We start from the raw sequence: 57,373 nt of genomic DNA on the forward strand, positions 1-57,373 counted from the left end.
ACGTTCCTACGGGCGGCGCGTCCCGGTCGCGACCGTGGCACGCGAGTGCAGGGCGCGTCCTGACCCACGTTCCTACGGGCGGCGCGTCCCGGTCGCGACCGTGGCACGCGAGTGCAGGGCGCGTCCTGACCCACGTTCCTACGGGCGGCGCGTCCCGGTCGCGACCGTGGCACAGCGCCGACACGATCTGCCATCTCCGCGCCCTCGATCACCTCCTCCTCGGAGAGGTTCGACTCTCCGCACGTGGAGTTGGAGCCGGAGTTCACCTTCGTCCTGGACAACGACGCCGACCACGCGGTCGGGACTCCGAGGGCCGCGGCGATGACCAGGCCGCCGCACACACCGAAGCGAATGGTCCGCGACGAGCTTGCCGCGTACCCCGCACACCTGCACTCGACCTGCTGCCCTCAGGGCAGGGGCGCGGGCACGGACACGCGCCCCTGCCCTGATCCGTACGCTACTGACGGATCGATCCGCGGGCCGCAGGTGTGCCCGCCGTGCACCTGTGCACGGTCCAGGCGAACACGGCGGCCCGCGCGTGCCACCACCGTCTGGGAATCGCGCCGCCGGCGGTGCCCGATCCCGGTCCCGTCCGGTTTCTGGGGCGGCCGACGGCTGCCGCCGCGCGGCTCGGCGCGTGATGGGCCATAGGATCGCATCTCCTCCGGGGACAAGGCGCAGGCCTCGCGCGGTGACCGTAGCCAGCGGCGCCGAAATCACATCAGGGCCGGCCCTCCCTGAGAACGAGGTGCCGACTGCCGGCTCCTTTGCCGTGCTCTCCCCAAACGCGCCAGAAGCCCCGCCGGAAGGAATTCTGACGGGGCTTCTGGAGGGCCCGCGCGGCGCGGGTGCGGTGGGCGCCGCCGGTGCCGGACGGATGACCGCGGCGTCTTCCGCGATCCAGGCGAGCCCAGCAACGACGACGTGCGGCGCGCACGGCGTCCCCGGGCCGGGTCGGTGCGGGTGCGCGGGCCCCACGGCGGGGCATCACAGAAGCCCCCATGAGGCCAGGGGGCTTCTGCGCACTGCGGTGGGTGGTGCCGGGTCACGCCCGGAGCAGCCGTTCCGTCACCTCACGGTAGGTCCGGAGCGTGAGCCGGAGCTGCTCGGTGTCGGGGCCCGGCCCATCCAGGTCGCCGTTCTCCCGCCAGCCCGCCCGCAACGCGGCGCGGCGGTCGCTCAGGGAGGCGATGAGTTGTTGCTCCGCCGCGGCGAGGACCTCGGCCGCCTCGGCGACCGAGTCGTGGGGCGAGTCGACGAACCCTGCGAGCGCGTGGTGCAGGCGCTGCCCGAGACGGTCGCGTTCACCATCGCCGAGCAGCGGTCCAGCCGGGCCACCGTCGGCGTCGGACCCGTGCCCCGTACGGGACGCAGGGCCGCCCACACCGCCCACACCGCCGACGTCGCGCTCATCACAGCCGCCTCGGCCCGGACTGCGGCCGTCGCCGGAAGCGTGGCCGTCGCCCGACCGGTCCGTCGCGTCCCTTCCGCGCGGCGCGGCGGGGGGCGCGGCGGGAGCGTTCGTGCGGCTCCCGCCGCTCCGGCCCGTGGCACTGGGGTCATCGGACGGGACGGCGGACGGTGGCGCCTGCGGCGGCATCGCCGGAGGCGGGGTGGGCGGCGGCGGGGACGCGTTGACCGGCGGTGCGGTGGGTGGTGTCGATGGATGGCCGGTGCGCTGGGCGGGCACGGACGCGGAAGAGGATCCCCCGCTTCCGTTGGGCGCCGGTCCGCCGGCACCGCCCGCCGCGCCCGGGGCACTCGGAGGCGCGGATTCGCGCCGCGTTTCTCCATCGGCCCCGCCTGCTGTCCGCCGGTCCTGGTTCTCGCGGGCCATCACGCGCCACTTCCCTTCGGCTTGAGGAGATGCCCGCGGTTGCGCCCTGACGCCGAGCGTGTTCGGGAGGCCTCCGTGCCGGGCGGACTCCCGGGTGCCGTCAGGTCCTCGAACAGGGCACGTACGTCAACCAGCGCCTCCCGCAACTCCTCGGTGGAGGCGGATTCGGAGTGCACCGCACGGCGCACCGCGCGCAGGCCCTCCACATGGTGCGGATGGTGCACCGACAGGGCGGCGAGCTGCTCCTCGCGCCGGTCTGGATCCGGGAAGCCCCGGGTCGCCGCGATCCGCGTGAGGAGCTCGTCGGCGTCGGCGACGGCCTGCCGCGGCACGTCGACGAAACGCTCCTGGAGCATGGTCCATTGAGCGACGTAGTGCTCACGGATCGCCGGCTCCAGCGGCAGGGGGCGCAGGCCACCGTGCCGCTCGACCCGCTCGCGCAGGTCGTGGTGGGCGGACTCGCTGTCGCCGCCGTGCCGTTCGAGGGTGCGGTCGTACTCGGGGCCGAAGCGTCGCCTGAGGGAGCGCGTGTCACTGCCCGTGCCCATGCGGGCCCGGAGCAGGACACCGGCCGCCAGTAGCGCGGCGACCGTCGCCGCGAGGATGAGAACTGCGGTCAGGGTCGACATGACTGCCTTCCTGGATGATGACTCCTGGCTGGCTGTTCGTCACTGCTTTCTGGGCACCCGTCAGTTCGGCTTGCCGCTTCTCGTACGGTCAAACCCGATGCACGCCGGAGTCGCCCGTACAGCGGGCACGGGGACCGCCCGCAGGGGCCGCCGACGATGCTGGGCGGCGGGCCGGGCGGCGTAGCCTGGAACCTCCGCGGGCGATCGGCGCGGCCGGGACGTTTCGGGGGTAGGAGAACAGCATGGACAGCGCCCTCTGGCTCATCGTGGCCGTCGTTCTCGTACTCGTGGCGGCGGGATTCGCGGCCGTTCTGCTCGTACGTGTCTTCCAGGCTCGCAAGCTGCTGATGGACGCCGATGTCCCGTTGCAGCCCAAGGCCCTTTTCTGGGTGGCGGTGGTGTACACGATCTCGCCGATCGACCTGATCCCGGACCCGGTCTACCTGGACGACATCGGCGTACTCCTGGTCGCCCTGCGGGCGCTGCACGCGGCAGCCGCCCGGAGCGGGGCGGGCCCCAAGGGGTCGCCCGCGGGCCCGGAAGCCTCGATCAACGGTCCGGCGCAGGCGCCGCCGCACTGACGGTGGAGTCCGGTGCCGCCCCTCGCCGCCGGTCCCTCCCGTGCGGCCGCCGGATGGTGCCATCGGCCACCATGCACCTCTTCCGGCCGATGGGGCGCTCCCGGCCAGGCGGCCGGCCCGGAGTTGGGCCTGTACGAAGCGGAGGGCGGAAGGCCGGCCGCCTGCGCCGGCCGTCGCGGCCGGTGGCGCGGCCTGCGAGCCCTGCACGCCCGCGCAGGCCGGCCGATGCCGCACCTGCTGGCGGCGGGCGTCCCTTCGCCCTGGCGTGTCACAGCACCGGCGCCGGTGCTGGCGGCGGTTTCGACGTTGCGTCTGTGTGGAGTGAACGGCGCCCTGCCGGATCGTCAGCTGATGTCAGGCCGGATGACCGGGCGAGAAGTGGGTGACGTCGCTGAGGCACAGGACGCCGGTCCGGTCGACTGCCGGAGCCGCGGAAGCACCTTCGGCGACTGGGGCCAGCAGGAAGCCGACGTGGTCTCCGCCGTCCCACCGGGCCTCCACCCGGCCGACGAACCAGGCGCAGGCGTCGGAGAGTACGGGTGCGCCGCCATGCCCGGGCCTCCAGTCCACCCGGGCGAACTTGTCGATCTCGTCGCCGGTCTTTTCGCCGAACAGCCGCGCGGTCTCCAACCGTGAACGGCGCAGGACGTGCACCGCCAGGTGGGAGGAGCGACAGGCCACGCCGTAGGTGTGGTTCTTCCGGGACAGCCACACCGTGAAGCGCGCCGGGTGGATCGAGCACTGCGAAGCGAACCCCACGAGGCATCCCGCGCGCTCGCCGTCAGCGGCCACGGCCGTCACCACGTACATGGGGGGATCAAGAGCTTCTGTGAAGGCATCCAGACCCGACATGGGCGGCTCCCCTTTCACGGGATTCCGTCACGACCACGATCGCCTGCGGCCCGCATCCCGCAGCGCGCAGTCTCCCGGCTTCAAGATCCCACCCGCATCCCGGAGTGCGGCGCGAGGCACGCCGGGTCCCTTCCGGAGCGATCGGCAGCTCGACGGTGGCCGACGAGACTGGGCCGCGCCGACAGACCGGCGGGCAGCACGGAGCGGCCCGGTTCACTGGGTGGGGTGCCATTCCGCGAGGAGGATGGTGGCGTCGTCGTTGAGGTGATGGTTCTGGTGCGTCAGGAGGTTCTCGATCAGGCGGCGGAGGGCTTCGGGTGCGGGATCGCCCGCCGCCATGGAGCGGATGATCGTGTCGGCGAGGCGGGCTTCACCGAACATTTGATTGCCGGTGGAGCGTGCTTCGGTGACGCCGTCGCTGTAGAGGAGGACACGGTCGCCGGGTTCCAGCCGCGTACGGTGGTGCACCGGGGGCAGCTGGGCGTGGAATCCGAAGCCGAGGGGAAGCTGCACCGGTCTTTCCAGTGCAGCGGTCAGCACGTGGCCGTCGCGGATCAGCAGGGGCGCGGGGTGGCCGCAGTTGACCCAGGTGAGCTCTCCCCTCACCGTGTCGAGATCGGCGATGATCCCGGTCATGAGGCGGTTCGGGATCCACTCGGCGAGAGTGCGGTCGATGGTCTGGGCGATGTCCGGCAAGGTGCCGCCGGAGCGGCGGGTGGATCGGCAGGCCGCCAGGCCGACCGCGCTGGCACCGCCGGAGGCGAGGTCGTGGCCCATGGCGTCCAGGAGCGTCAAATGCAGGCGCCCATTGGTGAATCCGTGGTCGAAGGCGTCGCCGCCGATGTCGTAGGCCGGCTCCAGCACAGCGGTCGACGTGGCCTGTCTGTTCCCGATCGTCTTCGGTGGCAGGAAAGCCCACAGCAGTTCGGCCTGGAGCGTCATGGGGCGGCTTCGGCCTCGTGCGACGAGGAGGTCGTTATGGGTGGTCTTGGAGATGACGAGCAGCGTGGCCAGGCTTGCCAGGGCCTTGCAGGAGTCCAACCAGCCGGAGTCCACTCCTGGGCCCGCTTCCATGACTCCGACGCGCTCGATCCCGTCGATCATCGGCAGCCAGGCGGTGCCGTCGCTGCCCAAGCGGACCCGCTGGGTGCGGTAGGCCAGACCGGCCAGTGAGCTGTCGATGGCGAGTCTGTCGCCATCGTCCGCTGCCGAGGTATCCGACCGCGGGCTCGCGCTGTCGCGGAGAGGGAGCACCACCAGCCCCGCCTGCTGTACATCGGCCACGTAGATCCGCGCCCGTGTCGCCCCCAGGCGCCGCGCGGCCTCGTCGAACAGGACGGGCAGTTCACCGGCGGACGCGTCGTGCGACCGCTCCAGCACCCACGCCAGCACGGGACCCAACCCACTACCCGTCGGCTCGTCAGCTCTCACCGCAGGACCGCTCCAGCACAGCGACAGTTCACAGAAACGCCCTCAGTCGGGACGGTTACGGACACGACCATCTTCGTCAGCCGCCAGGGCCGAGACCTCCCGACACGTCGAACATCGACGGAGGCGCTGGACTGAGGCCCGGACGAGGTGGTCGGGGCGACTGCTACGGGCGTCGCACGGCCCGAAGCCCGACGTTGCCGGCAGCAATCCGATCTTGAGCGGGGAGCACCCCTTGCGGCTGTTCGCTCGGGAGGAGGAGACGGGAAGGGCCCGGCGAACCCGCGGAGTTCTGAGATGCCTGCCTCCGGCGTCCAGCGGGGGGGCGCCCTGACAATCCCCCGGTCGTGCGGAGGCTGCGCGCGCCCGGCGGGCCACCGGGCCGTCCCGCCCCGAAGCCGGAATGACACATACAACAGCGGGATACGGGCACTCGCTGCTCACGGGTGGCGGGACGTTACCGGCGTCGCCGCTCGCAGTCTGGCCATGGCCTCGCCACGAGCCTGGCCCCAACGAGAAACCGAGGCACGCCATGCTCCTTGTCGGAGTCATTCTGCTCATCATCGGATTCATCACCGGCATCGCCATCCTCTGGACCATAGGTCTCGTCCTGGCGGTCATCGGCGCCGTCCTGTGGATCCTCGGAGCCGTCGGACACGCGGTCGGAGGCCGACGCCACTACTGGTAGCCGCACTCGCGCTTGCCGCGCTCCCACCCGTACGGGCGCAGGTGGCCGCACTGGGGCGAGCGCGGCAGCGAACGGCCCTGAGCCCCATCCTGCGCTCGGGGCGTGACCGGCACTCCAGGAACCGGTTCGTAGTCGCGCCCTGCTCGAACCGTCTCCGGTCGCATCCACCCTGTCGCGACACCAGGCGCGCCTGGCAGGGCCCGCAGCCCCGCCCGCCCTCTGGGGAAGGGCCCGCCATGCGCGCCCCGGCCCGATCCGCAAAGGCTCCCTGCATGTACACCGGGCACCCCGCTCGCGGTGGGGCCGCCCAGAGATAGTGCGGTGCGGGCCATACGCCCGTCACGTGTGGAGGGTTCCGCCTCAGGTTCGCGCGACGGGAAGCCGTTCAGGCACAGCTGCGACTCGTACCGCGTCAGCCCGGATCCCGCCGACGACGCCCTGCCATGAAGGTCAGCCCGCCCGGCCTCCTCGCCCTTCCGAGGCCGGGCGGCCAACCAACCGTCACACCCTCCGTCGGCTCGGCGACTCCCCCTCCGTGCTCACCGGGACGGTGACCGGTCGCCCCGTCGCGACTTCTCGCCTCGGGCGTGCGTCGGAGATGACTGCCGCCCGTTGCCCACGGTGCGCGCGCCCGCAGGCGGACACCCGCGTCTCCGGCGCCACAGCACGAGCAGCGCCACGAAGAACGAGATGACGTCGGACGACTTGATCACGACAGTGCCCCGGGGTAGTCGGGCGGGTACATCGCACGGCTGCCCCGAGGGTCGGCCTTCATACCGGACGCACGCTGCCCAGCGAGATCTCAGCACGGCCACGACCATGAAGACCTTCGCCGCCGGCGCCACCCACCTCGCCCGCCGCCTCAAGTACGCCGCGTGTCCGCCCTCCTGACGCCGGCATCGAGCACCCGCCGCCTCGTGGTCACTGGTCAGTGCCCTCCTCGGTGTCCTCCTCCTGCTCCCCGCCCGGAAGTCCCTGGGATTGCGCCGCGTCCGTCCCGCTCCCGGCAGGATGGGCGCGGAGGTATCCGACCACGGTGTTGCCCACGGCGACGAGCGGGACTGCCACCACGGCCCCGCCGATACCCGCGACGATGCCGCCGGTGGCGACGGCCAGGACGACCGCCAGCGGGTGAACCCGCACAGCCCGGCCCAGGATGAACGGCTGCAGTACGTGGCCCTCGATCTGCTGCACCAGGAGGACGACCATCAGCGCCATCAGCGCCGTGAAGACGCCCTCGGTGACGAGCGCGACGACGACAGCGAGTGCTCCGGAGACGACGGCGCCGACGAGGGGCACGAAGGAGGACAGGAAGATCACCACGCCGATGGGAACGGCGAGCGGCACGCCGAGGAAGTGGATTCCCACGCCGATGAAGACGGCGTCGATCATGGCGACGATCATGGTGCCGCGCACGTAGGCGGTGAGGGTCCGCCAGGCGCGCGGACCGGCGCCGGCGACACCGGGGCGGGCCGCGGCGGGGACCAGCTTGAGCGACCACAGCCAGATGCGCTTGCCGTCGTACAGCAGGAAGAGGGTGGCGAACATGGCCAGCAACAGCCCTGTGATCACCTCCACCAGCACGGTCACGCCCTGGAGGCCGGCGGACGTGATCTCACTCGTACTGTTGCCGATGGTGTCGCTCAGGGCTTCGGCGATGTCGTTGATCTGTTTCTCGGTGACGTGGAGCGGACTGTCGAGCAACCATTGCTTGAGTTCGTCGATGCCCTCCTGAACGCGGTCGGAGAGGTTCCCGAGGTTGTCGAGCACCTGCCAGACGACGAACCATCCCACCAGTCCGAGCAGCACGAATCCGCAGGTCGCCGTCAGCGCCGTCGCCGCACCGCGGGACAGTCCGTGTCGGTGCAGCCGGGCGACCGTCGGCTGGAGCAGCGCAGTGACCAGAAGGGCGACCACGAAGGCGAGCACGACCAGCCGTACCGCTCCGATGACCCGCATCAGCACCCAGACGGTGGCCGCGAGCACCAGGAACCGCCAACCGGCCTCCGCGGCCACCCGTACGGCCCAGGGCACCGAAGTGGCGGGGCTCCGCGGTCTCGGCCCGTCACCGCGTCGCAGCTCCGGAGGAAGCGAGTCGTCCCAGGCTCCGTCGTCCTCGGCTTCCCGTTGGGCCCGGAGCCGCGCTCGACGCTCGCCGAAGGCGGAGGCACTCTGCATCACACGTCCGAGCCACCCGCGCGGGCCGGGCTGTCGAGGTTGGTCCACTGCGGAGAACCTCCGAGTCGTCTGTGCGGAAGAACTCCTCCCAGGCTGGCGGGTACTCCGCGCACCGGCACGTCGGGCGCCTGATCGCGGGGCATCCGGGCCCAGCCGGCAGTCGATGGCCCTCCCCGCGACGGGCGACTGGCAAGCGGTCGATCACACGCCCCCAACGACTCGTCCGAGTGAGGGGCGATTCCATGCCGTCCGCCGCACGCCTCGGCGCGACGTAGGGCGGGTTTCATCGCGGCGCATTACGGCAAGGCGTCCTATATGGTACGAATCGGCTACACCATGATGACCGAGCAGGCCGGCCCTCAAGAGCTGGTGTCGCATGTCGTCGGAGCAGAGCGGGTGGGCTTCGACTTCTCCGTCATCTCCGACCACTCGTTCCCCTGGCTCGATTCCCAGGGGCACGCGCCGTACGCGTGGAGCGTGCTGGGCGCGGCGGCGCAGGCGACCTCACGCATCCCTCTGATGACGTTCGTGACGTGCCCGACGTTCCGCTACCACCCCGCGGTGATCGCGCAGAAGGCCGCGACGATGCAGTTGCTGTGCGGCGGCCGCTTCCGCCTCGGCCTCGGCTCCGGCGAGAACCTGAACGAACACATCGTCGGGCCCGGCTGGCCCGCCGCCCACGTCCGGCTGGAGATGCTGGAGGAAGCTGTGGGCATCATTCGCGGGCTGTTCGACGGCGGGTACGTCACTCATCACGGCACGCATTTCGACGTGGAGAACGCCAAGCTCTGGGACCTTCCCCCCACCCCGCCTCCCATCGGCATCGCCGTCTCCGGAGAGCAGTCCTGCGAGCTTGCGGGCCGCCATGCGGACGTACTGATCGCCACTGAGCCCGAGACGGAGCTGCTGAGCGCGTTCGCCACGCACGGTGGCGCCGGCAAGCCGTGCATCGGGCAGCTGCCGGTCTGCTACGACCTCGACCGCGCCGCGGCGGTGGCTCGGGCGCACGAGCAGTTCCGCTGGGCCCTCGGCGGCTGGGACGTCAATGCCGAGCTGCCCGGCCCGGCGGGCTTCGCCGGTGCCACGGCACACACACGTCCCGAGGACGTCGCCGAGGCAATTCCTTGCGGTGACGATGTGAACACCTTCGTCGAGGCCGTGCGCCCCTACGTCGAAGCCGGGTTCACCGAGGTCGCACTGGTCCAGATCGGGGGCGACCACCAAGCATCCTTCCTGGACTGGGCGGAGACGAAGCTGCTGCCCGCCCTGCGGGACATGTGAGGTGAAGGAGTCGAGATGAGCCGCGCAGCGTTGTTCGATGTCGATGGCACTCTCGCGGACACCAACCACTTGCATGTGACGGCGTGGTGGGAGGCCTTGCGCCAGGCGGGGCACTCCGTCCCGATGCACGCCATCCATCGAGCGGTCGGTCTGCCCGGCGAGGACCTGCTCGATCACGTCCTGGGGGAGGGCCGTGATCGTACGGAGGACGATCGTCTGAGTGCCGCACACGACACCCTCTACGCCACGTACTTCGACCGACTTCCCGCAATGGACTCGGCCTCCGAGCTGCTGCGGGTTCTGGCGCGGAAGGGCTGGACGGTCCTGCTCGTCACCTCTGCCAAGGACAACGAGCTCAGAGCTCTGCGCCGGGCGATCGACGCCGACTACGCGATCTCGGACACGGCCACCGCCGATGACGTCGAGGACGGCAAACCCGCGCCCGAACCGGTCGAGCAGGCACTGGAGTTGGCACGGGTACCGCCCGAGCGGGCGGTGTTCGTCGGCGACACGGTGTGGGACATGAAGGCCGCCACGGCGGCCGGTGTGACGTGCGTGGGATTGCTGTGCGGCGGGATCCCCCGCCACGACCTGGAAGAGGCCGGCGCCGCCGCCGTCTACCGAGATCCGGTCGAGCTTCTGCAGCGACTCGATGAGAGCCCGTTCTCGTCGGTCACGGCCTGAATCGTCTCCGAGGCGGGCGGCTGCGGCGGGGCGATCGATCCGATGCCCCTGGTCACGATGTTCGAAGAGGCTCACGATGCTCGACAAGTAGGTCTCAAGTAGATCCACCTGAGGGTGGGCCAGGCGAGGGGACGGTCCTGGGTGGCGGGCGGCCCTGGGTGGCGGGCGGCCTGCTCAGGTACTGGAGATGTCTCAGACGTGACCACTCGCGGGCAGAGGCACGCTCAGCCGATCGAGTGGCAGGTCGTACAGCGCGAAGGCCCGGTCGATGACCGGCTGGGCCACGTTGCGGACACGGACGCCGCCTGCCGTCGTGCCGTGCTCCGCGCCGAGGTGCGCGTGGCCGTGGACGGCGAGGTCCGCTCCCGCCGCGTCGATGGCCTCCGCGAGGAGATAGCTCCCGAGGAACGGATAGATCTCCAGCGGCTCGCCCGCCAGGGTGTCCGGCACCGGAGAGAAGTGCGTGAGTGCGATCCGTACCCGGCACCCGTCCGCCGCCAGTCCCGCGAGCGCGTGCCGGAGCCCGTCCGCCGCCCGCCGGGTCGTTCGGACGAACGCCTTCATCTCCGGCTCGCCGAATTCACCCGCGCTGCGGCCCGCGAACCCGCCGCAGAAGCCCTTCACACCGGCGATGCCCACCGTGTGCTCCCCCACCGTCACTCGCGCGGCGCGCCCTTCGAGGACGTCCACTCCCGCCTCCTCCAGGGTGCGCGTGACTTCTTCCTCCTGGCCCGCGTCGTAGTCGTGGTTGCCGAGCACCGCCACCACCGGTATCCCGAGATCGCGCACCTCTTCGGCCACCACCTCCGCCTCGGCGACCGTGCCGTGTCGCGTCAGGTCCCCCGCCAGCAGCAGGACGTCGGCACGCTCCGGCAGTGTCGCGAAGGCAGGGCGAAGCAGTCCGCCGCAGTCGGGGCCGAGGTGGATGTCGCCGACGGCCGCCACCCGTACGACGTCACGCACTGCCCGGCCCGCGGCCATCGCCGTACCGTGGCCGGTCACGGAATTTCCTCGTGGCGGGCGGGTGGTTCGGCGCCCGCGACAACGAGATCGGCGCGGACGGACAGGCCCGCGAGCTCGGCATGCGCCAGTCGTAGGATCTCGTCACGCCGTTCGGCAGTCTGCACTGTGCCGGTGAGCAGCACCGTTCCGCCCCGTGGTTCGACGCGTACGCCGAGCTCCCCGACGTCCTCCTTCGCGAGCCGCTCCCGCAGATGTGCGATCCGGTACTCGACCGGGTACGCCCCCTGGTCACCGAGTGTCATCGTCATCCCTCCGCCCATGGGGAGCGGCCACCGGAACGACATCGAGCAGTTCCAACAGGTACAGGAAGGCCGCCGCCATCGGCGCGTCGCCGGTCTCGCGGCGCACCCGGTCCCAGTCGACCTTCTCCCGCAGCCCGCGCGCCAGCGGCAGCAGGGCACCGAAGTCGCAGTGATGCTCGGAGAGCGCCGCAAGACGGCTGGTCATCATGTCGGTGGGCGCCAGGACAGGCATGTGGACGGAGTCCACGGGCAGGGGCTCGGCCCGGTCGAGGAGTTCGCCGGTGACCGGGCGGCCGGCCAGCGCGAAGATCAGATCGATGTCCTCCCCGCCCGCGCGGGCCTTGATCAGCCAGTCCTCGGGCGGGGCGACGATCTGTACACCCTGTTGCTCCAGCAGTTGGACGACCGTGTCGGCGTCCTCGCGCCGCAGGGCGAAGTCGGTGTCGTGCTGGAGCGGGACGGGGATGCCGTGCGCGTACGCGGCCACGCTTCCGACCAGCGCGAACGGGCATCCCGAGGTCTTGAGCAGGGAGCCGATCGCTTTGGTGGTCTCCAGGATGGCCTGCGTGTGGTCGGCAGGCAGCGCTTCATGGGCCTCGGAGCCCGGCCGGACCGCGCCGGTCCGATCGGTCGGACCGGCGGCAGCACGTGCGACAGGCCGTTCCCAGGCATCGGTGAGATTCATCGTGCGTTCCTCTCGCCGTGGGACAGGCGTCTACCCACGAGCACGGCATACATCCCCCGCTTCTGCGAGCGCCCGCCCGGAGGCCCGCATTCCGACCCTCGAAGACGGTGCCCTTCGCCCGCCCGGGGCGGCGCCGGACGATCACCCTGCGATGACCGAAGTCATCGAGTGACGTACGAACTCAGGAGTCGGGATTCGACACCTCTTCGCCCGCCTCTCCGGTTCCGACGGTCCCGGCCGTGTCCGACGTCGGTGGCTGGTGTCGCACCAGGATGGTGACGGCTGCGACGGCATGTGCAGAGCCCAACGCAGAACCGGCCCGACGTGACGATGGTGCCGTCTTCCGGATCAACTTCGACAGGACCCTCGATGAGCATCGGACCGTCCGCTAGGACGGTGATGCGACGCACGGTCGGGCGGCGTGTCACGTGTGTCTCGCACGTACCCAGACACCCTGTTCGCACCGGCTTGACATGCGGTCTGCACGTGCACCTTCGCGCGCAGCGGTCAAGCATGGGGGCATGGAAGCGCCCCGGGCACCGCTGATCGTGTGCGCGAACTTCTTCTCCGACGTCGCCGTGAGCCTCCGGGCACACCACATGCTGGCCCACTGGGCGCGGCAGGCCCCCCGCGAGATCTGGCTGATGCGGCCGGGGGACGTCCTGTTGACGCCCGTGCCGCTCGGACGCGATTTCACGCGCTACGCCTGCGGCCTGCTGGGTATCCCGCACCGCAGCATCACGGTGCTCACCGTCCCGTCCTCCGCCGGAGTCCCCATGGCGGAGGCTCTGGACCGGGAAGGTGTGACAGACGTGCTCCGAGCGCTCATCGCCCACCGGCCCGGAGCGCAACTGCTCCCCCTCGCGCTGGACTCCCCCACTGTCGCCTTGGCCGACCGACTGGGCGTGCCGGTCGCGCCCTACGGGCCGAGTGGCGTGCCACCGTCGGCGCCGGAGGCGGTATACCGCCTCAACACGAAGAGCGGGTTTCGCGACCTGGCCGAAGACTTGGGAATGCGGACGCCGCCTGGGCGGCATTGTGGCGATGGAGACCTTGTGGAGACCGTCTCCACCATGCTCGAGCGGTACGGACGGATCGTGGTGAAGCCGGATCGCTCCGCAGGCGGACACGGGCTGAGGTTCATCTCCGGCGCGGATGGCGGCTGGGCGCGTGCCGTGCCTCCGCCCGGGGCGGCAGGGCGTGGCGGCTGGGTGGTCGAGGAATGGCTCACTGACGCCCGGTCCGTCAGTGCTCAGATGGAGGTGCTCCCGAGCGGTCCCCGTCTCTTGTTCACCGGCGAGATGCGTACCGTGGGCGGTTCGTACACCGGCTACGTTTCCCCCTTGGACCACGCCACGGACATGGCCACGAGGGAGCTGGAGCACTGGGGAGCGACGCTCGGTCGGCGTCTTGCGGCCCACGGGTACCGCGGGCCGTACGGGATCGACGCGCTCCTGGCACCGGACGGCACTCTGTATGCCACGGAGAGCAACGTGCGACGCACCGCCACCACAACTCCCCGGGCCATGGTCGGTCGCCTCGCCTCCGACGCGGGATTCCATTCCCCCGCCTGGCTGCTCGCCGAGGGCCGATCCCGCCACACCCGCACCTTCGCAGACGCTCTGCGCCTGCTCCGGACAGTGGACCTTGCCTGGTCCCCCAGCCGCGGCGAAGGAGTGGTGCTCTACGCGGACGCCCCAGACGACGGACGCTCCTGGCTGTACGCAGTGATCGCCGCCGACGTCGGTGGTACGGCGAGGTTGCACTCGGCTCTCGCGGACGTCATGGAGCTCGAAGGGGAATGACGCCGCTCGCCCGGCAACCGACATCCGACACCAGCGGATTCAGCGACGAGGTCGATTCGCCCTGCGGCAGCGGCTCATCCGTCGGGGAACCGGAGGCGAAGGCGGAGAACACCACCCGCGCCCAGAAGGCGGCCTTCTACGCGGACCGTTTCGGACACGTTGCGAGGGGGCAGCCGCGCCGCGTGGGGGGCATCCGAAATCAACCAAGGGGCCGCCCAATGTCAACTGGGACGCTTTTGGCCATCATCATCCCGGCCATCGTGGTGATCGCCCTGATAACGGTGGCCACGGTGCTCGCCATGCGGCGGCGCCGTCTGCAGGAACGCTTCGGCCCGGAGTACGAACGGACCGTCGAGGACACCGGCAGTCGCAGGGCGGCCGAGCACGAACTCGCCGAGCGGGAGAAGCGCCACGACTCACTCGAACTGCAGCCCCTGCCGAGCGGGGAGCGCGAGAGGTACGCACGCGAGTGGGACGGCGTTCAGGAGCAGTTCGTCGATCATCCCGACGCAGCCGTCCACGACGCCGACCGACTGGTCACCTCGCTCATGCAGGCTCGCGGGTACCCGACGGAGAACTTCGACCAGCAGGTGCGGGACCTCTCCGTCGAGCACGGCCGCACCCTGCAGCATTATCGGGCGGCTCACGAGGTCGATTCGCTCAGCGCACGACGCGAGGCGACCACTGAACAGCTACGTGGGGCCATGGTGCATTACCGGGCCCTGTTCGACGAACTACTCACCGACGGACATCAGGGCGGCCGGGCCGGGGCTTGAGCCCGCCCGTCGGAGCGAATGACAGACGTACGGGAGACGTGATGCGTCACAACGAGAATCCGGATCGGACCGGCGCCGGCGAGCTGACGACCGAGGACATCGCCCGGTCACGCGATCAGGCGGCTGAGAACGGGCAGGACGCCGGGCCACCCACGTACCCGGGTGAAGCAACGGCCACCTCCGACCAGACCCTGGCCCGCCCGCGGGAGGGATCCGACAGCGTCGAGGACAGCACCGCCCATGGTTCCGAGAGGACAGCGGAGGAGCCTGCCGCTGAAAGGAGTCAGCGCGACGAAGACGAAGAAGAGGCACTGCTGTCCGCTCAAGACGTGGATGCCTATCGGTCGCGCTGGCAACAAGTCCAGAACGACTTCGTGGACGACCCGGAGCAGGCCGTCCAAGCAGCCGACGGCCTTGTCGCGGACGTGATGCGAACCCTGGCCGAGAAGTTCGCCGGCCACAGGAAAGCGTTGGAAGGCCAGTGGAACCAGGGGGAAGCGGTAGATACCGAGAGCCTGCGGATGGCCCTGCGTGAGTACCGGTCGTTCTTCAACCGGTTGCTGACGAAGTGACTTTGCCCCCGGCCGGCAGCGGTACCGGAGGCCCGTGAATCGGCCCCGCCCCTCCCATCCGTCGGGGCCGCCGGGCCGGGGTCGAGGCGGCAGCGTGCCGCCCGGCAACCGCCCGCAGGCCCATGACCCATCGTGATCCGTCCACCCTCCTCCGGGACCGAAATACCCTCGTGCACACCGTCGCGAGGGCGGGGGCACCAGGGTCGGAGCAGCGGAGCGTCCCCTCATTCAGGCCGACTTGGCTACTGGTGGCTTCGCAGCACGGCATTCCCACCGCGGAGGCCCCAGCAGATCCCTGGAGCGCGCCATGCTCGTCATCCCGAGGGCCGCCGGAGTCCCGACGCCGACGACAGCGGCCCGCGCCCCGATAAGACGATGACCACCGGTCCCGCAGGACGATGGTCTCCGTTCGCCCGGATACGCAGCGTGATCCGCCGATCGCGAGCCGGGCACCGATGGGGGCGGGTCGGCGATCTGGAGCTGTGGCAACGGTCGCTGGGATTCGCCGCGCTCGGGTTCCTCACGCTGGTACCGCTGTTGATCGTCGTATCCGCAGCGGATACAGCAAGTGGGAGGGGGTTCGCGCAGTGGCTGGGGGACGGACTTGGCGTATCGGCGGCCGCCAGGGAGGAGATCGAGCAGTTGTTCGCTCTGCCCGGACGGGTGTTGCGGACCACGACGGCGTTCAGTCTCGCCCTGCTCACCGTGTTCGGACTGTCGTTCGGCACGGTGGTGCAGAGCGGCTACGAGAAGGTCTGGGATCTGCCTCCGGCCCGCTGGCGGGCCAGGTGGCGGCATGTGGTGTGGCTGGCAGTCGCCATCGGGGTCCTCCACCTGTTCGCGGTCACATCATCGTGGCATGACCCGGCCCGTGGTGTCGTCGTCGTCGTGAGCGGCGTCCTGTTCTTCTGGTGGTCCCAGCGGCTGCTGCTCGGCGGCCGGGTGACGTGGCTCGCTCTGCTGCCCGGGGCGGTGTCCACCATGCTGGGACTGCTCGGACTGCGAATCTTCTCCCGGCTCGTCTTCTCTCCACTGATCGCGTCGAGCGCCGTCACCTACGGCCCGTTCGGTGCGTTCCTCGTCATCGAGTCGTGGCTCGTCGCGGTGGGGGTGGTCGTCTTCGGCGGTGCGCTGGTCGGCCGGATGTTCGACGATGAACTGCCCCGCATGATGCGTGCGCTGAAACGGCGAAGGTGATCCGGACGCACATCGCCGCTGCGGATTCATGGACTCTACGGCGGCGAGCGTGGCAGGACAGCCGATTCCGCTGGTCAGGGTCGCGATTCCGGCACCATCAGCAGGTGACGGCCAGGCTGTCCAGGTCGAGCGGCCACGCCAAACTGGCCGGCCTGCGCCGCAACGTCCGCGCCCCCTGCCTCCCCCTCGCGTTCCTCGGCGCCTCGGCCTCGCGTGAGCGCGAACCGGGCCTCACCCGACCGGGTCGAAGCCCTGGCTCCCGGAGCAGCCATGAGGGACCACGGCTGCGGTGTCAGTCCGCTGACGTATCCTTCCCGGCACCGCACACCGACTGGGAGGACCAAGAGAATTGACTGGCCTGTCTGCTTTCCCGCTGCCGTTTCAGGCTTCCCGTTCCCTATCGTTCGCGACACCCCGAACGCTGCGGGAACTTCAGATGATGCAGTGCAGCTCGCACATTCGGGCGAAGTCGCGGTGGTTCGACAAGATGAACGATGCTGACGTCGTCGCCAGGTGGACGCAGGAAGCGCTCGCCCAGGGCCTCACCGAAGCGCAAGTTCATTACGTGCTCGCCGAACTCGCGCATTACGCCGCGCTGCGGAACGGGCGAACCGGCGTCGAGGTGTCCGCCGTCGACGGGGTGTGGCAGTCGGACACACTGGTCGACGACAAGCTCAGATCCCGACTGCGCGAGGCGGTTCAGGTTCTGGAACAGGTCCCGGAAGCAGAGCGGGACTGGCACCCCGGATCCGACGGCCAGGTACTGGATCTCGTACATCCCTCACTGTTCTGCCTGGTGAGAGAGGTGAGCGGCGCGCCCGAGCGGGCTTGGCAGAACCCGACGGACCGCTATTCCACGTACGAATTCTCGGATAAATTCCAGTGGTTGCCCACGGACCTCGACGTCAGTGACGACGGCGATGTCACCTTCCGTTCGTACGTCAACAACGTTCACCCCGAGACTCATCACGAACTCGCCTCCGTCCTGCCAGACCTGTTCGCGCGCTTTCGCCCGCTGCTGGAGAACGTACTCACCGATCTGCGCCATCCACGTCCGCTGCGGATCGAGGCCGATCCTTACGGGTGGTACGACTCGGAGCCGGAGTATCCGAACAAATCCTCCTACAGCGATGATGAGGCCTACGCCGCAGCGCGTCGCGCATGGGAAAAGGCCCAGGACGACTGGTGGGAGAACCGTCGCCCGGTCATCCCGGACGCCCCGGCCTTCACTCCGCCCGAGTTGCCCGACAGATCCGCCCGAGTCGACCTGCGCGGCCGCCGTCTCCAGGTCATCGTCAAGCTCGCCTCCATTCATCTCACCCCTGACAAGCCGGAGTACCCCGGCGGTTCCTGGCACGTCGAGGGGATGATGAACGAGCGGATCGTCTCGACCGGCATCTACTACTGGGACAGCGAGAACATCACCGAAAGCCGACTGAGTTTCCGGGCGGCACTCGACGACCCGAACTACGAGCAGAACGATGACAACGGTCTGCGTGAGGTCTACGGCCTGGAGGACGAAGACGCGCTGAACCAGATACTGGGATCGACATCGACCCCAGCGGGCCGCTGCCTGGCGTTCCCGAACATCCTGCAGCACCGCGTCGGCTCATTCCGCCTCACGGACTCCACCCGCCCGGGATATCGCAAGATTCTCGCGTTCTTCCTGGTCGACCCCTCGGAAAAGATCGTCTCGACATCCGATGTGCCACCGCAGCAACCGTGGGCCGGCACCTCGACCATGACGCTCGAACAGGCAAAGGGCTACCGCGAACAACTCATGCAGGAACGCAAGTTCTTCGTCGACGAACACAACGAGCAGCTCTACGAACGGGAATTCTCCCTCTGTGAGCACTGATACCTCGGCCTTGGCCCGCCGGAGCAGTCGCCAGGGAGGAGACCCTCAACGGGCCGTAGGGGGCCGATACCTGTAGGGCGGCAAGCACCACGCGCAGCCGGGCCGCGAACGCCCTCCCGGTACGCCTCACTCGACGGCTCGGCGGCTCGGGCTCGGCGGCTCGGGCGCGGCCGCTCATGGCTCTTGTCGTGCGGGCTGTGAGGCGTCCGGCGCCTACCGCCGTCGAGGTCCGGGTCACCGTGTCACCCCCGGGCAGGCACGGTTGTGGCCGGTGCGAAATCCCTCGCCGCGAGCAGGAGTGGCCCGCCGACGCATCACCCACCGTACTCACGCTCTCGGCGGCCCGGGGCGCGAAACGTCCGGTCCCACCGCTCCGGCCTCGCGCAGTGGGCCGGGTGCCGCGGCGTGTGAACGGCGACGCTCTCGACACGACGATCGGCACCTGGCTCGCTCCCCGCGGCCCCGGCCGCCCGCGACCCGGCCAGGACCGAGCCCGGCAACCGCGTCACTCGCCGGCCGTGGACGGCGAGACCGTGCGCCCCGCCCGTCGCGCCGACGACACCCCCGTGGGTCGCCGCCGAGATCAGCAGCTCTCCGCCTCGGACGCGGTTGATCACTCCCTGCTGCCCGGTCGAGGAAATCGAGCGAGGATGAGAAGGGATACGAGTAGGTGGCCTGAATGAGCGACCGTCCGATCGGGGACTACGCGCTTCTCTCGGACTGCCAGACCGCTGCACTGGTCAGCCGGGACGGCTCCGTGGACTGGTTGTGCCTGCCCCACTTCGACAGCCGAGCGACGTTCGCGCGTCTGCTCGGCCCCGAGGCCGGCCACTGGTCGATCACGCCTACCTCCCCCTACGACACGCAGCGGCGCTATCTGGACCGCACCCTCGTGCTGCGCACGGTCTTCCGCATGCGGTCGGGAGCGGTCAGCGTGACAGACGCCCTTGCGTCCGGCCTCAATGAGCGAGGCCACGACCTGGGGATGGACGCGCCCCATCTGCTGCTGCGTGTGGTGGAGTGCACGGAAGGCCGGGCCGACTTGGATGTCGAGTTCGCCCCCCGGCCCGAGTACGGGCTGGTCAAGCCCTTGCTCATTCCGACGCAGGGTGGGGTCTGGTGCCACGGAGGACCCGACACCCTGGGGCTCTGCAGCCCGGTCCCTCTCGAGATCTCGGCCACCGCCCGCGGCCGGATCGGGCTGCGTGCCGGCGAGACGGCAGCCTTCGCCCTCCAGCGGGTTCCCGCGGGGACGAGCCCCGTCCTGGCGTCTCAGGACGCCATCCTGACCCAATTGGAGGACACCATCAGAGGGTGGCGCTCCTGGTCGGAGCTCCACCAGTCGTACGAGGGGCCCTGGGCCGATCTCGTACACCACAGTGGCCGCGTGCTCCAAGGGCTCACGTTCCAGCCGACAGGAGCCATCGTGGCCGCCCCGACCACGTCCCTGCCGGAGACCGTCGGAGGCGTCCGCAACTGGGACTACCGTTTCGCTTGGGTCCGGGACGCCTCCTTCACGCTGGACGCACTCTGGGTGGCCGCGTGCCCTGACGAGGCAGAGGCCTTCTTTCAGTGGATGGCCCACGCGGCGGCGAGCGACCCCAGCCGGGAATCGTCCATGCAGATCATGTTCGGCATCCGCGGTGAACGGGACCTGACCGAGCGCGTACTCCCCCACCTTCCCGGCTGGCGCAACAGCAGCCCCGTCCGATTGGGCAACGGCGCCTGGGAGCAGAAGCAGCTCGATGTGTACGGGGAGCTGCTGTCAGCCGCCCATCGCCTGCGCGACTATCTCAGCGGCTTGGATGCGCCCACGAAGGCGTTCCTTGCCGGCTGCGCCGACTCCGCCGCCCTGAGATGGCGCGAACCGGACCAGGGCATCTGGGAGGTGCGCAGCGGACCTCAGCATTTCCTCTACTCAAAGCTCATGTGCTGGGTCGCCGTCGACCGCGCGTTGAAACTGGCGGACGATCTCGACGCGTCCGATCGCGTACAGGAGTGGACTTCGGCCAGGGCCGAGATCAGAGCCGCGATCGAGGAGGACGGGTGGAACGAAGAGGCCGGAGCGTACACCCAGGCTTTCGGGTCGGCCGTTCTCGATGCCTCCGCGTTGATGATGCCCATCGTCGGCTTCATCCCCGCCGATGCCCCGCGGATGCAGGCCACCATCGATGCCGTACGCGCTCGACTCACTGGCGGGAACGGTCTGGTCTACCGGTACGCGGGGGCCGACGACGGGCTTCCAGGTGCAGAGGGAACCTTCCTTCTCTGTACTTTCTGGCTTGCCCAGGCGCTGGCCTTGGCCGGGGACACGGATGCCGCACGTGAGGTCTTCGAGCGAGCTGCGCGGTGCGTGAACGATGTCGGGCTGCTCTCCGAGGAGGTCGACTCCGTCGAAGGCCACCTCCTGGGAAACTTTCCGCAGGCGTTCAGCCACATCGGACTGATCAACGCCGCTTGGGCCATCCACCAGGCCACCTGACGAAGGCAGAGGCACGGCCGGTGATCCCGTCCCACGGGCCGTCGGTCGGGTGTCCGCCCTTCAGGGCCGTCTCAGTTCCCAGAGGCGCCAGATCCCAGTGCCCTCGGCCAGGTGGTGGCCACCGCTGACAGTGGCGCGGGTGACCACGTGATTCTTCTTCCGCCACAGGGGAACCAGCGGGACATCCCGTGCGACGGCATGTTGAATTGACCGGAACAGCAGAATGGCTTCCCCGCGATCAACGTGTCGCTGTGTGTTCTGGATCGTCCTGTCGACCTCGGCCGAGGTGTATCCGTTGTGAAGGACGCCACCTGTCCCCACCAGCGGCTGCACGAAGGTCTCCGGGTCGGAGAAGTCCGGCGTCCAGCTGGTGACGAAGGCGTCGAACTCGCCGCGTTGGCACCGTTGTTGATACGAGTCCCAGTCGGCTTCCTCAACGAGTTCGACTTTGAACAGGCGGTCCGCCTCCAGTTGCCGCCTCAGTTCCCTCGCTTCCAGAGCGGCAGTGCCGGTCTGATGGCCCAGGGTGATGGGCACGGGAGTGGTGATACCGGCGGAGCGGAGGCGCTGTGCTGCGTACCGGGAGTCCATCTCAGGGTATTCGTCGAGGAACGCGGTGCTCTGACCGATGACACCTGGGGGGACGAGCGAGTACAGCGGCGTCACCGTGTACCTGAACACCTCGCTTGCCAGTCGTCCGCGGTCGACGAGGGCGGCGACGGCCCGGCGGGCCGCGACGTCTGTCAAGGGGTTCCGTGCGGAGCGAAGGTTCATCACGAGGTGCCGCGCCTGCGCGCTCTCCCCGATGGAGAGGCGCACGTCAGGGTCGCGGGGGTCGATCTGCTCCAGGGCTGTGGACGGAAGTCCGCTGTAGGCGACCTCGATGGTTCGTGCCTTCCAGGCCTTCTCGACGTCCTGCGCCGTCGGGTAGTAGCGGATGTGTATGGGTGTTCCTCTTCGCGTCACAGCCCCCTTGTACGTGGGGTTCGATTCGAGGTCGATCGCCTCCCCCTGCCGGTAGGAGGAGACCACGTACGGGCCGGATCCGACTGTGCTTTCGTTCCCGCGGAGCTTGTCGAGGGGGAACTCGGTCGGATCGACGATCGAACCAGCCCCTGTGGCGATCTTGTGCGGCCATGTGGCATCGGCTGTGCCGAGGTGGAACGTCACGTGCGAATCGCGGGCCTCCACTGAGCGCAGATTCGCGAACAGCGGTCCCGGGCCCAGGGGGTGACGTATCCGCAGGATCCGATCGAACGAATGCTTCACCGCCATCGCGGATACCGGATGCCCGTTGGAGAACACCACGTCGTCGCGCAGTTCGCACTGGAAGGTCTTGAGCGCGGAGTCTGTGAATCCGCAATTCTTGGCCGCGTCAGGTCGGGGAACGGACGACCCGGCGTCGAAGGTGAGCAGGCTCTGGTAGATGTTGCTGTACACGGCCCAGGATCCGTTGTCGTACGCCCCGGCAGGGTCGAAGCTCGTCAGGCCGTTGGCTGTCCCGATGACGATCGGCCGTTGCATCTCCTGCGTCGGCAGCAGCTGACAACTCCCGATCAGCAGCAGTGCGACAGTCCCCGCCGCGATGCCCAGGCGGTTCGGTTTCATGGTTCGGTCTCCTCGTGACAGGGGGACGGCGACGAGCGGTCGCTTCGGCGTTCACGACCGCGGGGAAACGGCCGGCCCCGCAGCTCTGAGGGGCGGGGCCTCCCCGCCGGACGAGGGCGGCCACAGCGGACAGGCCGGTGGCTCTGCTCCGGTCGACATCGTCGTCGCCGCCGTCGCCGCGTTCGACAGGCGGTGGACCGGGGGATCACGCGCCGGTGACGGGGAGGCGGTCCGGCGCCGCGCCCGGCGACAGCAGTATCGGTGCCGGTGCCGGTGTCGTCAGCCGGCGGAGGAGGTGCCGCCGGCGTACGGACCGCCCGCCTTGCCGGCCGCGTACGTCAGCATGGGCCTGACCTGCTCCCAGAAGGTGTTCTGGCAGGAGTACGCCGGATGGAAGCCCCCGCAGGCGCCGCTGCTCGGCCCGATCTCCCAGGTGAAGGAGGGAACTCCGAGCCGGTCGTAGGCCCAGTCGTCGTGGCCACCGCTGGCGTCGTAGAGAACCTCGCCAGGCTGGCCGTACCGCCATCCGCCGGCCAGCCGGGCCATCTCCCTGCCCATGGCCCGCAGCGCGGCGTCGTTTCCACTCTCCGTGTCGCCGTCGAAGCCCCAGGGGAACAGGACCATGTTGGAGTAGCTGTGCAGGGTGACGAACATGCCCTTCGTGGCGGCCGCGGCGGCCGTCGTGTCACCCGTGGCGCGGGTGTCGGGGAACAGCTTGCGGTAGAGAGCCTGGAGTGCCTTGTTCTCGGTCTCGGAGTCCGCCGACCTGCCCTTGTAGACCGGGTCGCACGGGTGGGAGCTGGTGCCCGCGCCACCCCAGTGGCTGCTGTTGTTGCGATTGAGGTCGATGCCGCTGCCACTGCTCGCGCCGTCCACACAAGTGGTGGTGGAGTGCGTGTGGTTGGCGTTCTTGCGATGCCATTGCCGGCCCGTCGGGCCGCCGGTGAAGCCCTGTTGGACCATATCGACACCGTCGGGGTTGCCGATCGGGACCACCCAGATCTCGCGGGTGTCCAGGATGTTCGTAGCCGTCGCGTCGGTGCCGTAGCCGTCGGTGAGGTAGTCGATCCAGCGGTAGGCCATCTCACCCGTGGTCAGTTCGCGGGCGTGCACCTGAGCCTGGACGAGAAACCGCGGTTTGGTGGAGTCGGGCGTCAGTCGGCAGCTGCCGCTGTGCTTCTTGGTGAGACAGATCGCCCTGAGGTCGTAACCGCCGGTCCTGCCGGTGGACTTGCGCCACGAGTCGCCGATGTCGACGACGGTGGCGAGCGACGCGTGATCGGAGGCGACCCGGTCGAGGTGGGCGTACTGGGCGTTCACGGTGCGGTAGCCGCCGTAGTACGTCTTCTCTGCTACGGCCGCGGTGAGCGCGGGAGCCTGGCCGCTGCGCGTGGGCGGCTCCCAGACGGCCGGAGCCAGCCGCTGCTCCACCTTCGGGCGGAGGCCCAAGGACTTGAGGTGCGCGGCGGTGGCCGCGTCGCCGACAACGAACAGGTCGTCGCCGTCGCGGTCCTCGATCAGGTCGAAACCGGCGAGTTTGCCGGTCGGCACATGGATGCCATCGGGGATGCGGTAGACGTACGCGCGGTCGTCGGCGGCCTCGCTCTGCCCGGACGGTGCGGCCATGCCGTAGCCGGTGCCGACCGCGACGGCCGCGACGGTCGTGGCCGCGGCGAGCCAGTGGGTGAACTTCGCTTGCACGGGAACCTCGTTCGGCGGGGGCAGATGGCGACGGTGGGGAGCACGGCCTGTCCGGCCGGGATCGGCACCCGGGCTGGCGGGGCCTTCCGGCCGGACAGGCTGTCGCGGGGGTCAGGGCGTCACTGGCCGATGAAGCCGGTGTAGAGGAGGTTGTTGGGCGAGCCGACGCCGACGCCGGTCACCTTGCCCTTGGTGGCGTTGTTCTTGAGGGCGGCCTCCACCTGGGCAGGTGTGGCCGTCCGGTTGGCGGAGAGGTAGAGCGCGGCGGCACCCGTCACGTGCGGTGCGGCCATCGAGGTGCCGCTCATCGTCGCGGAGGCGGTGTTGCTCGTGAAGCCGGCCGAGACGATGTCGGAGCCGGGCGCGAAGATGTCGATGCAGGGACCGATGTTGGAGAAGTCCGACTTGGCGTCGGACCGCGTGGTGGAGCCGACGGTGATCGCCTCGGGCACGTTGGCGGGGATGACGTTGCAGGCGTCGTAGCCGTAGTCGTTGCCTGCCGCGGCGACGTTGACGATGCCGGAGGCGACGGAGTTCCTCACGGCCGTCGCGACGGCCAGACTGGGGTACTTCAAGCTCATGTTGGCCACGGCGGGCTTCACGGCGTTGCGGGCGACCCAGTCGATTCCGGCGGCGATGGCCGTCGTGGTCGTGCCCCCGGCGCAGTTGACGACCTTGACCCCGACCAGTTTGACGCCCTTGGCCACCCCGTAGGACGCGCCGCCGACGGTACCGGCGACGTGAGTGCCATGCCCATGACAGTCAGTGTTGTTCGTGTCGATGGTGTTCGTACCCCAGGACGCACGCCCGCCGAATTGGGTGTGCGAGGTGCGGATGCCCGTGTCGATGACGTACGCCGTAACACCGGATCCCGTGTTGGGCGCGGAGTAGGCGGCGTTGAGGGGCAGGCTGCGCTGGTCGACACGGTCCAGACCCCAGGAGGAGACCGCCTGCAGGGATGCCTCGGCGTCCTGCTCGACGTAGGCGACGGCCGGGTCGGCGGCGAGCCGCTTGGCCTGCTTCTCGGTCATCCTGACCGAGAAGCCCGTGAGCGCGGAGCTGTACGTGTGCCCGGCCTTCCCGCCGTAGCGCTTCACGAGGGCGGTTTTCCGGCGCTCGACGGCGCCCCTGGCCATGGTGTCGCCCTTGAGGACGACGAGGTAACTGTCCTTGACGGTGTTGCGTGAGCCGGCTCCCAGGATGCTTCCCTCGGCGGCGGTCGCCGTGCCCGGGACGGCAGCCAGCGCGGTGGCGGCCAGACCGGCTGCGAGCGCCGTCCCGAGTATCTTGCGCGCGGGCAGTGCGGATCTCTTGTGCATCAGTGCTCCTTGATGGCAGTGCCGTCCCGGCGGCCTGGTGGCCTGTGCCCGTGGGGGTCGACGGCAGGAGGGCTCCGCCGCGCGTCGGTGGGGGGCGAACAGTCGCGGCGGGGCCAGGACAAGGATTGGGCCGCGCCCAACTGCCTGTAAATCACTGTGCGTTTCCGGTTTCGGACAATGTCCTGTTCAGCAGGGATGGGTGGGATGAACAGGGAGAGATCTCGCATCTGCCGCGAACTGGAGGATTCTTGTGCGCCGTCAGAAAGCCTTGACGATCACCTGAGGGCCACCTACAATCCCCCCACGTCGACGCCCCCACCGTCGATGTGGGAGGTCTGCATGTTCCTGCTGGAGCCGGTCGGTCTCGGTCGAATCGAGAACGACGCCTACCTCGCCCTGCTCGACCTGAGACGGGCCACGGCGGAGGAGCTCGCCGCGAACATCGGATGCTCCCCGCCCGAACTACGGCCCGTCGTCCGCCGGCTCCTCGACCACGGGCTCGTTCAACAGCTCGGCTTCACTCCCGCGTTGTACGCCGTCGTCGCGCCCGACCAGGCCCTCCCCGAGCTGATCAATCGCCGACGCGGCGACCTCGCCCAGATGCAGCTGCACGTCGAGGAACTGGCCGACCGGCTACGTGGCCGGCCCCCACGTGAGGGGAAGCCGGTCGTCGAACTGCTGGAGGGCGAGGACGCCGTCCTGGCCGCGGTGGCCCGGCTCCAGCTGGAGGCGCGCGAGGAGATCGTCGCGGTCGACGCCCCGCCGTACATCGGCGGACAGAGCAACCCGAACGACCTCGAACTGCGCCGGCTCGCGGACGGCGTCGCCTACCGGTTCGTCTACGCCCGCGAGGCACTGGCGTCGCCCGAACACATGGCGGCCATGCGCCGCTGCACCGAGGCCGGCGAACGGGCCCGGATCCTGCCGGACGTCAACCTGAAGCTGATGGTCGTCGACCGGACCACCGCGCTGCTGCCGGTCTCCTACACCGAACCGGACCCGAACGTCCGGCTGCTGGTGCACGAGTCGGCGCTCGTCGACGTCCTCGTCAGCTGCTTCGAGAGCCTGTGGGCGCGCGCCACGCCCTTGGTCGAGGCCGAGGCGCAGCGCGGCCCGTCCGTCAAGGACCGCGAACTGCTGTCGCTGATGGCGTCCGGCATGAAGGACCGCACGATCGCCCGGTCCCTCGGCGTGACCGAACGGACAGTGGGGCGCAGGCTCACCGATCTGATGGCCGAACTGGGCGTGGAGACACGCTTCCAGGCCGGCGTACAGGCGGCCCGCAGGGGCTGGCTCTGACCCGCTCCGGCAGACGGACGGGGGGCGCGTGCTTCGCCGTACATCGGGGGCGGCGCCGGATGAGTCAAGGCTGATGGACGAGCACCTCGCCGTCACGGCTACGGCTACGGCTACGGCCAGGAGCTGTACGACGATCACGTGCCAGCCCGCTGACCAGAGGGCTGGCAGCCCCCGGATCTTGGTCGGACGACTCGTCGTAGGCTGCGTGTTCGTTGCACGAGGGCTCGGCGACACGGCGGGGTGTAGTGGACGACGGTGGCCTCGCAGGCATCCCGGCGTACACCTTCAGTGCGTCGACCCCCGCTTGGTCGGCGGTGAGGCTCCAGCGGAGCCGCACCGCGCTGAAAAGAGGCGGCGAAGTGCAGCTGGCCCCGCCTCCCCCTTGTCTACCTAGCCATCCAGGAATGTCGGTGCGGACTCAGGCGAGACCACCGGCTCCGCCCACGCGGCCGCATTCAGGATGGCCCGTTGCGTCATCTGCCCGTTGACGGCTTCCATCAGCAAATGCCGCACCCGGGGCCCTATATGGACGCGATAGCGGAGGCCTTCGACCTCGACGACGCCGCATTCGGTGGGCGCTGAGCGCGGTCCCTCGTCCGCCACTGGCGTGACCGTCCATCCGGCACGACGCGCCAGGTGAACCCACACTTCCAGGGCACGCTGCGGGTCTGTACCGCCCACCCGCGCAATGATCTCTACTGGATCGGTCCGGTTTTCCATCTCGTTCTCACTTCCGAAGCGACAGGGCCTGTTGATCCATCCCGAGGCCACTGCCACCAGCCAGTGGGAACGCCTCCGTGGTCCTGTTGCCCCAGAGGTAAATGAACTCGGCGCCGGTCGCTTCCCTTGTACCGCGTGGCCACATGCCAACAGTTCAAGATGCCGGTGCCGATCGGAGGTACGGGAAGGCAGGGGCATCGCGAACAGGCCGATGGTGGCCAAGGACTGGACACCTTGCAGGCCCCTCCAGCGAAGTAGCCCACCCGTAGGGGCAGCCGGGAAAGCGTCGGCGAGCCGGACCGGGATGGGCACGCCACTCATCCGGCGTACGCCCGGGCACGTGCTGGGCGGCGGCGCTCTACGAGGTGCGCCAGGACCTCAGGCGATCGGCGATGTCGTAGGAGTCCAGGCGCAGCGACCGGATCTCGTGGATCAGGTCGCGCCACGGCTCGAACGAGGTGTCCACCTGGTGGCCGGAGGCCTCCAGGTAGGAGATGGCGATGCCGTATCCGTAGAGCTCGTTCCGGGCGGGAAGCGGGCGCAGCAGGACGCATTCCTCCAGGAGCACGGCAGCGCGCCAGAAGGCGTCCGGGTCTGCCTGGTCGAGACGGGGGGTGTTCACCCGGTGGCGAGCGCCCATGCTGACGAGCACCGAGAGGTCGTTGACCGTGAGGTCTTTACGAAGGATGTCTTCCTGGCGCTCCAGGAGCCAGCGGTGGTCGATGTGCAGATCCACAGGGTCAGGCCGCCCGCGGGGGCTCGTGCTTGGTCACCGACGGGAGCCCGCCGAAGTCGGCGTCGAATCGGTCGATGATCCCCGGTGCGCTGATGGCGCGGCGGAACGCGGCGGTCGCCGTGTCCTGGAGGCGCTCCTGTTCCTTCTCGGCGGCCACCTGTGCGAGATAGTCCTTCATGGACATGCCGGCGTCGTCGGCCAGGGCCTTCAGCCGGTCTCGAGTCGTGTCGTCGATCTTGACGGTCGTGTCTGCCATGCATCGAGTATGCCGCGCGGTATACGCAGGCGGCTACCCCTTCGGATGGGGCGCGGATCAGGAGGCGGATCGGTGACCGCCCAAGGCTCACCGCGGAGCGGCCGGGTCGTGGGACACACGCCGAGGCGTCGGGCCGGCCGGGTAGCCCCTTGACGGCGCGGTCGTGCCAGGAACGGGCACGCCGCCCCTGAGCGACGCTTCCCTCCCCGGCGGCATGTGCGTGCGTCAGCTCCGTGTCCGTCCACGTAGATGATCGGATCGGACCGCAGCGGTCGGGTGCAGCCGCGGCTCTTCCGGCAGGGTTGGCATCGAAAGGAGGCCTCGTGATCTCGGTACTCAACCAGCTTGTCGATCTCGTCGAGGAGCACCTCGCCGAGGAGCTCGACGTCAACGGACTGGCCAAGGAGCTCGGTACGACCGAGTACCACCTGCGCCGGATGTTCTCGTCGTTGGCCGGCATGCCGTTGTCGGAGTATGTGCGCCGGCGGCGCATGACCGTCGCCGCTGCCGACGTCGTCCGCGGCGAGGACGATCTGCTGAGCATCGCCGTCCGGCACGGATACGGCTCGACGGAGGCGTTCGGACGGGCGTTCCGCGCGGTTCACGGCGCCGGCCCCCGTGACGTGCGCCGCGACGGAGGCCCTCTGCGCACACAACCACGGCTCAGGATCCGCCTGACCGTCGAAGGGAGCATCCCCATGGACACCCACCTCGTCGACCGCCCCGCGTTCCGGTTGGTCGGCCACGCAGCCCGGGTTCCACTCATCCACCAGGGCATCAACCCGCACATCCAGCAGCACATCACCGCACTGCCACAAGAGGAGCATCTCCGACTGAAGGCCCTCGGCGACACCGAACCGGGCGGCCTGCTGCAAGTCTGCGACGACCTCGACCCCGACGGCACGGAGGGGAGCGAACTGACCTACCTGCACGGGGTCGCCGTCTCCCAGGACACGACGGCCCCCGACGACCTCGACGCCATCGAGGTGCCGGCCGGCAGGTGGGCGGTCTTCCGCACCACCGGACCACATCCGCAGACCCTGCAGGCAGCCTGGGCCGCGACCGCGACCGACTGGTTCCCCTCCAACCCCTGGCGTCTCCGGCCGGGTCCCTCGATCGTCGCGGTCCTCGAGCGCGCGGACGACTTCAGCACCGCGACCTGCGAACTGTGGCTACCTGTCGAACCGTCGTGACGGACTGCGGTCACGGAATCAACCCCCCCGCCGAGTAGCCCATCGGTTAAGGCCCCGTCGGCAAGCGTGCGAGCTTACCGACGGGGCCCGAGCGAGGCCTGCTACGCATGGGGCAGGCCCGGCGGGCGAGCAAGGAGTGGGCCCACGTCCTCGCCCAGGCGGCCTGGAGGATCAGGGATTCCCCCTCAGCAGTCCAGCGTGACCGTGCCCGTGGCGCCGTCAACGGTGATCAGCTGCCCGTTGGGGATACGTGTGGTGGCGTCCGGGACGCAGATGACGGCCGGGATGCCGTACTCGCGGGCGACCGTCGGTCCGTGGGCCATCACGGCGCCGGTCTCGGTGACGAGGCCGCCGGCCGTGAGGAACAGCGGGGTCCAGCCGGGGTCGGTCGTCGGGGCGACAAGGATCTCCCCGGGTTCGATGGACGCGTCGGAGGGGTCAAAGACCACACGGGCGCGGCCGGTGACGCGACCGGATGCCGCACCCATTCCGGTGAGCGTCCGGCCGTCGGACGGCAGGGTCGGCAGGAGGGTCTCCACATCCGTACCGTCCGAGAGCAGGGCGACCGGCACGGTGCGGCGGCGTAGCTCACGTTCGTACTCCGCGCGCCGGGCGGTGATCGTGTCGCGCAGGTCGGCACCGGTCTCCACTGCTGTACGCAGCTCGGGGAGTTCGAGGAACATGACGTCGTCAGCGTCTGCGAGCAACCCCTTCGCCTCGAGTTCCGCACCGATCAGGAGCAGACGGCGGCGACGGTCGCGCAAGGCGTGGAGCCCGGCGAACTTGCCCGCCTCGCGCAGCCCGGACAACTCTCTTGACCTGCGGAGGAAGAAGCCGGCGAGGCGGCCACGCAGCGCCTGCTTGCGGCGGGCGCGCTCGGCGAGCTCGGTGAGCATCGACTCGGCCCTCTCCGCGGCGCGCTCGAAGCGACGATCCGGGGCCTGTTCGGGGTCGGTGACACGCAGGTAGTTGGCGAGCATCGTGAACACCGGCATCGGGTTCTCGGCCCAGCGCGGTACGCCGACGTCGACCTCGGCGGCCGACCGGGTGCCGTAGTTCCGGAGGAACGCGGCGAGACCGAAGTCCGGCAGGGTGCCCGCCAGTTGGGCTGCGGCGAGTTCGGACGGGGCGGTACCGAGCAGTATCTCGCGGTGGGGCTCCGCCCGCCGGGCAACGTCCCACAGCGCAAGGTCCATCTCGATCGTGACGTTGTGCGGCATGCCGCCGAGCACCGTGTGGATCTCGTCCTCGCCTGCGATGCCCTTGAGCAGCGGCGGTAGTGCGGCGGAGACGACGAGTCCGCTGACGACGGGCCAGATGATCGCGTCGGCGAGCGTGCTCGACTCGGCGTCCTGCTCGACCAGGTCCAGCAGCTCCGCCGTCGTGGCCGGATCGGTGACCGGCTGCCGGCGGAGGCGTTCGATCTCGCCGAAGACACGGGCCCGCGCCCGCGACGGACGAGCCAGCGCGCCGAGAATCCCGGCGGCCGCCTTCGGACCCGCCTTCATGGCAGCGGCATTGCGCTTACGGGGAGTCTTCCGCGGCGCGAACCGCGGGTCGTCGAGGAGGTGTTCAACGGCCTTCTGCGCGCGCGGCCCGAAGTCGACCGCCATCAGTTTGACGAGCCGCTGCCGCGTCGAGGGGTCACGCAGAGCGTCGGTCAGGTCGCCGTACAGCCGCCCACCGATGTCGACGATCTCGACCGTGAGACCGAACGCCGCGAGCATGCCCGCCAGCATCGACTTCAGCGTGGACATGCCCATCGGTGTGGCGGGCTGCAGCATCCCCTGGACATGGCCGAACTCGACATACAGCCGCGGGCCCGGCTTGTCGCTCGGCGGGGGCGCAGGGAAGAGGGTGGTGATCGGACGCGCCTGCAGCAGCCACAGCTCCCCGTCGCGGTCGTAGGCCCACTCGATGTCCTGCTCCGCTCCGAGCAGGTCCTTGATCCGCTCGCCGGCAGCGCGCAGCTCCTTCCGGCGGGCCGGTGTGAGGCAGCCGCGCTCCTCGTCCTCGGTGCCGTCCAGCACGTAGTGGTCCGCCGCCGTCGCTCCGTCGACGACCGCCGTCCCCAGTCCCGGCGCGGCGTCGACCACGCTCGCGCTGCGCGAGCCGGTCAGCGGGTCGGCGGTGAACAGAACGCCCGCGACTTCGGCATCGACCATGCGCTGCACGACGACGGCCATCCGTACGGAATCGTGCGGGATGGCGTTGGCCTCGCGGTAGGCGATCGCACGCTCGGAGTGCAGCGAGGCCCAGCAGGCCTCGATCGCCTCGATCAGCGCCTCGCCGCCCGTGACGTCGAGGTACGTGTCCTGCTGGCCGGCGAAGCTCGCGTACGGCAGGTCTTCGGCGGTGGCGCTGGAGCGGACCGCGACCGGTCCACCGCCGAGGCGTTCGAACCCTGCGAGCACCTTCGCGCGCGGCACCTCCCCGCTCCCGTACGCCTCGGTCGTCACGCAGAAGCCGTCCGGCACCCGCTCGCCGAGGCGGATCAGCCGGGCGAGACCGGCGGCCTTGCCGCCCACCAGGTCCTGCTGCCCGCTGCCGATCGCCGTCAGCTCCAGCACGTCCATCCGGGCACCTCCTCCGTGCCGACCACGTCCTCCATGACCGACCACACCAGTTTCCAATACGACTGCAATGTACAGCATGACAATACAGGTGCAATGTAAAGTGGGCCGTATGCCACGCAAGGTCGACCACCGTGAACGCCGAGAGCTGCTCGCCGACGCACTGATGCGGCTTGCCGCCGCACAAGGGCTGGAAGGCGTGAGCCTGCGCCAGGTGGCGGCCGAAGCGGGCGTCTCGACCGGGATGGTGCAGCACTACTTCCGCACCAAGGACGAGATGATGACGTTCGCGCTCGGCATGGTCGCGGACCGGATCCGCGCCCGCTCCGAAGCGGCGACCGCGCCCGCCACACCGCGCGACCTCGTCCGCGGCGTACTGCTCCAGATCCTTCCGCTCGACGACACCCGGCGGCTCGAGAGCCACGTCGGGCTCGCGTTCCTCGCCTACGCCGCAGTGAAGCCGGCGATCCGGGAAGGGCTGCGCGAGGACGCCGTGGGGATGCGCGGGTTCATCGCGCAACAGCTGCGTACGGCCGGAGCTGACGGCATCGACCCCGAGCTCGCGGCGATCGGCCTGATGGCGCTCGTCGACGGTCTCGGCATGCAGTTGCTGTCACGGCAGTACGCGGAGGAGGATGCGGTCGCCGCACTGGACGCCCAACTCGCCCTGATTTTCAGCTGATTGATCGAGCGCGGTCACACTCCACCGGGTGGTGCCGCCCGTCCACCGCTGGGCGCCGGCTCTTCGGGATCAAGAGCGCGGCTGCAACCAGTGACGCGCGGCGGCGAGGGTCACCTCGATGTCGTCGCTCCATGAACAGACTTCCAACCACGACAAGTAGCCGTCCTGCGCGAAGGCCAGGACCTCGCCGGGGCACTCACCGGCCTCGGTGACGAGCTGCGCCTCGGCCGCCACGACAGTGCCGGGGCCGGTGGGCGCGGGCTCGACTTCGCTGGTGTCGAGTTCGAAGTAGGCGGTACCGCACCCGCATGTGCAGCGAGCCCGCACACTTAGGTGCGGAACATGCGTACGGAGTGCGGCATGAACCGGATTGTCCGCGTTCAGGACTGACGCAAGCACGTCGGCTACGTCGGAAGGCAGGCTCTCGGTCATCCCGTCACCGTATCTGGCCAGGCGCTTCTGGCTCCGACCTGGTGATGCGGGCACACCCTCTGCGCCCAAAGCCCGCCGCTGCTTCGCCGGAAGCCTGTCCACCGTCACCCGCGCGGCCTGAACGGGAGCCGAGCCACGCTACGGGGCCTGACTGAGGTTCGGGGACCGCTGCTGAGCGGTTGGCCGTTCAGGAGCTCCGTCACCAGGCAGACTCACGGCTGCCCGTCACGTCAGGTCACGTGTGCTGGCGCTTGGCGTCGGCCGGTCCTCCGGGGTTCGGGGTTACGGGGTCCGGTGTTCCGGGGGCCGGGGGCCGGGGCCGGGGGCTGGGAGCGTCTACGCGTCGTAGTCCGTGGTGAAGCAGCCCTTGACCTGGCCCTCGCGGATCTCGTAGCCGCTGGGCACGTCCGCACGGTCGTTCGGGTCGCACGACAACATGCGCAGACCGTTCCGATTCAGGGTCTGACCGAAAGATTCGCCCGTGCCGGCGAGAGCGAAGTTCTGGCCGACCGTGAAGCGGCCACCGCCCTTGGCCAAGGATTCCTGGAACTTGGCCATGTCCCCGAGGAGCAGCACGGTGACGGAATTGCCCCCGCTGTCGAAGCAGACGGCGCGCTCCTTGATGCCCCAGGCGGGGTCCTTGGCCTCGTCCGCCATGTAGGTCTCTCCCTCGCGACTCCGCTCGAGCGGGCTGCAGTCCTCTCCACGCTCTTTGATGACCTTCTGGACTTCGGCCATGGTGTTCGCCATCGGCAGGCCGCCCAGCGGACCGTCGGCGGCAGCCCCACCGTCGCCCCCGCAGCCCGTCAGCGTCACGAGCGCGCTCAGCGCGACGGCTCCGGCGGCGAGGGTCTTGGGCAGGCGCATGGGGTCTCCTTGGGGCGAGTCGGCAGGCTTGGGTGCGCCGGGTGGTCAGACCGCAGCCGTGACTTTCCAGGCGAAGTTCGGCGTCGGGTCCAGGTCGTCCGCTTCCTTGCGGAGCATCCAGTCCCGGACGCTCAGCGGAGGGCACCGCCGTTCGAGGGCGGATTTCCACCCCGACGGCAGATAGTGATGAACTCCTGGCACTGCACAGTCCGTTCGGTGCTCAGCTCAGCTGGCACCTGCGAGCGAACAACACACCCCCACCGATGTGATCATCCTACCGACAGTGCGACGCTCCCCTTCCAGGGGCGGCCGGTGCCACCCGGCCGGCCTTCCGCACCGAGCGGGGGATGATGGGGCTGGAACGACGGAACGCGAGGTCAGGAGCTTGTATGGCGAAGCGGGTTCACCAACCCCGTGAGGACGCGGAGTTCGATTTCATCCTCGGGATGAGCGGAGTCCCGGTACTCGCGTACTTCATCGGGACATGGCCCAAGGCAGTCGATCCCTGCCGGGCGATGGACCTCGTCGTGGGCGCCATCGCCGACGAGTACACAGGCCGCCTGACGGCCGTCCGCACCGACATGACGCGCTGTCCGGTCGCAACCCAGCGATACGAGATCACCGGAGCCCCGTCCTACGTCCTGCTGAAGGAGGGAGAGGCGGTGGCGCACGGCACAGGTCCGATGACCATCGCCGAGGTACGGGAATTCCTGGACGGCCACCTCTGACCGGCCGCCGCGACACCGCGACCGCGCCCCCGTCGCGCAGCGCCGCCCGTGCCGGGGCGCGGCGGCCTCCTCTTCCCAGACCGCACGGACGGCGTCCGGGTCGCGCATCAGCCCCAGTTCGGTGGCCGAGGCGAGCCCTTGGGTGAAGCGTTCGGTGCTGTCGACCGGCCACCACGGTCTCGACCTACTGACGCCCCGTCGGGGACGCACCCGCGGTCAGCGAGGTCAGTTCCGAGGGCCCGGCCGCCTCCGCGGGGCACGCTACAGGGGCGCAGTCGGCGGGCTCGCCCGGGACCAGGTGGCGACGAGCCAGGGCCGCGGGAACCCCTCAGAAGGCTCACCAAGACGCTGCGGGACGCAGGATCTGCTGGGGCAGATGCGGGGCAAGGGTGGGCAGCCAGCTCTGTTCCCTGCGCAGCAGCGCGTCCGCGGACTGCTGCGTCCAGGGCAACCGGACGTCGAGGTCGTCGCCTAGCCGCAACACGTGATTGTCCGAGCCGAGTGCTCCGAGCGTGAGGGGTCGATCGGCCAGGTCAGGATGCCACTCGCGCAGCAGGTTCTGTCTAACGATCTCTGAGGGAGAAGCGCATGGGCGGCTGGCGAAGGCGGAGGAATCGTCCGGTCACGTGGTGCCTTGCGCCAGTCGCGCCAGCAATGTCGGCGGCAAAGCCGTAACCGGGGCTGTCGTCGAGCAACTCCTCGCGCGAGTTGTCGCACTGGGTGGTGCGGGAGTCCTTGTGGTCTGCCCAGCGCTGCGCCCTGTCCGGGCGGGCGTCCGGCTTCGCCAGGGCGTGGGTAAGGGGGGCCCGCACAGAGAGACGTTGGCGCGCTTGTCGAGGGACGGGAGGGTGCGGCCACACGGCCGGTTCTCGAGCTGGCAGCACGCGCCCGGGACGGCCACACCCAGGGCAATCCCGACACCTGCTCCTACCGGCAGTGCCCGGACTGCGACCGCACGCGAACCGTCGAGGTGGTGATCGGGAGGACCAGACTGCGATCTGCCAGACCAGCACTACGATCGTCCCACCGACACCACCGTCAGACCGTGGTCATGGCCACCCTGGGCACCTTCGGCCGCAACAACTTGACCAGCCGTCGCCTGCCGGCCTCGCGGATCTGAGCCGGAGACCTGAACCGCTCCGGCAATCAGGACAGCCAGGTGCTGCAACTGCGACCCCAGGACCCGCCGCCTTCACATCGCGGGACCCTTCATCTGGTCCCCGAGATGATCCGAGAACACGGCTTGGACGAGTGCCGGCTTCCTGCGGACCCCGCTGGTCCGGCAGCGTAAACAGGAGGACGGCCTGCTGGGGTCGTGTCAGAGTCGCCTCATGTCGACCGATGTTGCCTACCCCATCTTCCGTACGCTCGACCGTAACCTGGCCCTGCGCGTGGCCTGGCAGATGGTGGCGTTCGGTACGCAGTCCTATTCCGACGTGTCCGTGGACGCCACGGTACCCACCCTGGCCGAGGTGAAGCGGCTGAGAGAGGCTTTGCCGGATTCCTGGTTCACCTGCTGGCACGGAGGCGTGGACGCGGTCCCGCCTGCTGATATACCGGCTCTGTTCCGTTCGGTTCCCGCGAGAGAACTTCCCGTCGACAGTCCCGGCCTGGATGAGTACCTGCCGCTTTCCGTATCGATGCTGGACCAGCCTGTGGGAAGCATCGAAGATCACTTCGCCGCCGTCGTGGGCCCCTACCCAGCCGAAATCCACTGGGATTCGATGTACTGGCCAGCCGCGCCGGAACGCGGCCTGCACGGAGATGCCAACAACGCCAAGGTCACGCTCCTGCTCCACTGCACCGATCGCGGACTCGATATCCAGGCCGACACGCACACGGTCCTTGTCCACGTTCGACGGCGCAACGGTGATGGTTACGAGGACCGCTTCGCGCAGTGGCTTGCCGAGCAGATCGGCCAGACGGTCATAGGACCGCCGCAGCACCCGTAAGGCCGCGGATCACCCTTCCTGTCCGGTCGTAGTCTGCCGAGCCGCCACCAGGCCCGCGGCGCGAGCCTGACCTGCCCGTGAGGTCTCGGGATCCTCGTCCCGCTACAAAGTCACCAACTGTCGGCATGGATCGAAGCCGCAACCGCCGCCGCCCTCCCCGGCTTCCAGCGGCTCGCCCGGCCACCTGGAACGCGACCTCCCGCCCCCGGTGGACTGGCCGTTCGTCTCCTCCCGCGATATGGCCAGGAGTTGCTCAGAGTTCCGCTCCGGGGCCTCGTGGGCGGCACCTCGGCGGACGCGATGGCGCCGGCGCCGTTGGGCCCGGCCTCGTACGAGCGACGGCCCGCGCTCGGTGGTGTAAGCGCGACGCGACGCCTCCTCGGCCTCGCCCCTGCGCCCGAGTGGGAGCGGCCTCGTCGTCCCGTAGCGCAAACGGCGGCACCCTGCTTGCGGACGGTCCGCATCAACCGCTGAGAGCTTCATGGGGGCCGAGTCGCACGGGTGCGGCGGTGCAGCCGGTGGTGAACGCCGTGCTCGACGCGCACAGTGGCGGGAAGTCCTCGGAGGCAGGTCCCCTCTGGGGCGGGCCGCCCGGTGGATGAGCCGGTCGGGTCCCAACCGGCCGGCTCATCCACCGTTCAGTCGCAGCAATCGCAGCAGCACTTGCACGGATTGCAGCAGCCACCGCCGCAGCCATCGCCCGAACCGCCGCCGGAAGCACCAGAGCCACCGGACCCATGGCCGCCGCCGGAACCGCCGCTGGAGCCGCCGGAGTTGCCGCCGCCAGAGCCGCCGAACCAGCCGTCGCCCCCGGAACCGTCCCTGCCTGAACCATCCCGGCTCGAGCCGCCGTTGCGGTTGCCGTCGCCGAACTGCAGCGGCTCTCCCTCATCCTGGCCGGCGTCCTCGTCGCAGCGGCAGCAGTTGAAGCACAACCTGCAATCGCCGCACAACCGGCGCCACTCGCGACACCGCCGGCACTGCCCCTCCGGCGGCCGGTTCGAAGCCATCGGCCCGCCCTCCGGGGCCGCGCCCGCAAGCACCCCCACGCCGCACGCCGTGCCCGTGCCGGTCTCCGAGGGCGATTCCGTCGCCGTACGGCGTCCCAGCCAGGGCAGCATGCGCGGGCCCTTCACCTGGCGGCGGTGCTGATGGTGACGATGCCGGGGGTCGAAGACCCGATCGACGGCACGCTCCAACTCGCCGCCCAGAAGCGCCTGTACCAGCCGCCCATCGACAAATACGGCCTCGGACAGGGCGAGTCGGATGCCATGGACGGCGTCGTCGCAGAGCCGGCGCACCTCGGCGGGGTCCGCGCCGGTCACGGCGATCGGATTCCACGCCCCGGACGCCTTGTCCGAATCCAGGTCCTCCACCGCGTCCAGCAGATGCGCCAGCCGACCGAACAGACGGCCGGCCTCCGCCAGAGGTTCAGCGTTGCCCGGGCGGCCCGTGAGCACCGCGGTGTGCGCGAACGCGGCCGCGGTTGCCGTCTCCGTGGGCTCCGTGACCGTCAGCAGCGAGCCACCGGGGCCGGTCGTCCGCTCGACCTCCGGCTGGCGCTCGACCGCCCCGAGCAGTACCGCGGTGTCGAAGCCGAGCCGTTCGCCGCCTGCGGCGCCCGCACGGTCCCAGCCATGGGCGATCCGGCGTGCCGCAAGCGCCACCGGGCGGCGCCCCAACAGGCCGTCGCCGTCGGATATGTGGTCACGTATCTTCGACGCGGCCAGCACCAGCGACACCGTCGCCGCCAGCCGCGCACCCTCACCCTGCGCCACGTCCGCCGACTGCATCCCGCGCAGCGGGCACGGACCGGCGCCGCGACGCCAGTCCCCGGTTCGCTCCGACTGTGCTTCGGTCAGCACCGAGACGATCAGACCATCGTAGTTGGTGGCCACCCTCGCGAACTGCCCGTACTCGCTGCGCAACGCCAGGCACAGCCCGCACAGATGCGCCATCCACTCGGTACGCAAGCCCTCGCCCAGGCGATGACGGCATGGCCTGATGATTCCGAACACCGAAGTTCTCCCCCGTTGGAACAGCTGCCCCGACACATCCGGTCGGACGACTCACGGACGCAAGACTGCACATGAGACACGACCGCGCGTGACGTCAACCGCAGGTGACATCGACGCGCGGCCGACATCCTAGATGGTCCCTTCCGAGGGATGTCTCCGGAACGAGTACGAGAGAGTACGAGAGGTTCCGAGGCGTTCGCGTGGCGAACAACCGGGACGTGTCGACGGTGAGCGCGCCGCTCCCCCCACCCGGCGCAACGCATCCGCTGGGTGAGGTCTGGCCGTGTGACGGATCGGCCGTGTCGACGTGGCGGTGCACGCGGTGAGTGCAGGATGGAACACGCTTCCACGCCCCCGTCACCGACAGGAGAGCTCCCCGTGCTCGAACGCAAGCAACGCAAGAACCGGACCGAAGTCACCTTCGTGCTTCCCGCCGACAACCCGCCCGGGCCGGTCAGCGTCGTGGGCGACTTCAACGGCTGGGATCCCCACGCCCACCCCCTCCACCCCCGGGAGGACCGGACGCGGGCCGTAACGGTCGCGCTTCCCCGAAAGACCAGCCACGCCTTCCGCTATCTGGCAGCCGGCGACTACTGGTTCAACGACGAGACCGCCGACGGCTGGGACGGCCCCAACAGCCGACTGAACACCTGACCCCCGGCTCACCCCGATCCCGAAACGTCGGACCACCCCGGCGCTGGACCAGGCGCCTGGCATCGGCACCCGTCCCCCAAATGACCAGCCCGCCACCTGCCGGCCCAGGTCGGCAGAGGTGCCCGTGCGCGCCGTGGCGGGTGGATCGGGGTCACCGAAGTCCTGGCGCGCAACGGGCGTGGCGGGGCGGGAAGCCCTGACGTCGCTGCACGGTCAGGGAGGTCGGAGGCCTCGTCCCGTCAGGTCCGACGCCTGGAGGGGGTTGAGGCCCGCTCCAGGTGGGCCGACGCGTCCGCTCTGCGAGCGTGGAGGGCGTGGGCGCCCAGCGCGAGCGGGGTGTGGCCGACGAGTTCGAGGCCGTGGTCTTCGAGCAGCCTGGCGTAGTGGTCGGACGTACGCTCGCGGCCTCCGGTGTTGCACATCATATGGAGGTCCCACGCGGTGGCGAGCGAGGGGGCGGCGTCGGCCGGCAGGAGGCGTTCGACGATGAGAAGGTCCGCGTGCCGGGGCATGGCGTCGACGCAGTGACGCAGGATGCTCCCGCATCGGTCGTCGTCCCAGTCGTGCAGGACGCGGGAGAGGATGTAGACGTCGCCGCCCGGCGGCACGTCCGCGAAGTCGCCCGCCCGGTATCCGCATCGCCCGCCGACATCGGTGGCGTCCAGGTACGTGCGCGCCGCCGCGAGGACCTGCGGGCGTTCGAGGAGGATGCCGCGCAGGGTGGGGTGGGCGGTCAGAATGCGGCCGAGGAGTTCTCCGGTGCCGCCGGCGATGTCGACCACGGTGCGGGGGCGGCCGGGGGCGGTGGCCGCGGCGGTGAGGACCGGGTGCGAGGGGAGGGGATCGAACATGGCGGCGCTCGACGCCATGGACTGGTCGAACAGGGTGGCGAGATCGGGGTCGCGGGCGAAGTGGTCGAAGTGGTTCTCGCCGTAGAGGTGCTCGAAGCCGGGTTGTCCGCTGCGTACGGTGTGGGTCAGGTGCGCGAAGGACTGGTAGAAGGGGCCGCCGTACATCAGCGCCAGGGGCCGCATCGAGCCCGGGGCCTTCGCTTCCAGGAGTGCGCCGACGCCGGTGAGGCGGAAGCCGTCGGTGCCTTCGGAGACCACGCCCAGCATGGCGAGGTACCGCAGCAGGGTCGCCAGGCTCTGTGGGTGGGCGCTGACGGCCCGGGCCAGCTCCGAACTGTCGACCCCGGTGTGGCGGTTCATGGCCTCCGGTAGCCGAAGCCGCGCGCAGGCCGCCAGGGCCTGGGTGCTCCAGGCGCCCGTCAACAGCCACAGGAGCGATTCCGCCGGCTGCGCTTCGCCTGCCTGTCGCGCCTGCCCCGCCGGGGAGAGGGGTCGGTCGAGGTACTCGGCCAGTACGTCACGGTGGTCTCCGCCCGCGTACAGCTCGACGCGCCGGTACGCCGTCTTCGTGTCGGCAGGGGCGGTGAAGTAGAACACGGTGCCGTCCTCGTGCGGGTTGTAGCCGCCTCCGTCGGCGACGGCGCCGTGCCGCGCGAAGCTCGCCAACAGCCCGCGCAGCACCAGCGGGTCGGGCTGCGCGACGTCGAAGGCGAGGTGGGCCTCGTGGTCCAGTCGGCGTTCCTCGGCGGCGATCCCGGAGAGTCCGGAACCCGGTGGCACCGTGAGCGCGAACACTTCGACCGCCCGGGGTTCCTCGGCGGGGCCGCGGACCACGGGACGGAGAATCCTTACGTCAAGATCCTCGGGACGGCGGCGGTGGCGTGCGGCGAGGCGTTCGCGCACGACGACGCTCGGTTGCGCCTGCGCGTCGGCGGGCAACCCGCACGCCGCCAGGTCCGCCCTCAGCGCCTGCGCGTCGGGAGGGAACACGAGCACGGCGGCGTGCGCGAAGCGGCACCGGTCCGTCAGCGCCCGCAGTTCGGGACCGTCGAGGCCTGGCAGCACGCGTGAGAGCAGGACGGACGTGTCCTGCTCCCGGACGAATCCGGCCGTCGCGCTCAACCGCTCCACGTCGCCTCCGGCGTTCGCGGTCATCGTGGTCGTGGGCGCCGTGATCGTGGGCGTTGCAGTCGTGGGCGTTGCAGTCGTGGGCGTCGTGGCCGCCGTCGTCGTGCTCGCGGGCATGGTGAAGGGATGGTCGGAGTGCATTCCCTGTCCGTGGGTGAAGGAGGAAGCCCGGGCCAGGCGGCCGGAGCATGCCGTGCGCAGGCACAGGCACGGGCAGCCCAGGGCCTGGCCCGGAACGGGGCGATGAGAAGAGAAAGAAGAGAAGAAGAGGAGAGAAGAGGGTCGGTCAGATGCCGACGTAGTTCTCGGCGAACCAGTCCTGTTGGGTGCGCGACATGCGCAGCGAGGCGATCCGGGAGTAGCGCAGACGCTCCTGGAAGAGGGAGTCGTCCTCGGAACCCGGGGCGTCGTGCAGGAGGCGGATCATCCAGTGCGAGAACTCCTGGGCACGCCAGATGTGGGCCAGGCACCGCTCCGAGTAGGAGGCGAGTGGCCCGGGGTCGCCGTGAGCGAGGTCATCGGTCAGGGCCCGGGCCAGGATCTCTGCCTCCAGCACCGCGAGGTTCGCGCCCTTCGCGGCGGAGGGGCTGATCAGGGCGGCTGCGTCGCCCACCAGGAACAGCGAGCCGTGGCGCAGCGGTTCGAGCACGTCGGACTCGAGGTCGACGACGGCGCGCTGGACGACCCGGCCGCGCAGCAGGGGTCCGTACTCGTTCGCGCGCATGCGCAGGTCGAGTTCGTCCCAGATTCGGTCCTCGCTCCACGTGTCGGCCCGGGTCCCGCGTTCGCACTGCAGGTAGTAGCGGGTGATCTCGGCGGAGCGGGCCATGTGCCCGGCGAATCCGCGCGGGTGGGTCGCGTAGCCCACGGCGTCCAGGCTCGGCGGCGCCTCGGCGAGCAGCCCCAGCCAGGACACGCCGTGGTCGCGGTGGTGGCGGTGGACCACGCCGGGCGGAAGCGAGCGCCGCCCCGCCCCGTGGCGGCCGTCGCAGGCAGCGACGTACCGTGCCCGCCACCGTCCCGGGCGGCCGTCCCCGTCCCGTACGGTCACCGTCGGTGCGGGGCCGTCGGCGTCGGACACGGCGACCGCCTCGGTGTCGAAGTGGATCCGCCCCCCGGCATCGATGAACCGCGCCAGCAGATCGGCGACCAGCTCATGCTGCGGATAGACGGTGTGCGGTTCACCCCGGCCGAGCCGTCGGTAGTCCAGGCGGAAGCGGCCGTCCTCGGTACGGAACTCGCAGACGCTGTGCTCCTGCCCGCGCCGGCGCAGTCCCGCGTCGAGTCCGTTGCGTTCCAGGATCCGCACGGTGTTCGCGGCGAGGAAGCCCGCCCGTGCCCGGTTCTGGACGTGGTCACGACCGGAACGTTCCAGCACGACACAGTCGATGCCGCTGCGAAGTAAGAGGTTCCCCAACACCAAGCCGGCCGGGCCGGCCCCGAGGACGACCACATCGGCCGAGTCCTGGGCGACCCGGGCGTACTGACTCTCTGTCACAACGGTGGATCATAGGCACTGAAATATATGTGGACAGTCAAATATCACCCGAATGCCTGCATCATGCGAAAAGGATTCTGCCGTCGCCGAGGAACTCCTTTCGCCGACTGTTGCCGACCTGACGGCGTGGAACGCCGCGCGCGAGGCCGCCAGGGGCCACGACGCCCCCTCGGATACCCCCTCCGCGCCCATCACGGACAGCGGCATCGCGATGATCCATGTCACTGTCGTGGGATCTTCAGTAGGCCACGGCGCAGCCCTTAGCGTTGCCGAAACGAGCCGGGCGCGACGCGGGCGAGTGCCTCTCCCAGGCACTGGGTACGCGGGGAGGTGTCGGCGATCCGTTGCTCATCACCGGCAGGGTGAAGGGATCATGATGTTCCGCAAGGTACTGGTGGCCAATCGCGGGGAGATCGCGATTCGCGCGTTCCGCGCAGGCTACGAGCTGGGTGCGCGCACGGTGGCCGTCTTCCCGCACGAGGACCGCAATTCTCTGCACCGGCTGAAGGCCGACGAGGCGTACGAGATCGGTGAGGCCGGACATCCGGTGCGGGCCTACCTCTCCGTGGAGGAGATCATCCGGGCGGCCCGCCTGGCCGGTGCCGACGCCGTCTACCCGGGTTACGGCTTCCTGTCCGAGAACCCGGACCTCGCGCGTGCCTGCGAGGAGGCGGGCATCACGTTCGTGGGCCCGAGCGCGCAGACCCTGGAGCTGACCGGGAACAAGGCCCGTGCGGTGGCCGCCGCCCGGGAGGCCGGCGTACCCGTGCTCGGTTCCTCGGCACCCTCCACCGACGTGGACGAGCTGGTGGCTGCCGCCGAGGGCATCGGCTTCCCGGTGTTCGTCAAGGCCGTCGCGGGCGGCGGCGGTCGCGGCATGCGGCGGGTCGAGGATCCGGCGACGCTCCGTGAGTCCATCGAGGCGGCGGCCCGCGAGGCCGAGTCCGCCTTCGGCGACGCGACCGTCTTCCTGGAGAAGGCCGTCGTCGACCCGCGCCACATCGAGGTGCAGATCCTCGCCGACGGCGAGGGCAACGTCATCCACCTGTTCGAGCGCGACTGCTCGTTGCAGCGGCGCCACCAGAAGGTGATCGAACTCGCGCCCGCCCCGAACCTCGACCCGGAGGTACGGCAGCGCATCTGCGACGACGCCGTGAAGTTCGCCCGCCGGATCGGCTACCGCAACGCGGGCACCGTGGAGTTCCTCCTCGACCGCGACGGCAACCACGTCTTCATCGAGATGAATCCGCGCATCCAGGTCGAACACACGGTGACCGAGGAGGTCACCGACATCGATCTGGTGCAGTCGCAGCTGCGCATCGCCTCGGGCGAGAGCCTTGCCGATCTCGGCCTGGCGCAGGAGTCCGTCGTCCTGCGCGGTGCCGCCCTCCAGTGCCGGATCACCACCGAGGACCCGGCCAACGGCTTCCGTCCGGACACCGGCATGATCAGCGCGTACCGCTCTCCGGGAGGCTCCGGCATCCGGCTCGACGGCGGCACCACCCACGCCGGTACGGAGGTCAGTGCCCACTTCGACTCGATGCTGGTCAAGCTGACCTGTCGGGGCCGGGACTTCAGGACGGCCGTCGACCGGGCCCGGCGGGCGGTCGCCGAGTTCCGTATCCGCGGTGTGTCCACGAACATCCCCTTCCTGCAGGCCGTGCTCGACGACCCGGACTTTCAGGCAGGACACGTCACGACGGCCTTCATCGAGCAGCGGCCGCACCTGCTCACCTCGCGCCACTCCGCCGACCGCGGCACGAAGCTGCTCACGTACCTCGCCGACGTCACCGTGAACAAGCCGCACGGCCCTCGGCCCGAGCTGATCGCCCCGGCCACCAAGCTGCCGGCGCTGCCCTTCGGCGAGCCGGCCGCCGGCTCCCGGCAGAGGCTCCTCGCCCTCGGCCCCGAGGGCTTCGCGCGGAGCCTGCGCGAGTCGCCGACCATCGGTGTCACGGACACCACGTTCCGCGACGCCCACCAGTCGCTGCTCGCCACCCGGGTACGGACCAAGGATCTGCTGGCCGTCGCCCCCGCCGTGGCGCACAACCTGCCGCAGCTGCTGTCCTTGGAGTGCTGGGGCGGCGCCACCTACGACGTCGCGCTGCGCTTCCTCGCGGAGGACCCGTGGGAGCGCCTCGCCGCCTTGCGCGAGGCCGTGCCGAACATCTGCCTGCAGATGCTGCTGCGGGGTCGCAACACCGTGGGGTACACCCCCTACCCGACCGAGGTGACCGACGCCTTCGTCCAGGAGGCCGCCGCCACCGGCATCGACATCTTCCGGATCTTCGACGCGCTCAACGACGTCGACCAGATGCGCCCCGCCATCGAGGCCGTACGGGAGACCGGGACGGCGGTGGCCGAGGTCGCGCTGTGTTACACCTCCGACCTCTCCGACCCGGCGGAGAAGCTGTACACGCTGGACTACTACCTGCGGCTGGCCGAGAAGATCGTCGCCGCGGGAGCACATGTGCTGGCGATCAAGGACATGGCGGGCCTGCTGCGCGCCCCCGCCGCGTCCAAGCTGGTCTCCGCCCTGCGCGCGGAGTTCGACCTGCCGGTGCACCTGCACACCCATGACACCGCGGGCGGACAGCTCGCCACGTACCTCGCGGCGATCCAGGCCGGAGCGGACGCGGTGGACGGTGCGGTGGCCTCCATGGCCGGAACCACTTCTCAGCCCTCGCTGTCGGCGATCGTCGCCGCGACCGACCACTCCGACCGGCCCACCGGCCTCGATCTGCAGGCGGTCGGTGACCTGGAGCCGTACTGGGAGAGCGTCCGCAAGGTCTACGCACCCTTCGAGGCGGGTCTGGACTCGCCGACAGGGCGCGTGTACCACCACGAGATTCCCGGCGGGCAGCTCTCCAATCTGCGTACGCAGGCCGTCGCGCTGGGCCTGGGCGACCGTTTCGAGGACGTCGAGTCGACGTACGCAGCCGCGGACCGGATGCTGGGCCGGCTGGTGAAGGTCACGCCGTCGTCGAAGGTGGTGGGTGACCTCGCGCTGCATCTCGTGGGCGCCGGGGTGGCACCCGAGGATTTCGAGGCGGCGCCGAACCGCTTCGACATCCCCGACTCGGTGATCGGCTTCCTCCACGGCGAGCTGGGCACGCCGCCCGGCGGCTGGCCGGAGCCGTTCCGAAGCAAGGCGCTGGAGGGCCGCGCCGGCCCCAAGCCGATGCGGGACCTGACCGCTGAGGACCGCACCGGCCTGGCCAAGGACCGGCGCGCGACGCTGAACCGCCTCCTCTTCCCCGGCCCGACGAAGGCGTACGAGGCACACCGCCAGGCGTACGGCGACACGAGCGTGCTGGACAGCAAGGACTTCTTCTACGGGCTGCGCCCCGGGAAGGAGTACACCGTCGATTTCGGGCCCGGTGTCCGGCTGCTCATCGAGCTGGAGGCCATCGGCGAGGCCGACGAACGCGGCATGCGCACCGTCCTCTCCACCCTGAACGGCCAACTGCGGCCGATCCAGGTACGCGACAACGCGGTGGCCGCCGACCTCCCGGTGACCGAGAAGGCCGACAGGTCCAATCCGGGCCATGTCGCCGCGCCGTTCGCCGGCGTGGTCACGCTGGCCGTCGCCGAGGGCGACGAGGTCGAGGCCGGTGCGACGGTGGCCACCATCGAGGCGATGAAGATGGAGGCCTCGATCACCGCCCCGAGGAGCGGACGGGTGTCCCGCCTGGCCATCACCAGGATCCAGCAGGTGGAAGGCGGCGACCTCCTCGTCGAGATCGGGTGAGGCACTGGTCGGGCGGCGGAGGGGGCACCGAGCCAGGTGCCACGGCCGCCATCCGCCGCCCGCCGCGTCGTCACGCCGCCACCGCCACCGCCACCGCCACCGCCACCGCCACCGCCACCGCCACCGAGGCGAACCCGTCGGCCGCGCTGACGGTGCTCGGCGCGGGCCCGCTCACCGGGGCGAAAGGCCCGCGCCGACTCGCCCGGTCGGCGGAACGACCTCCTGGCCTGCTCCGCCCCTCACCTGCACCGGCTTCTCCCCTGTTTCCGCTTCTCGTCGCAGAGCGGAACGGCCTCACCAGAAGGGGGTTGGTGAGGCCGTTCCGCCGTGAGCGTGCCGTCCGGGTCGATCCGTGCCTACGACTGGACGAGCATGCCCTGGCGCAGGTGTTCCAGATTGCGGGAGAGCAGCCGGGAGACGTGCATCTGGGAGATGCCGAGCTCGCTGCCGATCTCCGACTGCGTCTTCTCTTCGACGAAACGCAGATGCAGGATCCGGCGGCTGCGGTCGTCGAGTTCGACGAGCAGCGGCGCGAGCGTGTGGAAGTCCTCGAAGAGCTCGAGCGCCGGGTCCTCCGCTCCGATGAACTCGGCGAGTGCGGTGGTGTCGTCTTCGCCGTCAGAGCCGCCGGCAGCGTCGAGCGACGCGGAGTTGTAGCCGTTGGAGGCGATCCGCGCCTCGATCACCTCCTCCTCGGAGAGGTTCATCAGGCTCGCCAGCTCCGCCACGGTCGGTGCGCGTCCGCACCGGGAGCTCAACTCTTCGGTCGCCTTGGCCAGCTCCAACCGGGCTTCCTGCAACCGGCGCGGCACATGGACCGCCCAGGAGGTGTCACGGAAGAAGCGCTTGATCTCACCGACGATGTAGGGAATGGCGAAGCTGGTGAACTCCACCTCCCGGGAGAGGTCGAACCGGTCGATGGCCTTGATCAGGCCGATGGTGCCGACCTGGACGATGTCCTCCATCTCGTCGCCGCGCGCACCCCGGAACCGGCCGGCCGCGTAGCGGACGAGCGACATGTTCATCTCGATCAGCGTGTTGCGCGCGTACTGGTACTCATGTGTGCCCTCCTCCATTGTCGCCAGCTTGTCGAAGAACACCTTCGACAGCTCGCGCGCGTCCTTCGGAGCGACCTTGCGGGGTGATTCGAGTACGGGAAGTTCCTCCGTACCCGTCTCGACAGCAGCCCTCGTCTCCGTCGTCACCTCAGTCGGCACTCTGATGACCTTCTCTCGTCCGTTGGCAACGGTTGGCCCCGTGAGGCATTCGCCTACCCCCACTTCCGCAGGGCATGTCAGGAAGTGCTCAGCGGAATGAGCAATCCCCGACGGGGTGTCGTCAAAGGTTGTGTTCTTACCAGGGTGAGGCGAGGGTGGCTGCTGCTCCGTCGCCGGTCGAGCCGACCGGTCGGGCACCGCTCGGCAGCGAGTGTCAGTGGGTGCTTCTACGCTCCGGTCCATGCGCATGGATGAACTCGTCTGGCAGGCGGGGATCTTCGGCGGTCTTCCACCGAGAGGAGTGGACTTGCTGCTGGGGCACGGCCACCTGGACCTGGTGAGCCAGACGGCGGTCGAACGCGGCGAGTGGTTCTGCGCGAAGGGCGCGGTGGAGGAGTTGTGCCGGGCGGGGGAGTTCGGACGGGCGCTTGAGGTGATGGAGCCGTTCGTCGCGACCGGGTGGCGGACTGCCATGTGGGCGAAGGCCGACATCCTGCTCCGGGCGGGACGTTCGCAGCACGCGCCGATTCTCGTACGTCCGGCCCAAGCCGGTGGGACCTCGAAGGCCGAGTGCCATGACTTCGCCGAGTTGCTTGCCAGGGCAGGGCGCGTCGCCGAGGCGAATCACGCCAGGGAAAGACGGGCCCGGACGCGCTTCCCGAACGGCTGCGGCTCCACGCTCACGCTCTCGCAGACCGCCACCACGATCTCGAGACCGTGCTTTCCGATGCGCTGAGGGTCCCGGGGCCGGGCTACGGGGGCGGCGTCGAGCCGGTCGGCGACCGAGATGTCCAGCGCGTCCTCGAACCATTCGAGAAGCACCCGACACGGGCCCGGCGCGTGCCGCACCGCGTTGGTCACCAGTTCGCTGACCACGAGGCGCGCCAGATCGACGCGCTCCTGGGGCACCCGATCGCCTCCGGCGGCCGGCGCGGCGGTGAGGAAGTCGGCTGCGAAGTCGCGGGCCGACGCGATCATCCTGTCCCCCATGTCGGCGTCTTCGAAGGACACGCTCGCCGACAGCGACGGCCGACGCACCGCGCTTCTCCTGGTGATCACCTCACGCATCGCCCGTCCTCCCACGTGTGCCGGTCGCCGTTCCCGCCCTGTCCGTCGGTTTTCCCCGCGCGGCCGTCCCACACCGCCCGCACCCGACAAGTGCGTGTGCGGCCGGCAGAAAGGATGAACGCGACCGATGGAGGTTCGGTTGCGCAGGGGCGTGCTACCCGTCCTCGTGCGCCGCGGCAGGCACCCCGGCAGTCCGAAATCCGGTGGTGGGGACGGTCGTGCGCCGATCCACCTCCGGACTTCATCTTCCCCGCGGCTCGTCGGACAGGCTCGTCCTGGCTACGGCAGCGCGGCACCGCGGGCGGAGACCCACAGGGCGTACCACTCGTCGTGGCTCAGATCGGGCTCCCCCATCGCGGCGTCCCGGCAGGCGCGGATGCGTTCCGGGTTCGACGTACCGATGACGGGGGCGATGCGGGCCGGGTGGCGCCGCAGCCACCAGAGCACGATCGTCTCCGGTGTGGTGCCCTTGGCCTCGGCGAGCGAGGTCACCAGCGCGGCCGTGGCCGTCTCCTGCGGGCTGCCCTGTGCGCCGGTGTAGCGCCCCTGGGCAAGCGCCCCCCACGCCTGGAGCCCGATGCCGTGCGTCTGGCAGTGCTCGACGGTGCCGGCGGGGAACCCGTTGGCCGCGGACTCCGGAGTGTTGACGAGGATGCCGTCCTCCAGCCAGGCGCGCCGGTGCAGGCTCATCTCCAGCTGGTTGGCCACGAGCGGCAGGTCCATATGGGCCTGGAGCCGGGCGATCTGCGCGGAGTTCATGTTCGAGACACCGAATCGGCGGACGAGCCCCTGCCGGTGCAGCGAGGTCAGGGCATCGCCGATGTCGGCGGGGTCGGCCAGCGGGTCGGGGCGGTGCAGAAGCAGGACGTCGAGGACGTCGGTGCGCAGCCGCTCCAGACTCTCCTCGACCCGGCGGACAATGGAGGCGCCTCGCAGGTCGTACATGCCGGGCCGGTCCCCTTCGGCCAGGCGGATGCCGCACTTGGTCTGCAGGGTGATCCGCTCACGCAGTCCGGCCGAGCGGGCCAGTACCTCGCCGAAGACCGCCTCCGACTTTCCGCGCCGGTAGATGTCGGCATGGTCGAACGCGGTGATGCCGCTGTCCAGCGCCGCCTCGACGGCGGTCTCCGCGGCGTCGACGTCGGCGGCGGTGTGGGGCTCCGCGTCCCAGCCTCCCCCCAGGCCCATGCAGCCGAAGAGGAGGCGGTGGTCGGTCTTCTCGGGAGTGGTCACCGGGTCACTTTCGCACACGTACGCGACGCGGTGTCCCGGGCCCCGTGAGTCTGGCAGGAGCGGCATTGCCTGCCCCGCTCCCGGTCAGGTGCGGCGCGGCGACCACCATCGGCGCCGCTGCCGCGGATACACCGCCCTGCCCAGGCGGCGCCCGACGAGGGCGTAGCCGAGCAGCGCGCCCGCAGTGTTGAGCAGCACGTCGTCGATGTCGAAGGCGCGCCCTGTGATCAGGGCCCCCTGGATCAGTTCGACCAGGAGCATCGTCGCCACCGTCAGCAGGGCGATCCGTACGAACCCGCGGCTACGGGGGGACACGACCGGCAGCAGCAGGCCGAACGGCACGCCCAGAAGAACGTTGCCGCCGAGCTGCTTGACGGTGTCCCGGAAGGCGGGCTGCCCGAGGTAGGCGCGGATCGAGTTCCCCGGCCGGAGGTTGACATGGGTGAGCATCTCCGAGGCCGGCGACGGCTGGAGGGTCAGCCGGGCGAGGACGACGCCGAAGGCCACCATCGCGGCGAGGGCCAGCACAGTGATGCCGACGCGGAGCCAGGGCCCGGGCCCCGCCCCTGGGGTCTTCGGCTTCTGGTTCCGCTTCGGCTTCTGGTTCCGCTTCGGCTTCTGGTTCTGGTTCGGCTTCTGGTTCTGCTTCAGCTCGGTCGTGACTCGACACCATCCGGTACGTGACGCCATGGCCCCCACTCCGCAGTTCGTCAGAAAGGTTGCGGGTACCCCCGATGAAGGAGCGGACACCGTTCGACGTACGGCTCCCGGGCTGGGGGGACCTGCTACGACGCGTACGTCACGGTGACCTGTTCGAAGCCGAGGGCGCGGAGCAGGCCTCGGAGCATTGACGTGGTGTTCTTCTCGGCCCGCTGCGTCAGGTCGCTCTCCTTGGCGGCGTCACCGATGCGGTCGGCGGCGAGGATGTGGACGGCACGCTCGTCGGCCGGGTTGTCGGAGAACAGGTCGCCCAGCCGGTCAACCAGGCCGCGCTGTTTCGAGACGGTGTAGGAGCGCTTGGGGTCCACGGCCGGCTCGGCGAGCCGCGCGTGCGGCAGGCGGAGGGTGGCAGTCGTGCGCTTCTCGTCGACGGTCACGCTGCCCTGGCCGATGCTGCCGAAGTCGACGTACGCGGCCACGCTGCCGCTCGCGACGAAGAGCGTACGAGTCCCGCGGATCGAGTCGGGCAGCAGCCGGGCGTCCTTCTCCAGGTCGACCACCACCTGGTAGTTGCCGGCGGCGCCCTCGTACCGGTGCATGTCCTGGATGGACTTCAACACCGCCGGACCGGAACGGTCCTGCGTGTCGACACCGAACACGTCGTCCAGTCCTGGCACATGGACGAACCGCCCCAGGAGGAAGAGGACCAGGGACAGCACGACGAGTACGACGGCGACAGCAGGCCACCTGCGCGGGGGCCTTGGGCGTGTCTGCGTACTGCTCGGAGGCTTGTCTTCCGCGTCTTCTCGCATGTGTTGCTGGTGCCCCGCGAGCCGGTCGCCACTCCCAACCAGCCTCACTCTGGGGTTGGTTGGCATCCCTGAGGCGCATGATTCCCGACGCGGCGGAACTCCGTGCGAGAGCGCCACGCGCCCGGCATGGCACGAGCTCCCATTGCCGGGCGGAGGCCGCGTCCGTCGGGCGAGGACGTGGTACTCCGCGCCCGAACGGTGCGTGCGTCACGCGTCGCCGAAGTCGATCTCCCGCTTGACGATCTTGCCGGTGGCGCCCTTCGGCAGCGCCTCCATCAGCCTGATCTCCCGGGGGTACTTGTACGGCGCCACCCGCTCCCGGACGAACTCCCGCAGTTCGTCGGCCGTCACGTCCGACCCGGGGCGCGGCGCGACGGCGGCCGCGACCTCCTCGCCGAGGGTCGTGTGGGGCAGGCCGATCACCGCGGCCTCGGCGACGGCGGGGTGTTCGTACAGCACCTCCTCCACCTCGCGCGGGTAGACGTTGAAGCCGCCGCGGATGATGAGGTCCTTCTTCCGGTCGACGATGTAGTAGTAGCCGTCCTCGTCGACACGGGCGAGGTCGCCGGTGTGCAGCCAGCCGTCCTGGATGGCCTCAGCGGTGGCGTCCGGGCGGCCGAAGTAGCCTTTCATCACGTTGTGGCCGCGTACGCACAGCTCGCCTACACCGTCGTGCACGTCGATCAGGCGCAGTTCGACGCCCTCGATCGGGGTGCCCACCGAGCCTGCCTTGCGGGGGCGGTCGAGCTGGTTGAAGCAGGCGACGGGCGAGGTCTCGGACATCCCGAAGCCTTCCAGGACCGGCACGTCGAGGGCCTTCTCGAATCCGTGCAGCACTTCCACGGGCAGGGAGGCGCCGCCGGAGACACACATGCGCAAGGTGGCGCAGTCGTGCGCCTCGGGCTGCGCGGTGCGGGCGGCGAGCAGTGCGGCGTACATGGTGGGGACCCCGGCGAAGATGGTGACGCCCCGGTCCTGGACTGTCCGCAGCGCGAGGGCCGGATCGAAGCGGGCCATCAGGGTGAGCCGGGCGCCGGCCGCGACGGCGGCGTTCATCGCGCAGGTCTGGCCGAAGGTGTGGAACAGCGGCAGGCAGCCCAGGATCACGTCCTCGGGGCTGAGGCGGAACAGCGAGTGCGCGGAGATCTCGGTGTTGCGCAGCAGGTTGGCGTGCGTGAGTTCGGCGCCCTTCGGGGAGCCCGTGGTGCCGGAGGTGTAGAGCAGTACGGCGGTGTCGTCGTCCGCGCGGGGCTGCGTGGCGGCGGCCGGCTCCCCGTGCCCGGCGAGCAGGTCGGTGAGCGTGCCCGCGGCGAGCGGGACGACGGTCGCCGCGGTGCCCTCGGCGCCCCGCGCCGCGTCGGCGGCACACGTCTCGTGGGCGAAGAGCAGCACCGCGACGGAGTCGCGCAGGTAGTGGGCGATCTCCCGCGGCTTCAGCAGCGGATTCATGGGGACGGCGACGGCACCGGCGCGCAGGATGCCGTAGTAGAGGACGGGGAAGTCGAGGCCGTTGGGCAGCATCACGCCCACGCGGTCGCCGGGGTTGACGCCGCGGCCGGTGAGCAGCGCGGCGACCCGGCCGGCGGCCGTGTCGAGTTCGGCGTAGGTGAGGGCGTCGTCGCCCAGCTCGACGGCCGTGCGGGGGCCGTGTTCGGCGGCGGTGCGGGACAGGATCTCGGCGAGGTTCATGGGGCGGCTTTCGGGGAGTAGGGGCGGTCGGGGGCGGGACAGGGTGCCGGCGGCGGGGTCAGCCGCGCAGGGCGGAGGCGAAGAGGCCCGGCAGCCTGGCTGCGGAGGGTGCCGCCGTGAAGCGGGTCAGCCGCTCGACGGTCGTCAGCGCGGTGCGGTTGGTGACGAAGTACGGCGGACGCGGCGCCAGTGAGGGCGAGCCGGTGAACAGACCGCGGGGGGCCGGTGCGAACGGCGAGCGGAGCACCGTCTTCTCGATGTCCTCCAGCAGGTACGCGTTGGGTACGAATCCGATGCCGCTGCCGATGTCCTGCCGGGTGTGGCCGGGGTACGCGCCCCAGGGTGTGTACCCCAGCAGGAAGCCGATCGCGCACCAGGCGTTGACGCCGACCGTGCCGTAGCGCAGCCCCGCGACGGCGGAGTCCACGGCGGCGCGGTGGGCGCGTTCGGTCTTCGGGTGGACGATGAGCGTGGCGCCCAGGGTGCCGGGCAGCCTGTCGTTGGCGAAGTCCACGGCCTCGCGGAGGAACGCGTCCGCGGTGGCGCCGGGCAGCCGGACGACGCCGAGCGCGCTGCCGAAGACCTCGTCGGTGAGCAGCATGTCGTCTTCGCCGGTGAGATCGGGCACGAGGATCCGGCACGGCCCCTCTCCGAGCACCTCCGCCTGCGGATGGGCGGTCAGGACCGCGTCAAGCCGGTTCCCCGCGCCCGGGTAGTAGTCGGCGCGCGGCGGCAGTTCGCGCAGGACCCGGCGGATCTCGTCGAGCAGTCGGTCGCTGCCGTCCCAGTCGCGGGGCAGGATCAGGATCTGGCTCGCGACGCAGTTGTGGCCCGAGTTGTTCATCTTGCTGGTGACGATGTGCTCGGCCTGGTACCGGAAGTCGGCGGCGCTCCAGTCGCCCGGCGCCACGATGCACGGTGTGACACCGCCGAGTTCGCTGCTGAAGGGCTTGCCGTTCAGGGGGGTGTCGGCGCGGCGGCGCTCGGCGGCCCGCTCGTCCGTTCCCCACACGATCGCGTCGTGCGTACGCTCGCTTCCGGTGACATGGATGGCGTCGACGTGGTCGTGGGCGGCGAGGTGGCCGCCGACGTCGGCGCCTCCGTCGGCGAAGCGCACCCAGCCCTGGTCGACGAACTCGCCGAACACGTACTCGAAGTGCGGGCGCAGGTAGTCGTTGACCGGGTTCATCTTGGCGATGACGGTCTGACCCTCGGCGTAGAGCTTGTGCAGGATGTCGAGCGGAGTGATGGCCGCGACGTTGCCCGCGCCCAGCACGAGCGCGACGGCGGGGCGGCCGGCGCGTCCCCGGTACTCCCCGGCGGCCCGGTCGAGGACCTGCCGCGCCGTGGTGCCGGGCTTGGTCCACACCTGGGCGGTGGTGCCGTTCTGCAGCAGCTTGTCCCAGCCGGTGGCGGGGAAGACGTCGACGACGGCGCGGCCGTCGCGCTCGTGCACGGCGCCCGGGTCGACGGGGGGCTCTCCCGCGGCGATCCGGCGCAGTACGTGCAATTGGGCGCTCACCCCCTGGGCGAGGGCCCAGGGGGCACCGATCCAGTCCTCCGCGGCCCACGGGGCGTCGGAGTCGAAGCCCTTGGCCGCGGCGGCGTCCGCGACCATGCCCGCGGCGCGCGCTGCGATCCTCGGAAGCATGCGCTCCAGCAGCGAGATCCGCTCGGCGATCGGCGTGGCCGTCCACTTCTCGGCGCCTGCGCGCAGATCGGCGACGGCGCGGTCCAGCTGTGTGGTGTCGAGGGCGGAGACGGAGGTCATGGGGGTTTCAACTCCTGGTCGAGGGCGGGGGTTCCCGGAGGATGTGGGCACGAGGCGGCTCGTCGCCGCGCGGCGCTGTCGGGTGTGGTCGCGCTTCCTGCGCCTGCGTCCCGGGGCGACGGATCAGGCGCGCAGCCGCGCCCGGTCGCGGGACGGGTCGACGAGGGTGGCGGAGAGCAGCCCACCGACGAGCAGCATCGCACCGGTGATGATCACGGCGTTCTGGTAGCCGTCCGTGCCCTGTTTGTCGACCATGAGTCCGACGATGGCGGGGGCGGCCAGCCCCGCCGTGGTGACCACGGCGTTCATCACGCCGAGGGCTCCACTGGCGCGGGCGGCCGGAGCGAGTTCGGAGACGGTGGTGGCCGCGACGGCTGCGTACGAACCGGCCAGACCGAATCCGATGGCCAGCAGCGCGGTCTTGGCGCCGGTGCCGTCCACCAGGGGTACGCAGAGGCAGGCGAGCGCGCCGAGACCGAGCGCCGCGCCTCCGACGCCGCCGCGCGCCCACTTGGTGCTCACCCCGCGTCGCATCAGCCATCCGGTGACGCCTGCCTGCGTCAGCAGGACGACGCCGCCCATCGCCCACGGGAGTACCACGAGGCGGCCGGCTTCGGCGGAGGAGTAGCCGAGTCCGTTGTGCAGGTAGGAGGGAAGCCAGACCAGCATCAGCGCCAGGGCCCAGTAGCAGGTGAAGTACGCGGCGGTGACGGCGAGCCAGGTGGGGGTGGAGAAGATGCGTCGGTAGGGGACCGGGCCGCCGCACGTCACGGAGGCGTCCTGGCCGGCGTCGCGGGCGGGTGCGTCGGCGGTCCGGTACGTTCCGGTCCCGCCGAGGAAGTGCCAGGCCACCGCCCAGACCAGTCCGATGGCGGCGAGCACCCACAGGGCCGTGCGCCAGTGGTGGTTGTCGATGATCCAGGTGAGGCCGGGGGCAGCGGTGATCACGCCGAGGGTGATGCCGAGGGTGACCAGGGCGCCGGGCAGATTGCGCCGGTGGTCGGGGAACCAGCTGAACGTGGCGTGCTGGGCGACCGGGAAGGCGGGGCCCTCCGCGGCGCCGAGCATGATCCGCGATCCGATCAGGACGGCGAGCCCGCCGCCGATGGCGGGCGGCACCTGGGCCACCGACCAGAGCAGGGCCATGATCAGGATCACGGTGGTGGGCCGCACCTTGCCGGCGTACATGCCGACCACGACCGCGGCAACCGAGAAGAGCAGGAAGAACGCGCTGTTGGCGAGGCCGAACTGGGTGGCGCTGAGGTCCAGATCGACGCGGATCTCATCGGCCGCCAGTCCCAGCACGGACTTGTCCGCGAAGTTGATCATCATGAACGCGACGAGCAGGCCGGTGACGGTCCAGGCACCAACCTGGTGCTGCGGTATGCCGACGTCGGATCGCCGAGCTGCCTCGACGTGGTGTCAGCGGCGGTTACGGATCCTCCGGAGGGGGTGCGGCCGGCGTCGTTGCCGGGCGGGAGGGCGGGGAGGGCGGGAGGGTGAGGAGGGACTACGGGCATCGATGTTCCGGGGCCGGCGGCCGGCCCCGGAACATGAATGCGCGGGATCAGGAGAGAGCGACACCCTCGATCGCGACGCGCTCCATCACCCGGCGCCGCGGGTAGTAGTCGTTGATCGCGTAGTGCTGGGTGGCGATGTTGTCCCAGATGGCGATCGAGTCGGCCTCCCAGTGGAAGCGGATCTGGTACTCGGGGATGCGGGCCTGCAGCACGAGCTCGTCCATCAGCTCACGGCTGTCGGCGTCCGACAGGCCGACGATGCGGGTGGTGAAGGGCTCGTTGACGTAGAGCGTCCTGCGGCCGCTGCGCGGGTGGCGCACGGCGACCGGGTGCTCGACCTGCGGCCAGTTCTTGCGGAAGGCGGCCTTCCGCTCGTCGTTCATGAGAGCTCCCCAGCTGGGCTCCCAGTCGTGGACAGCGGTGAGGTTCTCGATCCGCTTCTTGAGCTCTTCCGAGAGGTTGTCGTATGCGGCGCCCATGTCCGCCCACATGGTGTCTCCACCGGCGGCCGGGACCTCGATGGCGCGGAGCACCGAGCCGAGGGCCGGGTTGACCATGAAGGAGTGGTCGCTGTGCCAGATGTTCTTGTGCCCCATGGCCGTGGCGTCCCTGGCGAGCCGCGAGACCCCGACGCGCTCC

Annotated in this window: 46 protein-coding genes and 2 pseudogenes (1 of these 48 only partly in view); 17 read left to right on the plus strand and 31 right to left on the minus strand. The window is 70.1% G+C overall.

Features of this window, described 5'->3' with window-relative positions:
- Positions 1–1,045: 1,045 nt before the first annotated feature.
- Both ACZ561_RS10465 and ACZ561_RS10470 read right to left on the minus strand, forming a co-directional pair.
- Positions 1,046–1,384: a hypothetical protein gene (locus ACZ561_RS10465; protein WP_470992048.1), complete on the minus strand. Its 339-nt coding sequence runs from the start codon at positions 1,382–1,384 to the stop codon at positions 1,046–1,048.
- 452 nt (positions 1,385–1,836) lie between these two features.
- Positions 1,837–2,466 carry a hypothetical protein gene (locus tag ACZ561_RS10470; RefSeq protein ID WP_470992051.1) on the minus strand — a complete coding sequence of 210 codons (630 nt, stop codon included), beginning with the start codon at positions 2,464–2,466 and terminating at the stop codon, positions 1,837–1,839.
- A 242-nt stretch (positions 2,467–2,708) separates the two neighbouring features.
- On the opposite strand from ACZ561_RS10470, the gene ACZ561_RS10475 reads away from it, so the two are divergent.
- Entirely contained in the window at positions 2,709–3,047 is a 339-nt protein-coding gene (locus ACZ561_RS10475) for a YkvA family protein (RefSeq protein ID WP_470992054.1), read from the plus strand.
- 354 nt (positions 3,048–3,401) lie between these two features.
- Here the strand turns inward: ACZ561_RS10475 and ACZ561_RS10480 are convergent, their stop codons facing one another.
- Both ACZ561_RS10480 and ACZ561_RS10485 read right to left on the minus strand, forming a co-directional pair.
- Positions 3,402–3,899, minus strand: coding sequence for a flavin reductase family protein (locus ACZ561_RS10480; RefSeq protein ID WP_470992057.1), 498 nt, complete (start codon positions 3,897–3,899; stop codon positions 3,402–3,404).
- A gap of 213 nt (positions 3,900–4,112) precedes the next feature.
- Complete coding sequence (locus ACZ561_RS10485; protein ID WP_470992060.1) at positions 4,113–5,291, minus strand: PP2C family protein-serine/threonine phosphatase; 1,179 nt, start codon at positions 5,289–5,291, stop codon at positions 4,113–4,115.
- Positions 5,292–5,859: 568 nt separating this feature from the next.
- On the opposite strand from ACZ561_RS10485, the gene ACZ561_RS10490 reads away from it, so the two are divergent.
- Positions 5,860–6,015 (plus strand): DUF6131 family protein, encoded by a 156-nt coding sequence (locus ACZ561_RS10490; protein ID WP_470992063.1) that lies wholly within the window; start codon positions 5,860–5,862, stop codon positions 6,013–6,015.
- A 921-nt stretch (positions 6,016–6,936) separates the two neighbouring features.
- Here ACZ561_RS10490 and ACZ561_RS10495 read toward each other — a convergent pair.
- The gene (locus ACZ561_RS10495; RefSeq protein WP_470992066.1) at positions 6,937–8,193 is read right to left on the minus strand and encodes an AI-2E family transporter; all 1,257 of its coding nucleotides are present in this window, start codon (positions 8,191–8,193) and stop codon (positions 6,937–6,939) included.
- Positions 8,194–8,508: 315 nt separating this feature from the next.
- On the opposite strand from ACZ561_RS10495, the gene ACZ561_RS10500 reads away from it, so the two are divergent.
- Both ACZ561_RS10500 and ACZ561_RS10505 read left to right on the plus strand, forming a co-directional pair.
- Positions 8,509–9,474, plus strand: coding sequence for an LLM class F420-dependent oxidoreductase (locus tag ACZ561_RS10500; protein WP_470992069.1), 966 nt, complete (start codon positions 8,509–8,511; stop codon positions 9,472–9,474).
- A gap of 15 nt (positions 9,475–9,489) precedes the next feature.
- A complete protein-coding gene (locus ACZ561_RS10505; RefSeq protein WP_470992072.1) occupies positions 9,490–10,158 on the plus strand; it encodes an HAD family hydrolase in 669 nt (222 codons plus the stop codon).
- A 192-nt stretch (positions 10,159–10,350) separates the two neighbouring features.
- Here ACZ561_RS10505 and ACZ561_RS10510 read toward each other — a convergent pair whose 3' ends face one another.
- The 4 genes and pseudogenes from ACZ561_RS10510 to ACZ561_RS10525 form a co-directional block, all read right to left on the minus strand.
- Positions 10,351–11,139 carry a metallophosphoesterase family protein gene (locus tag ACZ561_RS10510; RefSeq protein WP_470992972.1) on the minus strand — a complete coding sequence of 263 codons (789 nt, stop codon included), beginning with the start codon at positions 11,137–11,139 and terminating at the stop codon, positions 10,351–10,353.
- Positions 11,140–11,156: 17 nt separating this feature from the next.
- Positions 11,157–11,423: a BON domain-containing protein gene (locus ACZ561_RS10515; protein ID WP_470992075.1), complete on the minus strand. Its 267-nt coding sequence runs from the start codon at positions 11,421–11,423 to the stop codon at positions 11,157–11,159.
- Positions 11,410–12,108 carry a nucleotidyltransferase family protein gene (locus ACZ561_RS10520; RefSeq protein WP_470992077.1) on the minus strand — a complete coding sequence of 233 codons (699 nt, stop codon included), beginning with the start codon at positions 12,106–12,108 and terminating at the stop codon, positions 11,410–11,412. Before ACZ561_RS10520 ends, ACZ561_RS10515 begins: the two co-directional genes overlap by 14 nt.
- A gap of 237 nt (positions 12,109–12,345) precedes the next feature.
- Positions 12,346–12,485: pseudogene (locus ACZ561_RS10525) on the minus strand (CDGSH iron-sulfur domain-containing protein); the annotation flags it as partial.
- Positions 12,486–12,629: 144 nt separating this feature from the next.
- On the opposite strand from ACZ561_RS10525, the gene ACZ561_RS10530 reads away from it, so the two are divergent.
- From ACZ561_RS10530 to ACZ561_RS10555, 6 genes are all read left to right on the plus strand, one after another.
- On the plus strand, positions 12,630–13,913 hold the full coding sequence (locus ACZ561_RS10530; RefSeq protein WP_470992080.1) for a preATP grasp domain-containing protein: 1,284 nt from the start codon (positions 12,630–12,632) through the stop codon (positions 13,911–13,913).
- 218 nt (positions 13,914–14,131) lie between these two features.
- The gene (locus tag ACZ561_RS10535; RefSeq protein WP_470992974.1) at positions 14,132–14,689 is read left to right on the plus strand and encodes a hypothetical protein; all 558 of its coding nucleotides are present in this window, start codon (positions 14,132–14,134) and stop codon (positions 14,687–14,689) included.
- 41 nt (positions 14,690–14,730) lie between these two features.
- A complete protein-coding gene (locus ACZ561_RS10540; protein ID WP_470992083.1) occupies positions 14,731–15,261 on the plus strand; it encodes a hypothetical protein in 531 nt (176 codons plus the stop codon).
- Between the two features lie 375 nt (positions 15,262–15,636).
- The gene (locus ACZ561_RS10545; protein ID WP_470992086.1) at positions 15,637–16,458 is read left to right on the plus strand and encodes a ribonuclease BN; all 822 of its coding nucleotides are present in this window, start codon (positions 15,637–15,639) and stop codon (positions 16,456–16,458) included.
- A gap of 349 nt (positions 16,459–16,807) precedes the next feature.
- Positions 16,808–18,316, plus strand: a complete 1,509-nt coding sequence (locus tag ACZ561_RS10550; RefSeq protein WP_470992089.1) for a DUF4246 domain-containing protein — start codon at positions 16,808–16,810, stop codon at positions 18,314–18,316.
- A gap of 679 nt (positions 18,317–18,995) precedes the next feature.
- A complete protein-coding gene (locus ACZ561_RS10555; RefSeq protein ID WP_470992091.1) occupies positions 18,996–20,798 on the plus strand; it encodes a glycoside hydrolase family 15 protein in 1,803 nt (600 codons plus the stop codon).
- Positions 20,799–20,858: 60 nt separating this feature from the next.
- Here the strand turns inward: ACZ561_RS10555 and ACZ561_RS10560 are convergent, their stop codons facing one another.
- The 3 genes from ACZ561_RS10560 to ACZ561_RS10570 all read right to left on the minus strand — a co-directional run bounded on the left by ACZ561_RS10560 (position 20,859) and on the right by ACZ561_RS10570 (position 25,426).
- Positions 20,859–22,406 (minus strand): ABC transporter substrate-binding protein, encoded by a 1,548-nt coding sequence (locus ACZ561_RS10560; protein ID WP_470992094.1) that lies wholly within the window; start codon positions 22,404–22,406, stop codon positions 20,859–20,861.
- A gap of 279 nt (positions 22,407–22,685) precedes the next feature.
- Complete coding sequence (locus tag ACZ561_RS10565) at positions 22,686–24,107, minus strand: M14 family zinc carboxypeptidase (protein WP_470992097.1); 1,422 nt, start codon at positions 24,105–24,107, stop codon at positions 22,686–22,688.
- Between the two features lie 119 nt (positions 24,108–24,226).
- Positions 24,227–25,426: a S8 family peptidase gene (locus tag ACZ561_RS10570; RefSeq protein WP_470992100.1), complete on the minus strand. Its 1,200-nt coding sequence runs from the start codon at positions 25,424–25,426 to the stop codon at positions 24,227–24,229.
- Positions 25,427–25,765: 339 nt separating this feature from the next.
- Here ACZ561_RS10570 and ACZ561_RS10575 point away from each other — a divergent pair, with 339 nt between their 5' ends.
- The gene (locus tag ACZ561_RS10575; RefSeq protein WP_470992103.1) at positions 25,766–26,725 is read left to right on the plus strand and encodes a helix-turn-helix domain-containing protein; all 960 of its coding nucleotides are present in this window, start codon (positions 25,766–25,768) and stop codon (positions 26,723–26,725) included.
- Between the two features lie 390 nt (positions 26,726–27,115).
- On the opposite strand, the gene ACZ561_RS10580 is transcribed toward ACZ561_RS10575, so the two are convergent.
- The 3 genes from ACZ561_RS10580 to ACZ561_RS10590 form a co-directional block, all read right to left on the minus strand.
- A complete protein-coding gene (locus ACZ561_RS10580) occupies positions 27,116–27,445 on the minus strand; it encodes a hypothetical protein (RefSeq protein WP_470992106.1) in 330 nt (109 codons plus the stop codon).
- A 358-nt stretch (positions 27,446–27,803) separates the two neighbouring features.
- A complete protein-coding gene (locus ACZ561_RS10585) occupies positions 27,804–28,181 on the minus strand; it encodes a toxin Doc (RefSeq protein ID WP_470992109.1) in 378 nt (125 codons plus the stop codon).
- Between the two features lie 4 nt (positions 28,182–28,185).
- Positions 28,186–28,437, minus strand: a complete 252-nt coding sequence (locus ACZ561_RS10590; protein WP_470992112.1) for an antitoxin MazE7 — start codon at positions 28,435–28,437, stop codon at positions 28,186–28,188.
- Between the two features lie 323 nt (positions 28,438–28,760).
- On the opposite strand from ACZ561_RS10590, the gene ACZ561_RS10595 reads away from it, so the two are divergent.
- Positions 28,761–29,630: an AraC family transcriptional regulator gene (locus ACZ561_RS10595; RefSeq protein WP_470992115.1), complete on the plus strand. Its 870-nt coding sequence runs from the start codon at positions 28,761–28,763 to the stop codon at positions 29,628–29,630.
- Between the two features lie 185 nt (positions 29,631–29,815).
- Here the strand turns inward: ACZ561_RS10595 and ACZ561_RS10600 are convergent, their stop codons facing one another.
- Positions 29,816–32,206 (minus strand): PEP/pyruvate-binding domain-containing protein, encoded by a 2,391-nt coding sequence (locus tag ACZ561_RS10600; RefSeq protein WP_470992118.1) that lies wholly within the window; start codon positions 32,204–32,206, stop codon positions 29,816–29,818.
- Between the two features lie 109 nt (positions 32,207–32,315).
- Between ACZ561_RS10600 and ACZ561_RS10605 the strand changes: the two genes are divergently transcribed.
- The gene (locus tag ACZ561_RS10605; RefSeq protein WP_470992121.1) at positions 32,316–32,885 is read left to right on the plus strand and encodes a TetR/AcrR family transcriptional regulator; all 570 of its coding nucleotides are present in this window, start codon (positions 32,316–32,318) and stop codon (positions 32,883–32,885) included.
- Positions 32,886–32,954: 69 nt separating this feature from the next.
- Here ACZ561_RS10605 and ACZ561_RS10610 read toward each other — a convergent pair whose 3' ends face one another.
- Both ACZ561_RS10610 and ACZ561_RS10615 read right to left on the minus strand, forming a co-directional pair.
- Positions 32,955–33,317, minus strand: coding sequence for a hypothetical protein (locus ACZ561_RS10610; protein ID WP_470992124.1), 363 nt, complete (start codon positions 33,315–33,317; stop codon positions 32,955–32,957).
- 336 nt (positions 33,318–33,653) lie between these two features.
- Entirely contained in the window at positions 33,654–34,184 is a 531-nt protein-coding gene (locus ACZ561_RS10615) for a hypothetical protein (RefSeq protein ID WP_470992127.1), read from the minus strand.
- Positions 34,185–34,573: 389 nt separating this feature from the next.
- Between ACZ561_RS10615 and ACZ561_RS10620 the strand changes: the two genes are divergently transcribed.
- Complete coding sequence (locus ACZ561_RS10620; protein ID WP_470992130.1) at positions 34,574–34,912, plus strand: thioredoxin family protein; 339 nt, start codon at positions 34,574–34,576, stop codon at positions 34,910–34,912.
- A 54-nt stretch (positions 34,913–34,966) separates the two neighbouring features.
- Here the strand turns inward: ACZ561_RS10620 and ACZ561_RS10625 are convergent.
- Positions 34,967–35,483, minus strand: a pseudogene (locus ACZ561_RS10625) (protein kinase family protein); the annotation flags it as partial.
- A 760-nt stretch (positions 35,484–36,243) separates the two neighbouring features.
- Between ACZ561_RS10625 and ACZ561_RS10630 the strand changes: the two are divergent.
- Complete coding sequence (locus tag ACZ561_RS10630; protein ID WP_470992132.1) at positions 36,244–36,864, plus strand: hypothetical protein; 621 nt, start codon at positions 36,244–36,246, stop codon at positions 36,862–36,864.
- 638 nt (positions 36,865–37,502) lie between these two features.
- Here the strand turns inward: ACZ561_RS10630 and ACZ561_RS10635 are convergent.
- Positions 37,503–38,882 carry a DUF5685 family protein gene (locus tag ACZ561_RS10635; protein ID WP_470992135.1) on the minus strand — a complete coding sequence of 460 codons (1,380 nt, stop codon included), beginning with the start codon at positions 38,880–38,882 and terminating at the stop codon, positions 37,503–37,505.
- 378 nt (positions 38,883–39,260) lie between these two features.
- Here ACZ561_RS10635 and ACZ561_RS10640 point away from each other — a divergent pair, with 378 nt between their 5' ends.
- Positions 39,261–39,536 (plus strand): isoamylase early set domain-containing protein, encoded by a 276-nt coding sequence (locus tag ACZ561_RS10640; protein ID WP_470992138.1) that lies wholly within the window; start codon positions 39,261–39,263, stop codon positions 39,534–39,536.
- 239 nt (positions 39,537–39,775) lie between these two features.
- Here the strand turns inward: ACZ561_RS10640 and ACZ561_RS10645 are convergent, their stop codons facing one another.
- Positions 39,776–41,632: a methyltransferase gene (locus tag ACZ561_RS10645; protein ID WP_470992141.1), complete on the minus strand. Its 1,857-nt coding sequence runs from the start codon at positions 41,630–41,632 to the stop codon at positions 39,776–39,778.
- Positions 41,633–41,801: 169 nt separating this feature from the next.
- Complete coding sequence (locus ACZ561_RS10650) at positions 41,802–43,013, minus strand: 4-hydroxybenzoate 3-monooxygenase (protein ID WP_470992144.1); 1,212 nt, start codon at positions 43,011–43,013, stop codon at positions 41,802–41,804.
- A gap of 376 nt (positions 43,014–43,389) precedes the next feature.
- Between ACZ561_RS10650 and ACZ561_RS10655 the strand changes: the two genes are divergently transcribed.
- Entirely contained in the window at positions 43,390–46,764 is a 3,375-nt protein-coding gene (locus ACZ561_RS10655) for a pyruvate carboxylase (RefSeq protein ID WP_470992977.1), read from the plus strand.
- Positions 46,765–47,120: 356 nt separating this feature from the next.
- On the opposite strand, the gene ACZ561_RS10660 is transcribed toward ACZ561_RS10655, so the two are convergent.
- From ACZ561_RS10660 to ACZ561_RS10700, 9 genes are all read right to left on the minus strand, one after another.
- Complete coding sequence (locus tag ACZ561_RS10660; RefSeq protein ID WP_470992147.1) at positions 47,121–47,981, minus strand: RNA polymerase sigma factor SigF; 861 nt, start codon at positions 47,979–47,981, stop codon at positions 47,121–47,123.
- A gap of 624 nt (positions 47,982–48,605) precedes the next feature.
- Positions 48,606–49,049 carry an ATP-binding protein gene (locus ACZ561_RS10665; protein WP_470992149.1) on the minus strand — a complete coding sequence of 148 codons (444 nt, stop codon included), beginning with the start codon at positions 49,047–49,049 and terminating at the stop codon, positions 48,606–48,608.
- A 279-nt stretch (positions 49,050–49,328) separates the two neighbouring features.
- On the minus strand, positions 49,329–50,282 hold the full coding sequence (locus tag ACZ561_RS10670; protein WP_470992152.1) for an aldo/keto reductase: 954 nt from the start codon (positions 50,280–50,282) through the stop codon (positions 49,329–49,331).
- A gap of 84 nt (positions 50,283–50,366) precedes the next feature.
- Positions 50,367–50,972, minus strand: a complete 606-nt coding sequence (locus ACZ561_RS10675) for a VanZ family protein (RefSeq protein ID WP_470992155.1) — start codon at positions 50,970–50,972, stop codon at positions 50,367–50,369.
- Positions 50,973–51,067: 95 nt separating this feature from the next.
- Positions 51,068–51,754 carry a DUF4230 domain-containing protein gene (locus tag ACZ561_RS10680; RefSeq protein WP_470992158.1) on the minus strand — a complete coding sequence of 229 codons (687 nt, stop codon included), beginning with the start codon at positions 51,752–51,754 and terminating at the stop codon, positions 51,068–51,070.
- A gap of 207 nt (positions 51,755–51,961) precedes the next feature.
- A complete protein-coding gene (locus ACZ561_RS10685; protein WP_470992160.1) occupies positions 51,962–53,443 on the minus strand; it encodes a long-chain-fatty-acid--CoA ligase in 1,482 nt (493 codons plus the stop codon).
- A 58-nt stretch (positions 53,444–53,501) separates the two neighbouring features.
- Positions 53,502–55,214 (minus strand): aldehyde dehydrogenase family protein, encoded by a 1,713-nt coding sequence (locus ACZ561_RS10690; protein WP_470992163.1) that lies wholly within the window; start codon positions 55,212–55,214, stop codon positions 53,502–53,504.
- A gap of 123 nt (positions 55,215–55,337) precedes the next feature.
- Positions 55,338–56,546 carry an MFS transporter gene (locus ACZ561_RS10695; protein WP_470992165.1) on the minus strand — a complete coding sequence of 403 codons (1,209 nt, stop codon included), beginning with the start codon at positions 56,544–56,546 and terminating at the stop codon, positions 55,338–55,340.
- 235 nt (positions 56,547–56,781) lie between these two features.
- On the minus strand, positions 56,782–57,373 hold the 3' portion of the coding sequence (locus ACZ561_RS10700) for a TauD/TfdA dioxygenase family protein (RefSeq protein WP_470992168.1). It continues 332 nt past the right edge of the window; the window shows 592 of its 924 coding nt (coding positions 333–924); the start codon falls outside the window, past its right edge; its stop codon occupies positions 56,782–56,784.

Source organism: Streptomyces sp. NPDC039609 (genome assembly GCF_055596705.1).

What these genes read in the sequence shown, in the direction of transcription:
- ACZ561_RS10470 (WP_470992051.1), bottom strand. Translation starts at nt 2,466, where the DNA reads ATGTCGACCCTGACCGCAGTTCTCATCCTCGCGGCGACGGTCGCCGCG.
- ACZ561_RS10475 (WP_470992054.1), top strand. Translation starts at nt 2,709, where the DNA reads ATGGACAGCGCCCTCTGGCTCATCGTGGCCGTCGTTCTCGTACTCGTG.
- ACZ561_RS10480 (WP_470992057.1), bottom strand. Translation starts at nt 3,899, where the DNA reads ATGTCGGGTCTGGATGCCTTCACAGAAGCTCTTGATCCCCCCATGTAC.
- ACZ561_RS10490 (WP_470992063.1), top strand. Translation starts at nt 5,860, where the DNA reads ATGCTCCTTGTCGGAGTCATTCTGCTCATCATCGGATTCATCACCGGC.
- ACZ561_RS10495 (WP_470992066.1), bottom strand. Translation starts at nt 8,193, where the DNA reads ATGCAGAGTGCCTCCGCCTTCGGCGAGCGTCGAGCGCGGCTCCGGGCC.
- ACZ561_RS10500 (WP_470992069.1), top strand. Translation starts at nt 8,509, where the DNA reads ATGGTACGAATCGGCTACACCATGATGACCGAGCAGGCCGGCCCTCAA.
- ACZ561_RS10505 (WP_470992072.1), top strand. Translation starts at nt 9,490, where the DNA reads ATGAGCCGCGCAGCGTTGTTCGATGTCGATGGCACTCTCGCGGACACC.
- ACZ561_RS10510 (WP_470992972.1), bottom strand. Translation starts at nt 11,139, where the DNA reads ATGGCCGCGGGCCGGGCAGTGCGTGACGTCGTACGGGTGGCGGCCGTC.
- ACZ561_RS10515 (WP_470992075.1), bottom strand. Translation starts at nt 11,423, where the DNA reads ATGACACTCGGTGACCAGGGGGCGTACCCGGTCGAGTACCGGATCGCA.
- ACZ561_RS10520 (WP_470992077.1), bottom strand. Translation starts at nt 12,108, where the DNA reads ATGAATCTCACCGATGCCTGGGAACGGCCTGTCGCACGTGCTGCCGCC.
- ACZ561_RS10530 (WP_470992080.1), top strand. Translation starts at nt 12,630, where the DNA reads ATGGAAGCGCCCCGGGCACCGCTGATCGTGTGCGCGAACTTCTTCTCC.
- ACZ561_RS10535 (WP_470992974.1), top strand. Translation starts at nt 14,132, where the DNA reads ATGTCAACTGGGACGCTTTTGGCCATCATCATCCCGGCCATCGTGGTG.
- ACZ561_RS10540 (WP_470992083.1), top strand. Translation starts at nt 14,731, where the DNA reads ATGCGTCACAACGAGAATCCGGATCGGACCGGCGCCGGCGAGCTGACG.
- ACZ561_RS10545 (WP_470992086.1), top strand. Translation starts at nt 15,637, where the DNA reads ATGACCACCGGTCCCGCAGGACGATGGTCTCCGTTCGCCCGGATACGC.
- ACZ561_RS10555 (WP_470992091.1), top strand. Translation starts at nt 18,996, where the DNA reads ATGAGCGACCGTCCGATCGGGGACTACGCGCTTCTCTCGGACTGCCAG.
- ACZ561_RS10560 (WP_470992094.1), bottom strand. Translation starts at nt 22,406, where the DNA reads ATGAAACCGAACCGCCTGGGCATCGCGGCGGGGACTGTCGCACTGCTG.
- ACZ561_RS10570 (WP_470992100.1), bottom strand. Translation starts at nt 25,426, where the DNA reads ATGCACAAGAGATCCGCACTGCCCGCGCGCAAGATACTCGGGACGGCG.
- ACZ561_RS10575 (WP_470992103.1), top strand. Translation starts at nt 25,766, where the DNA reads ATGTTCCTGCTGGAGCCGGTCGGTCTCGGTCGAATCGAGAACGACGCC.
- ACZ561_RS10580 (WP_470992106.1), bottom strand. Translation starts at nt 27,445, where the DNA reads ATGGAAAACCGGACCGATCCAGTAGAGATCATTGCGCGGGTGGGCGGT.
- ACZ561_RS10590 (WP_470992112.1), bottom strand. Translation starts at nt 28,437, where the DNA reads ATGGCAGACACGACCGTCAAGATCGACGACACGACTCGAGACCGGCTG.
- ACZ561_RS10600 (WP_470992118.1), bottom strand. Translation starts at nt 32,206, where the DNA reads ATGGACGTGCTGGAGCTGACGGCGATCGGCAGCGGGCAGCAGGACCTG.
- ACZ561_RS10605 (WP_470992121.1), top strand. Translation starts at nt 32,316, where the DNA reads ATGCCACGCAAGGTCGACCACCGTGAACGCCGAGAGCTGCTCGCCGAC.
- ACZ561_RS10610 (WP_470992124.1), bottom strand. Translation starts at nt 33,317, where the DNA reads ATGACCGAGAGCCTGCCTTCCGACGTAGCCGACGTGCTTGCGTCAGTC.
- ACZ561_RS10615 (WP_470992127.1), bottom strand. Translation starts at nt 34,184, where the DNA reads ATGCGCCTGCCCAAGACCCTCGCCGCCGGAGCCGTCGCGCTGAGCGCG.
- ACZ561_RS10620 (WP_470992130.1), top strand. Translation starts at nt 34,574, where the DNA reads ATGGCGAAGCGGGTTCACCAACCCCGTGAGGACGCGGAGTTCGATTTC.
- ACZ561_RS10630 (WP_470992132.1), top strand. Translation starts at nt 36,244, where the DNA reads ATGTCGACCGATGTTGCCTACCCCATCTTCCGTACGCTCGACCGTAAC.
- ACZ561_RS10645 (WP_470992141.1), bottom strand. Translation starts at nt 41,632, where the DNA reads ATGCCCGCGAGCACGACGACGGCGGCCACGACGCCCACGACTGCAACG.
- ACZ561_RS10655 (WP_470992977.1), top strand. Translation starts at nt 43,390, where the DNA reads ATGTTCCGCAAGGTACTGGTGGCCAATCGCGGGGAGATCGCGATTCGC.
- ACZ561_RS10665 (WP_470992149.1), bottom strand. Translation starts at nt 49,049, where the DNA reads ATGCGTGAGGTGATCACCAGGAGAAGCGCGGTGCGTCGGCCGTCGCTG.
- ACZ561_RS10675 (WP_470992155.1), bottom strand. Translation starts at nt 50,972, where the DNA reads ATGGCGTCACGTACCGGATGGTGTCGAGTCACGACCGAGCTGAAGCAG.
- ACZ561_RS10680 (WP_470992158.1), bottom strand. Translation starts at nt 51,754, where the DNA reads ATGCGAGAAGACGCGGAAGACAAGCCTCCGAGCAGTACGCAGACACGC.
- ACZ561_RS10685 (WP_470992160.1), bottom strand. Translation starts at nt 53,443, where the DNA reads ATGAACCTCGCCGAGATCCTGTCCCGCACCGCCGCCGAACACGGCCCC.
- ACZ561_RS10690 (WP_470992163.1), bottom strand. Translation starts at nt 55,214, where the DNA reads ATGACCTCCGTCTCCGCCCTCGACACCACACAGCTGGACCGCGCCGTC.
- ACZ561_RS10695 (WP_470992165.1), bottom strand. Translation starts at nt 56,546, where the DNA reads ATGATGATCAACTTCGCGGACAAGTCCGTGCTGGGACTGGCGGCCGAT.